Raw genomic sequence first — 54533 nt, 5'->3', positions numbered from 1 at the left:
CTAGCAGTGCCTTTTTGGGGTGGCAAGAGGGAAATCGAAAATTTTTTCATCCTCCCTAACAGAGCAACGCAAAACCGGCATTTCCGACGCAATGACCCTTCACAAACGCTCGCAAAGTCCCGATCTATGCAACCGCAGCACAGTTTAGGAGCAAGCACTTTGGCCAGCATGGGTCTCAACCTCGACGAACAGAAGGCAGTGGACCGTTTTCGCCAGTCCGTTGTCGAACCCTCGATGACGCAGTTGGTGATCCTCGATTTCTGGGCCGAATGGTGCGGGCCGTGCAAGGCGCTCACGCCCGTGCTCGAAAAGGTTGCCGCCGAATATGCCGACAAGGGCGTGTTGCTCGCGAAAGTGAACGTCGACGAGGAACAGTTCATTGCCTCGCAGTTCCAGGTCCGCTCGATCCCGACCGTCTATGCGATCTTCCGCGGCCAGCCGGTTGCCGACCTGACCGGCGCACGCACCGAATCGCAGCTCAAGTCCACGCTCGACCAGCTGCTGGAAAAGCTTCCGGTCGAACCCGGCGGCGGTGAGCCGGAGGCCGATCTGGCACCGCTTCTCGCCATGGGCGAGGAAGCGCTGGCAGGGGATGACGCCGAACGCGCCGCCAGCATCTTCATGCAGATCGTCGAAATGGCCCCCGACAATGCCGAGGCGCTCTCCGGCCTGATTCGCAGCTTCATCGCTTCAGGACGCCTTGAGGAAGCCGAGCAGGTGCTCGGTAGCCTGACCCCGGAACTGGCGCAGGATGCGCATGTGGAGCGCGCGCGCGCTGCCCTGCAGCTGGCCAAGGACAAGCCCGACGACAGCGAGCTGGCCGCCCTTCGCACCGCCGCGGCCGAGCGCCCCGACGACATGGACGCGCAGCTTGCCTTCGCCAATGCTGCCTTTGCCGCCGGTGAGCGCGATACCGCTGGCGAAACGCTCCTGGCGATGATCCAAGCCGACCGCGAATGGAACGATGGCGCCGCGCGCGCCAAGCTGCTCCAGATCTTCGAAGCCGTCGGTCTGGAAGATCCCTGGGTCTCGGCAACCCGGCGCAAGCTCTCGACGATCCTGTTCGGCTGACCCTCCGTGACGCGCATCACCATCTTTCCCCTGCCCGGGGTGGTTCTCTATCCGGGACTGCAGCTGCCGCTGCACATCTTCGAACCGCGCTACCGGGCGATGATAAGTGATGCGCTCGCGCGCGACCGGCTGATCGGCATGATCCAGCCTCAGCGGCCAGAGGAAGGCGCCCCGCTCTTCTCGATCGGCTGTCTGGGCCGCATCGGCGACGTTGAAGCGCTCGAGGACGGGCGCTTCAACATCATTCTCGAAGGCGAATCGCGTTTCCGCATCGTCAAGGAACTCGATGTCACCACCCCGTTCCGGCAGGTCGAGGCCGAACTGATCGAGGAGAGCGAGGACGAAGCCCTCGCCCCGGTCGAGCGCGCCAGCTTCGAACGGGAAGCGCGCCGCTTTGCCGACATGCAGGGCTATGCGGTAGACTGGGATCAGGTCGCCCGGCTGGACGACGTCTCGCTGATCAACGGCGTTTCACAGATCGCCCCGTTCGACCCCGCCGCCAAGCAGGCCCTGCTTGAAGCCAACGGGCTGGGCGCGCGATGCGAGCTGCTCGTGCAGCTCATGCAGTTCTTCGGCCGCCACGGCGAAGGCGACGAAGAAGGCGTGACCCTGCAGTAGAAGCGCGCACGGCGGCGGCTCAGGCCGCCGCCGGGAAGCGCAGCACGGCGGTGACGCCGTCGATTACGTACTGCGCCGCCAGCGCGGCCAGCAGGACGCCCAGCAGGCGGGTAATCACCGCCTCCACCTTGTCCCCCAGCACCCGCATCAAGGGCCCGGCGGCAGCAAGCGCGGCAAAGCTGAGCAAAAGGACGAGCAGCATCGCGCCCAGCACGGCAAAGGTCTGCTCGATGCCCTGGGCGCGCGCGGTCAGCAGCATGATCGTGGCGATAGAACCCGGCCCGGCGAGCATCGGCATGGCCATCGGGAAGACCGACACGTCCTCCACTTCCGGCGTCGCCATGATTTTCTCGGCCCGCTCTTCGCGGCGCTGCGTACGCTTTTCGAACACCATTTCGGTGGCGATCATGAACAGCATGATGCCGCCTGCGATGCGAAAGGCATTGAGCTCGATGTGCAGCGCGCCAAGCAGCTTTTCGCCGAACAGCGCGAATATGACGAGAATGATCGCGGCGATGACGCAGGCACGGGCAGCCATCGCAATGGCCTGCCGCCGCGTGGCGTCGGCCGAAAGTCCGGCATAGATCGGCGCGCACCCGGGCGGGTCGATGACAACGAACAGCGATACGAAAGCCGAAAGAAACAGCTCAAGCATGGAATTCTACCTGGCGTCCTCGGCACTGACTTTCAGGGAAAGCACGGGCTTCATCTCGCCATCCTTTCGCAATGACACGGTAAGGGTTCGGGCAAAGTCGGGTTCGACGTGGTAGGCCCAGGTCAGCGTGCCGTCGTCCGACGTGCCGCTGCCGTCCATGCCTGCAACTTTGATCGGCTCGCGGTCGCGGCGCTCATCCTCGGCCTTGCCGCGATAGGCGCCCGGCCACTCGCCGCGCGACGGGCAGTCGGCTACGGAGGCGGATAGCATGAAGGGCTTGTCGAGCGGCTTGGCCAGCGGCGCGCCCTGGTCGAGCACCCAGCGGTATTCGCCCTTCTTGTCCAGCCGCCAGATCGTCGTGAAATAACCCGCCGCGCCGCCGGGCGCCTGATAGGCGCCGCGAGTGACGCCCAGCGAACCATCACAGCTCATCCAGACCTCGTAAGGCTCCCACTGCACGGGCTGCGCGGGGTCGGATCGCCCGCCGAGCCACGACCTTGCAAGGACCGGCTGCGGCACGAACATGATCGCGGATTCGTCGGAGGTCTTGCGAAACGCCGTCCATTGCCCCTTGTCATGCGCGAGGCGATTGAAGGCGATTTCAGCGGCGACCAGCGCGCTCGGATTGGCAGTGCCGGGGCCGGGCCGGCGACGCGGCTCGGCCAGTGCCGGGGATGCAAGCACCCCGGCCAGCGCCAGCAGCGCAAGACCGAGCGCGGCAGGCTTCAAATCGCGTTCTCGTCAAGCGCGACGCCGGCGTTGCGATGCGCGGCCACCAGGGTATTGCGCAGGAGCACGGCAATCGTCATCGGCCCCACGCCGCCGGGTACCGGGGTGATCGCCCCGGCAACTGGCAAGGCCGAAGCGAAGTCGACGTCGCCAACGAGCTTCGTCTTGCCTTCCTCTGCCGCGGGAACGCGGTTGATACCTACGTCGATCACGGTGGCACCGGGCTTGATCCAGTCACCCTTGACCATTTCCGGACGACCCACGGCAGCCACGACGATGTCGGCGCGGCGCACGACCTCGGGAAGGTCTTTGGTGCGGCTGTGCGCAATCGTCACCGTGCAACTTTCCGCCGTGAGCAACTGCGCCATCGGCTTGCCGACGATGTTGGAGCGACCGATGACCACGGCATCGAGGCCCGAAAGCGAGCCGAGCCGGTCCTTCAGCAGCATCAAGCAGCCCAGCGGCGTGCAGGGCACGAAACCGGGCAGCCCGGTCGCCAGACGGCCGACATTGACGACATGGAAACCGTCGACGTCCTTGTCCGGATTGATCGTGGCGATGACCTTCTGCTCGTTCATGTGCGCAGGCAGCGGCAGCTGGACGAGAATCCCGTCCACCGCCGGGTCGGCATTGAGCTTTTCGACGAGCGCCAGCAGGTCTGCCTCGCTCGTGTCGGCATCAAGCTTGTGCTCGAAGCTGTTCATCCCGCAGGCAAGCGTCTGCTTGCCCTTGTTGCGCACATAGACCTGGCTTGCCGGGTCCTCACCCACGAGAACCACTGCCAGGCCAGCCTTGCGCCCGGCCTTCGCCTCGAACTGCGACGCGAAAGTGGCGACGCGGCCGCGCAGGCCTTCGGCGAATGCCTTGCCGTCGATAATCGCTGCTTCGCTCATCAGCCGTAGGCCCTTGCGAGATTGCCCAGGATGATCTGGAGGATGGTAAGCCCGATGATCAGGATCATGGGCGAGAAATCGATCGTCCCGGTGCTGGGCATCAGGCGCCTGATCGGCCGCAGCAGCGGTTCGAGCAGGGCATTGAGGGCCTGATAGACCGACGCCACGAACTGGTTGTGCATGTTGACCACGTTGAAGGCGATCAACAGGCCCAGCACGAACTGCACGATCACCACGAACACGATGATGTTCACGAGGTAATCGATGATCTGGTAGAGGGTGTAGAAGAGCAAGTCCTGCTCCCTTTCTTCTGGAACTGGCGCTGCGGCTGATAGCCGAGCAGGCGCGTGGGGAGCAAGGCCGCAGTCTGCAGCGGACCCATGCCCGCCGACGAAAGACTATTGCGGCAGGGTGGAGGTGCGCTCGATCCGCCAGTTGAGCTGTTCCTCGCTGGCTCCCGGCACATCGTTGACGCGGCGCAGGACAATCGTGCCGCGGCGCGAGGGACGTCCATCGGCGAAGTCGACCACCATCGGCGCCTCGTAATAGAGCGATCCGGCAGCGCCCGAGGTATCGCCCTTGCCCACCGCCACCTTCGGCCCGGCATTACCGCCGAATTCCTTCTCGAGCTTCTCGGGCGTCATCTGCGCGTCGAGGCTCCAGGCCCTGGCGGCATCGCCCCAGTCGCCGATGCGGATGGCATTGGTGTAGAAACGCAGCAAGCGTTCGGGATCGCGGCGCTCCTTGAGCGCGGCCATGTCCAGACCGGCGGCCAGGCCGGCGGATGCCGCCCCGGAGGCATCGGCGGAAGGCACTTCCTGAACCATGGCACCTTCGCTTGCCTCGCCGCTGATGCTGGCGGAAGGCTCGGCCATCGGCGGCTCCTTGTCGCAGGCGGAGAGCAGCAGCACGCTCGCCGTGAGCGCGGTGGCAAAAGCGGCTTTGAGATGCATGGTTTTAGAGATGCCTTTCAGACCCTTGGTCCCCTTCGCAAAAATCCTAGCCTGCGCGGATGAGCGTGCCGGCACCTTCCTGCGTGAAAATTTCCAATAACATGGCATGCGATACCCGTCCGTCAAGGACAACGGCGGCTTCACACCCAGCTTCCACGGCATGGACGCAGGTTTCCAGCTTCGGGATCATCCCTCCCGAGATGGTTCCGTCCTTCTGCAGGCGGTCGATGTCGGCCGGGCGCAAGTCGGTCAGCAGCTCTCCCTGCTTGTCGAGCACGCCGTGCACGTCGGTGAGCAGGAACAGGCGCGCTGCGCCCAGTGCCGCCGCGATGGAGCCGGCCATCGTATCGGCGTTGACGTTGTAGGTCTCGCCATTGGGGCCCGGCGCGATCGGCGCGATGACCGGGATCATGCCCGCCGCCGAAATCGATTCGATCACGCTGGTATCGATCCTGTCGGGTTCGCCGACGAAGCCGAGATCGACCACGCGCTCGATATTGCTGTCCGGATCCTTGCTGGTGCGCTGCACCTTGCGGGCGGTGACGAGGCCGCCGTCCTTGCCCGACAGGCCCATCGCGCGCCCGCCGGCCTTGGCGATCCAGCCCACGATCTCCTTGTTGATCGCCCCTGAAAGGACCATCTCGGCCACTTCGGCAGTCGCCTTGTCGGTGACGCGCAGCCCGTCGATGAACTGGCTTTCCACCCCGACCTTCTTGAGCATGGCACCGATCTGCGGGCCGCCGCCGTGGACGACCACGGGGTTGATGCCCACCGCCTTGAGCAGGACGACATCTTCGGCGAAATCGTGCGCCAGTTCGGGATCGCCCATGGCATGGCCGCCGTACTTCACGACGAAGGTGCGACCTGCGTAACGCTGCAGGTAAGGCAGCGCGTCGACGAGCGTTTCGGCCTTGGCAAGGAGCGAGGGATCGTGTGGATTCGGCATGGGGTGCGCTTTAACGCTCCTGCGCGCGATTTGAAGCATTTTCGGCGTTTCCGTCCAGAAAATGGCCGAGTTTCACGACGATCCAGATCACGATCGGGACCACGACGGCCGAGAGCACGACCTTGGCAAGCGCCTGCCCGACCAGGATCCCGAAGATCTCGCGCACGCCGTAGAACGAGATGGTGATGAAGATCATCGTGTCGACGATCTGCGAGAGCGCCGCCGCGATGAAGCCGCGCAAGCCGGCGAAGCGCCCGGTCGCGGCCCGCAGCTTCGAGAAGATCCAGATATTGAGCGTGAGCGAGACGGCATAGGCGCAGATCCCTGCCGCCATCATCCGCCCCGACTGGCCCAGGATTACCGGAAAGGCGGCCTTGGCCGGCTCATACATGCCCGGATCGGTGGGCAGTTGCAGCACGAAGAAAGTCAGCGCGATCGCCATGACAAGCGGCACCAGCCCGAAGCGCGCCAGCCGGTTCGCGGTATCCTTGCCGTAGAGTTCGGCAATACCGCTGGACGTCGCCACCAGGGTCAGGAATGGGAAGATACCCGCCTCCACCGCAAGCGGCCCGATAGACACCTGCTTGGCGCCCAAGACGCCGCCCAGTGTCACCATGCCGCCATAAATCAGCGAGAAGAGCATCAGGCCTGGCGGGCAATTGCGCGATTGCGGCAAGGGGGGCGTGATCATGGTCGGACGATCTAACCGTTCGGCTTCGCAATTGCACTAGCCGCCTTTTGCGCAGGGCATTAGGTTTGCCGGGTTTTTTGGCCTCCTGCGGAGAAATGCGCCGAATGCACGTTGCCTATAGCCTCATCGGCATTGCTCTCATCGCGGCTGTCGCATTCCTCCTCTCCACAGATCGCAAGGCCATCCGCCCCCGCGTGGTCGGCGCCGCCTTTGCGCTGCAGGCCGGCTTTGCCGCCCTCGTCCTTTACGTGCCCTTCGGCCGCTCGCTGCTGAACGGCGCGTCACGGGGCGTGAGCAACTTGCTCGGCTATGCCCATGCCGGGGTGGAATTCCTGTTCGGGCCCCTCGCCCGCCCGGAGATCGGCGGCACCAGCTTCGCCATCTCGGCATTGCCGGTCATCATCTTCTTCGCCTCGCTTATCTCGATCCTCTACTACCTGCGGATCATGCCGCTGGTGATCCGCTGGATCGGCGGCGCGCTGGAGAAAGTGACCGGGATCAGCAAGGTCGAAAGCCTGTGCGCGGCCTCCAACATCTTCGTCGGCCAAAGCGAAAGCCCGCTGGTGATTCGCCCCTACATTGCCGGGCTGACACCCTCGCAGCTGTTCTGCGTGATGACGGTCGGCCTGGCCGGGGTCGCCGGCACGATCCTGGCCGCCTATGCCAGCATGGGCATCCGCATCGATTACCTCGTGGCTGCCGCCTTCATGTCCGCACCGGGCGGCATCTTCATGGCCAAGATGATCATGCCCGATCCGCGCAGGGTGACGCTGGCCCAGGAAGATGCGGCGCTGGAAGCCGCTGCCCGCGGCGCACAGGTCGAGGTGCCGCATGACGAGGAACGCCCCGCCAATATCATCATGGCCGCATCGCAAGGCGCGCAGACGGGCGTGAAGCTGGCAGTCGCTGTCGGCGCGATGGTACTTGCCTTCGTTGCCCTGATCGCGCTGGCCAATGGCGTGGTCGGCTGGGCTGCAGGTCTGTTCGGCTACCAGGACGTCACTTTCCAGTCGCTGCTTGGCTACCTGCTCGCGCCGATCTTCTACCTGCTCGCCGCGCCCGACTGGCACGAGGCGATGCAGGCCGGCAGCCTGTTCGGCACGAAGATCGTGCTCAACGAGTTCGTCGCCTTCATCGACCTTGGCGGCGCGGCAGGTCTGTCCCCGCGGACTGTCGCCGTCGTGACCTTCGCGCTGTGCGGCTTTGCCAATTTCTCCTCGATCGCGATCCAGATGGCGGTGACCGGCGGGCTGGCGCCCAACCAGCGCCCGGTGATCGCCCGCCTCGGCCTGCGCGCGCTGGCCGCAGGGAGCCTGTCCAACCTGATGAGCGCGGCGCTGGCCGGACTGTTCCTCGGTCTGGGCTGAAAGAGGGCGGGAAACCGGGCCGCCCTGCGCCCCCACTTTCACTTTCGCGGCGTGCGTGACCGCCTCAAAATCAGTGTCTTGCGCCTCAAGAGTATTACAGGCAGCATCGGGGCCGGCCATCGTGGAGGATTACCATGGATGAAATGAAGCCCACCCCGACGCCTGCCAATTCAGGTTTCGAGTTCAATAATCCGACGATCATCAGCCTGCTTTATCTTGCCTCGTTCCTGACCGGGGTAACGGCGATCGTCGGCATCGTTCTTGCATTTGTCTGGCGCAACGAACCGAAAGCGGACTGGGAAGTTTCGCATTACCAGTACCTGATCAACACGTTCTGGATCGGGCTGGTCGGCTCTGTCGTGGGCTTCATGCTGATGATCGTGCTGATCGGCTTCCTGATCCTGCCCGCCGTCGCAGTGCTGGTGATCGTGCGCAGCGTGTTGAGCCTGCTCAACGCGCAGAAGCATGCACCGATGCCCAATCCATCAACCTGGCTGGCCTGAACGGGATCTCCCGAAGAAAAAGGAGCGTCGTGGCCAAGTCATGATGCGGTATCATGATGCTCCGCCAGGACGCTCCATTGCTCCGTCCTGCGGCAAGCGTTTCGCAGGAAGAGGCAGCGCCGCCCGGACGGGGATTCGCGCTGTCCGGGCGGCGCCTGGCCGGCTCTGGCGCCTGCTTTCGCTGACGCTTCCTCCGGCACGAGTGGCAGGAACAGGCTTGCCATGTCCTGCCGAACCCGGCTGCACCCTTGTTCCGACGTTTCAACGCCGGGTACAATCCCAAGGTTGCAAGAATACGGCACCGATGGCCCGGTAATTGCCGCGCGTGTCTTTCATGTCACAGGCAGCGTGGCGATTTTGCACTGCAGCAAGACGGCAGTCGAGGTAGCCGCGCCCACCCCGGGCCCCTCCCGCGCGCGGGAGGGGCGGTCTTGTCGTTTTCCCGCTTGTGCGGGAGAGGCCGCCATGACGCAGCGGCGTGTGGCCTGGCGGATTACTCCGCTGCCTGCGTGCCGCCGAACATGTCGGGCTCGCTGCCGTCGTCGAGTTCGTCGACGTCGTTGGCCTTGGCCTTGCGGCGCTGGTCGAAGTTCGTCCAGACGTCGTTCCAGTTGCCGCGGGTCGCGCCCTTGGAATATTCGGTGGCGCGGGTCTCGAAGAAGTTGGCATGCTCGACGCCGTTGAGCAGCGGCTGCAGCCAGGGCAGCGGGTGCTCGTCGATCAGGTAGATCGGCTTGAGGCCAAGCTGGCCGAGACGCCAGTCCGCGATGAAGCGGATGTACTTCTTGATGTCCTTGGCGGTCATGCCGGGGACCGGGCCCAGCTCGAAGGCCAGGTCGATGAAGTTGTCTTCCAGCCGCACGGTCGTCTGGCACTGGTCGGCGATGTCTTCCTTCACCGCCTTGGTCAGGCAGTCGCGTTCCTTGGTGAAGGCGTGGAACAGGCGGGTGATGCCCTCGCAGTGCAGCGATTCGTCGCGCACCGACCATGAAACGATCTGGCCCATGCCCTTCATCTTGTTGAAGCGCGGGAAGTTCATCAGCATCGCGAAGCTCGCGAAAAGCTGCACGCCCTCTGTGAAACCGCCGAACATGGCGAGCGTGCGGGCAATGTCCTCATCGGAATCGACGCCGAAACGCTGCAGATAGTCGTGCTTGTCCTTGAGCTCGGCATATTCGAGGAACATGCCGTACTCGCTCTCGGGCATGCCGATGGTGTCGAGCAAGTGCGAGTAGGCCGCGATGTGCACCGTCTCCATGTTGGAGAAGGCGGTGAGCATCATCTTGATCTCGGTCGGCTTGAACACCCGCGCGTACTTGTCGTGGTAACAGTCCTGCACCTCGACGTCGGCCTGGGTGAAGAAGCGGAAGATCTGCGTGAGCAAGTTGCGCTCATGCTCGGAAAGCTTCTGCGCCCAGTCGCGGCAATCTTCGCCCAGCGGCACTTCCTCGGGCAGCCAATGGACCTGCTGCTGGAGCTTCCAGTAGTCGTAGGCCCAGGGATATTCGAAGGGCTTGTAGGTCTTGCGGGCTTCGAGAAGGGGCATGGGCGACTCACTCCGGGCATCGGTTGATCAGTGGCCCGGTCGATTCGGCCGGCCGGATCGGCGGCTCGGCAGGACTTTCCGGGTCGAAAACGCTTTCGCCCGCAGTGACATGACCCGAGCGAAGGGCGCCACGATAACCAAAAATCGCTTTGCGGTGGGAGACGTGCCTGGAACATATGCACAGCCTCGTCCCCCGCATATCTAGCGGCCCGATGAATATGGGGACGCTAGACCTAGTATTCCAGAGCCCGGCCGACCCGCTCGAATGCGACGCGACTCGTGCTTGGTCCTTGGCTTCGCCCCGCGCGCGGCCCGGCGCCGCTCGCAGGAACCCGAGCGCCGCCCGAGGCATTATTCATGATATAGGGGGATGGCATTTGTGCCCTCCTCAACAGGAGAAATCCCATGACAGAGCAGAGATCGGAGGAAACCGCCTGGACGACGGTCGTGGGAACGATCCGCAAGGGCATGCGGGTACTCAATCCCGACGGTTCGTGCATCGGCATCGTGTCGGGCATGAAGGGAGAGGAGATCTTCCTCGATGGAACGCCGGACGATCAGGAGCACGACTTCATCGTCATCACCCAGGTCGACGGCGTCGACGAGACGAGCGTCCTCCTGTCCGGGCGCGGGGATGCCACCTTCGGGCTTGGCGGCACCCCCTGAACCTTACTTCCAGAACCAGCGCGGATTGAGCGAGCGGCTCTTCCGGTTCTGCCACATCTGCACGTAGAGCCACAGGCCCGAAATCGAGAAGAAGATCAGGGTCAGGCCGGAGAGCACCGAAATCAGCGTGCCGATCGGGCCGAAGCTTTCACCCGAGTGCAGGTGATGGAACAGCCCGGTCAGCGAACGGATGCCGCCTGCATCGCCGCGTGGCGGCATGCACCGCCAGCCTTCGGGGCATTCGAAGCCGGGCGGCGGCGCGGCCGCGGCCTGTGCGGCAGCATCGGGCGCGCCGCTCGGCCAGAGCACGGCAACCTGGCTCAGGACCCCTGTCACGGCGATCCAGAGCATGAAGACGCCAAAGAAAACGGAAAGCCATCGGTGCCACTTGCGCATTGTCGTATCTGGTCCTGAAACTGATGCCGGTAGAGGAACTGTCTTGTGCGATCCCATCCGCATTCGGCCCGTCGACCTCAAGCCGCAAATTGTCGCAAATGGTAAAAGCTGCACACTTCGAGGGCACATTCCGGCAAAGCTGCTATCCTTCGCCTTTTACGCAGACGAATACTTGCCGGGCCCGATCGTAACCGGCTGATGCGGGCGGAGAATTCGCTCCGGCAGCGCCGCGAACGGTGCGGATTTCTGCGGTATTGCGACATTCAAGCTACGAAAGCCGGCGGGGAAAACTCCGCTCGTGCCCCTCCAACCGGGCTATCGGCTACAGTCAAACCGCACTAAAGAACCTGTCAAAATCCCATGAAAATCGGGCGTCGCGTGCAAAAGTGGGTATCTGGAAGAAATTCGTACAGTTTTTGAAGTGGTTGATCTTGCCGGTCATCCTTGACAGGGCCACGCGCCCTGGCGCGGTGCCGATCAATGCCGACCTGCTACCCGTGCCCGGCGGCGAAACGCGCTTCCTTTTCCTTCACGGCAAGGGTGAATTCCGCCACGAAATCGTGCGCACCTCGCACTATCAGCCCGAGCTCAAGACGATTGCAGGCAATGGCGATGGCCCGCGCCGCAAGCACGAATGCATCGCGACCCTCGACCTTGACGAGGACCATGCGAACAGCCGGGGCGATGTCGTCGTCACCATCGACGATATCGTGATCGGCTCCTGCCCGCGCACCCTGACCACGCAGTTTCGCGAATGGCTCAAGCGCTGGCACCTTTCGCACGCAATGGTGAAGTGCAGCGCGGTGATCGTGATGGTGGCCGACCGCAGCGGGACCAACGGACCCAATTACCGGGTGAAGATCGACATCGAACTGCCGTTCCGAATGACCGTGGAGTAATCCCGGTCGGCGAGAAGCCCTGCCCGAACGGCGTGCCTCTCTTCATCCGGGCTCAAACGAAAACGGCCCCCGGAAAACCGGGAGCCGCTTCCGCTGGGAGTCCGTGTCGGGGCTGAGCAAATGCCGCCCCCCGGCAATTCCCTTATTGGCAGGCAAGACACTCGTCGTAGTCGGTGGTCTCGCCGATCTCGAACTTGGGTGCGACCTTGGTATTGTCCGCTTCCACACCGCCGGCGAAACCGGCGCGCTGCACCGACTTGGAGCGCAGGTAGTAAAGCGACTTGATGCCCCTCTCCCAGGCCTGGAAGTGCAGCATCATCAGGTCCCACTTGTCGACGTCGGCCGGGATGAACAGGTTCAGCGACTGGGCCTGGTCGATATAGGGCGTGCGGTCGGCCGCGAATTCGAGCAGCCAGCGCTGGTCGATCTCGAAGCTGGTCTTGTAGATCGCCTTTTCCTCGGGCGAGAGGAAGTCGAGCTGCTGGACCGAGCCGCCATGCTCGAGGATCGAGTTCCACACGTTGGTGGAGTCCTTCGACTTCGAGGCCAGCAGCTTCTGCAGGTAGGGGTTCTTCACCACGAAGGAGCCCGAAAGCGTCTTGTGGGTGTAGATGTTGGCCGGGATCGGCTCGATGCAGGCCGAGGTGCCGCCGCAGATGATCGAGATCGACGCGGTCGGCGCGATCGCCATCTTGCAGCTGAACCGTTCCATCACGCCCTGATCGGCCGCGTCCGGGCACGGGCCGCGTTCCTTGGCGAGCATCATCGAGGCCTCGTTGGCCTTCTGGTTGATGTACTGGAACATCTGCAGGTTGAGCGCCTTGGCCATCGCGCTTTCGAAGGCGATGCCCTTCTGCTGCAGGAACGAGTGGAAGCCCATCACGCCCATGCCGACCGAGCGTTCGCGCATGGCCGAATACTTGGCACGGGCCATCTCGTCCGGCGCGCGGTCGATGTAGTCCTGCAGCACGTTGTCGAGGAAGCGCAGCACGTCTTCCACGAAGCGCTTCTCGCCCTTCCACTGGTCCCAGGTTTCCAGGTTGAGCGAGGACAGGCAGCACACCGCCGTACGGTCGTTGCCGAGGTGGTCGCGGCCCGTGGGCAGGGTGATTTCCGAGCAAAGGTTCGAGGTCGAGACCTTGAGGCCGAGATCACGGTGATGTTTGGGCATCATGCGGTTCACGGTGTCGGAGAAGACGATGTAGGGCTCGCCGGTGGCCAGGCGGGTTTCGACCAGCTTCTGGAACAGCGAGCGGGCATTGACCGAACCGCGCACCGAACCGTCGCGCGGGCTCTTGAGCTCGAACTCACGGCCATCGCGCACGGCTTCCATGAACTCGTCGGTGAGCAGCACGCCGTGGTGCAGGTTGAGCGCCTTGCGGTTGAAATCGCCCGAGGGCTTGCGGATCTCGAGGAACTCCTCGATCTCGGGGTGCGAGACGTCGATGTAGCAGGCTGCCGAGCCGCGGCGCAGCGAACCTTGCGAGATCGCGAGGGTCAGCGAGTCCATCACGCGCACGAAGGGAATGATGCCGCTGGTCTTGCCGTTGAGGCCCACCGGTTCGCCGATGCCGCGCACCGAGCCCCAGTAGGTGCCGATGCCGCCGCCGCGCGAGGCGAGCCAGACGTTCTCGTTCCAGGTCGCGACGATGCCCTCGAGGCTGTCGTCCACCGAGTTCAGGTAGCACGAGATCGGCAGGCCGCGCCCGGTGCCGCCGTTCGACAGGACCGGGGTAGCGGGCATGAACCACAGCTTCGAGATGTAGTCGTAGAGCCGCTGCGCATGCTCCTGATCGTCGGCATAGGCATCCGCGACGCGCGCGAAGATGTCCTGGTACTTCTCGCCGGGCAGCAGGTAGCGGTCGTCCAGCGTCTCCTTGCCGAAATCGGTCAGGAGCGCATCGCGGCTGTCATCCGTGACGACCTTGAAGCGGCGGTCATGGATGGTCTTCGAATCGCTCTTGCGCGGTGCCTTCGCCGCGTCGACCAGATCTGCGGTTGCGATGTCGGATTTATCCATGGCGACTGCCGGGCCCTTGCCCGTCTCCTTGTTCTGTTTGCTCGCGTCCTGCGCCCCTACGGCACAGTCCGTATCCGAAGCCACCGCCCCGACATGTTCCACGTCAGCACTTTCCACGACCGCGTCGCTTTCGTTCCTGAAATCCACTTTTCGCCCCCGTGTCATCGCACTTGTCATCGAACTGCCCGAAAGCAGCGTCATCTTTTCCGCATCGGCCGGGCGGTACCGTCACGAGTCGGCGAGGATCTGGATTCCCACCTACCAGATATGGTACAAAAAGAGAACGGAATTACCCGTTCCGCCTTGGCCCTAGAGGCTTCCGGTCGGCCTTCACACCGGGACTCGCCCCCTGGTGGGCCCTGATCCGCCCACTTGCGATCCCTCTAGGTATTGAGCCCCGGCCGCCGCTGCGACACAACCCATAGTGCCTGTTCTGGATTTCACTGCAAGAGGGGGGCCCCTGATCCGACGGGCTTCGCATCGGACGGCTGGACAGCCCCGCCGCTCTCGCGACGCGTGGGAAGTCCTTCACCCGCGTCTCTGGCAAGTCCGAATGTCACGCCTGCGCCGAAAAATTTTTCCCCAGTAATCTGACGACGAACCGAATCAGGAATACGACGAAACGAGACCTCCGGTGCCCTGATCGCGAGCCCCAGTTGCCTGCCGGGGCTTTCGCAAGCAGGCCATGGCGGGATGCAACCGTCTTGTCTTTCAACGGTTATAAGGCAGCCTGATTCGAGAACGGACTGGCAGGAGGGAAACGAAATCATGCTCAACATCATCGGCGCAATCATCAGCGGCCTCATCATCGGCGTGCTGGCGCGTTTCTTCTACCCGGGCGCGGTCGACATGGGCTGGATCGCGACGATCCTGCTGGGCATCGGCGGTTCTCTCGTCGCCGGGCTGGTCTCCAGCCGTGGTCAGCGCGACTTCAGCCGCGCCGGCTGCCTCGCCTCGATCATCGGTGCCATCGTGCTGATCTTCCTCGGTCGGCTGCTCGGAATCGGCGCCTGATTTCCGAAGGCTGAAGCGCGCCCCGCTGCCCGCCCTGGCGGGGAAGGCGGTGGGGATTGCGCGATGGAGAACCCGAACCCGGCCCCGCGCGCCTAGGGCACCATTACGGTGTCCTGCGCCTCGGGAAGCGTCCGGGGATAATCGAGCGTGAAGTGCAGGCCGCGGCTTTCATGACGGCGCAGGGCCGACTGCACGATCAGTTCCGCCGACTGCAGCAGGTTGCGCAGTTCGACGAGATCGGTCGAGACGCGGAAGTGGCGGTAGTATTCCTCCACTTCGCCGTTGAGCATCTGGATGCGGTGCATCGCGCGTTCCAACCGCTTGGTGGTGCGCACGATGCCGACGTAGTTCCACATGAACCGGCGGATCTCGGTCCAGTTCTGCTTGATGACGACTTCCTCGTCCGAATCGGTGACGCGGCTTTCGTCCCAGTCGCGGATCGGCGGCGGAGCATCGAAGGCGTCCCAGTGATCGAGAATGTGCGCGGCCGCGGCCTCGCCGAAGACGAAGCATTCCAGCAGCGAATTGGACGCGAGGCGGTTCGCGCCGTGCAACCCGCTTTCGGTGCACTCGCCCGCGGCATAGAGCCCGGGCAGGTCGGTCCGCCCGTCGAGGTCCACCAGCACGCCGCCGCAAGTGTAGTGCTGCGCCGGCACCACCGGGATCGGCTCCTTCGTCATGTCGATGCCCAGCGAGATCAGCTTCTCGTAAATGTTCGGGAAGTGCTCCTTCACGAATTCGGGCGGACGGTGGCTGATATCGAGGTGGACGTAGTCCAGGCCGTAGCGCTTGATCTGGTCGTCGATCGCGCGCGCGACCACGTCGCGCGGCGCCAGTTCGGCCCGCTCGTCATAATCGGGCATGAAGCGGTGGCCGGTAACCGGGTGCTTGAGGTGCCCGCCCTCGCCGCGCACCGCCTCGGTGATCAGGAAGTTCTTGACCTCCAGATTGTAGAGGCAGGTCGGATGAAACTGCATCATCTCCATGTTGGAGACGCGCGCACCGGCGCGCCAGGCCATGGCGATCCCGTCCCCGGTGGCGCCGCGCGGGGCGGTGCTGAAGCGATAGACGCGCCCCGCCCCGCCGGTGGCGAGCACCGTGGCGCGCGCCGTATAGGCCTCGACGTGCCCGGTCTGTTCGTTGAGCGCATAGACGCCCCAGATGCGCCCCGAGCCGGAATAGCGCATCTCGTGCCGTCCGGTGATGAGGTCGATGCACGAACGGCCCGGCAGCAGGGTGATGTTGGGGCTGTCCTCGGCAGCCTTGAGCAGCGCCTGCTGCACGGCCCAGCCGGTGGCATCGTTGACGTGGACGATGCGGCGGTGGGAATGGCCGCCTTCGCGCGTCAGGTGCAGCGCATCGCCTTCCATGTTGAACGGCACGCCCAGCTCGACCAGCCGTCCGATTGCGCTGGGCGCGCGCTCGACGACGTATTCGACCGTCTCGAGCCGGTTCAGGCCCGCACCGGCGACCATCGTGTCACGGATATGCTCTTCAAAGGTGTCACCGGCATCCAGTACGGCTGCAATGCCGCCCTGCGCCCAAGCAGTGGAGCCACCGGTCAACTGGCCCTTGGCGAGGACCAGAACCTTGAGCTTCGAGGCCAGTGCCAGAGCTGCGGTAAGGCCCGCTGCCCCCGAACCAATGATGACGACATCGTATTGCACGCTACTGCGATCTGACGGTTCCATCCCGCCTCATTGGCGAGAGACGCGCCCAATCGCAATAACCTGCCGGTAGACAGAGAGTCTTTTTGGCTTTTCCGCTCCCTGCCCTCTTACAAGTGCAGGTCAGGCCGCCTGGCTGGTCAGGCTGACGAAGACGTCCTCGAGATCGGCTTCGCGGGTCGTCACGTCGACAATCGAGAAGCCCTGCGCCTGCACCGCCGAGAGGATCTCGCCGGCATTGGCGCGGTCCTTGTCGTAGGTGATCTCAAGCATGCGCTCACCGCTGGTTTCGCACTTCACGAAGCCGGGGTGACTGGGCATCTCGGTCAGGTCGCGATCGAGCGTGAGGACCAGGATCTTCTCGCGCGCCATGCCGACCAGTTCGCGGGTAGGCTTGTTGGCGATCAGTTCGCCGTGGTTGATGATGGCGATGCGATCGCACAACTCCTCGGCTTCCTCGAGGTAGTGCGTGGTAAGTACGATCGTCACACCTTCGCGGTTCATCTCGGTGACGAGTTCCCAGAGCTGGCGGCGCAGTTCCACGTCGACGCCCGCGGTCGGCTCATCGAGCACCAGCACCGGCGGCTGGTGGACAAGCGCCTTGGCGATCAGCAGGCGCCGCTTCATGCCGCCGGACAGCGTGCGCGAGTAGGCATCGCGCTTGTCGGCAAGGTGGACGGCGCGCAGCAGTTCCTCGCTGCGGCGCAAGTGCTTGGCGATGCCGTAGAGGCCCGCCTGGATCTCCAGCACCTCGTAAGGCGTGAAGAAGGGGTCGAAGACGATTTCCTGGGGCACGATGCCGATCGACCGCTTGGCGTTGCGCTGGTCGCGATCGATGTCGAAGCCCCAGATATCGATCGAGCCGGAAGTCTTGCGAACCAGCCCCGCCATGATGTTGATGAGCGTCGACTTGCCCGCGCCGTTCGGGCCGAGCAGGCCGAAGATCCCGCCTTCCGGAACGTCGAAAGAGACGCCTTTCAGGGCAAGCTTGCCTTCGTCGCCGCCAGCAGGAGCGTAACGCTTCTTGAGGTCGCGAATGGAGATGGCGGGGGCTGCAGTGCTGGTCATTCCTGCGCATTTGGGGGAAGTTGCCCTCCGGGTAAAGCCCCGGCTGGCAAGGCAGCGTGCAGGCGCGCGTCCCGCGGCGGCGCGGGATCTTCCCACATGAGGTTGCGAATCTGCGCCGTTCCGCGCTGGAAATGGCCAGCACTCGCTGCTAATGGCGCAGCTCATGAGCAACGCGCCCGAAACCGTCTACACCGATTCCCCTCGCGTCTCCTGCGACGGGGCTTCCGACATCCGCGCCAACGGCGCCTACAAGCCCGCCGCGCTGGGCCATCCCCGCGTGTGGATGGAAATCGACGAAAAGGGCTATGTTGATTGCGGTTACTGCGACCGCCGCTTCGTGCTGAAGGGCGGCCCCGCAGACCAGCAGGCGGCCTGATTGGCTTACGTCCCGGTCCTCGGCCGGGACGCCCCGCAAGATCTTCGGCACTGGCCCGATTGCGGCCATTGCCATTTCAATTCGCGCCGGTGGGCCTATATCCGGTCCTATGACCGTTACCGACCCGCGCTCGCTACTTTACCGCCAGCTCACGCCCGAGGACGCACAGGCGCTTGCCGCCGAAACGCTGCAGGCGTGCGACGACGGCGAACTCTACATGCAGTTCATGGCGACCGAGGCCTTCGGCTTCGACGACGGGCGCCTCAAGACCGCCGACTATTCGCGCGATGCAGGTTTCGGCCTGCGCGGCGTTTCCGGCGAGATGACCGGCTTTGCCCACGCCAACGAGATTTCCGCCGCCGCGATCCGCCGCGCGGGTGAGACGCTGCAGCTGCTCGACCCGGCAACCGGCAAACGCGCCGCACCGCCGCAGAAGAGCAACCGGCACCTCTATACCGATGCCTCGCCGCTCGACCTCGTCGGTTTCGGCGAGAAGGTGAAACTGCTCGAGACCATCGACGCCGCCGCCCGCGCCCGCGACCCGCGCGTCGCGCAAGTCAGCGCCAGTCTCTCGGGCTCCTGGTCGGTGGTCGAGATCGTGCGGGCCGACGGCTTCGTCGCCACCGACGTGCGCCCGTTGGTCCGCCTCAACGTCTCGATCGTCGCCGAAAGCAACGGACGGCGCGAGACCGGCTCGTTCGGCATGGGCGGGCGCTGGCTCTACGACGACCTGTTCAAGCCCGAGAACTGGAACCACGCCATCGACACTGCGCTTGAACGCGCGCTGATCAACCTCGAAAGCGTCGATGCTCCCGCAGGGGAGATGACCGTGCTGCTCGGCCCCGGCTGGCCCGGCGTGCTACTGCACGAAGCCATCGGCCATGGCCTCGAGGGCGACTTCAACCGCAAGGGCACTTCGGCCTTCACCGGACGCATCGGCGAACGCGTGGGCGCACCTGGCGTCACTATCGTCGACGACGGTTCGATCATGGGCCGCCGCGGCTCGCTCACCATCGACGATGAAGGCACGCCCACGCGCGAAACGGTCCTGATCGAGGACGGCGTGCTCAAGGGCTACATGCAGGACCGCCTCAATGCGCGCCTGATGGGCGTCGAGCCGACCGGCAATGGACGCCGCGAAAACTACGCCCATGCCCCGCTGCCGCGCATGACCAACACCTTCATGAAGTCCGGCGAGGACGATCCCGAGGAACTGCTCGCCCGCATCGGCAACGGCATCTACGCCAAGAACTTCGGCGGCGGCCAGGTCGACATCGTCTCGGGCAAGTTCGTTTTCTCCTGCACCGAAGCCTACAAGGTGGAGAACGGCAAGCTCGGGGCGCCGATCAAGGGCGCCACGCTGATCGGCGATGGCCCCTCCGTCCTCACCCGGGTCAAGGGCATCGGCAACGACATGGCGCTCGACGAGGGCGTGGGCATGTGCGGCAAGGGCGGGCAGAGCGTGCCGGCTGGCGTCGGCCAGCCCAGCCTTCTGATCGAGGGTCTCACCGTCGGCGGAACCGCCTGATATCGGCTGACGGCATTCCCTGCCGATCGAAGCCCCTGCGGTCAGCTTCGGTTAAGACGGTTCGTGCGAAAGTCGCGATGAAAGGGAAGTGGGATCAAAGGAGAAATGACATGCAGAAGGTACTTGCCGCTGTAGCTGTCGCCGCCACGCTCCTTGCCGCACCCGTCGCAGACGCGCGCACCAAGCTCACCGGCGAGGAACAGCTGGCCAAGATGCTCGATGGCCGAGAGGCCGGGAAGCCGGTCAATTGCATTCCATCGTACATGGCGCAGGACACGCGCGTGATCGACAAGACGGCGATCGTCTATCGCGTCGGCAGCACGCTTTACGTCAATCGCCCAAGCAATGCCGATTCGCTCGATGACGACGACATTCTCGTCACCAAGCTTCATTCCAGCCAGCTTTGCCGGCTCGACACCGTGCAACTGCACGATCGCGGCAGCCACTTCTGGAACGGCTTCGTGGGGCTTCAGGACTTCGTGCCCTACACCAAGATAGCGTCGGCCAAGTAAACGCCAGCGCTATTCTACCAAGAGGTCCCCTGCGGAAGGCGGCCGGGAGTTTCTCGCGGTCGCCTTCTGGTTTGCGATCCACCTGTTCCAGACAGATTAATGCCTTGCAGCGGTTGCAATCCACAAGCGACCTGCGGCATGTCCTGCGCCCTCGAGCCCACCCTGGCTTGGCAACTCATGCGCCCGGGCAACAAGCTCGGGCGCATTTTTCATGCGCGCGATGCGTTATGGAAGGAAACCCAGGATGGCCATACGATCCGGTAGCCGATGGCTCCTCGCCGCGCTCTATGCGGCAGCAGGCGTGCTGCACCTCGTCATGCCTGACCCGTTTGTTTCGATCGTGCCGCCGTGGGTTCCGTTTCCGGCAAGCGTCGTCGCGCTGACCGGACTTGCCGAATTGGCTGGCGCGGCAGGGTTGGCCCAGCCCTTTTTACCCGCAGTGCAACGTGCCGCCGCTTGGGGTCTTGCAGCCTATGCGCTGTGTGTCTGGCCAGCCAACGTGCAACATATGCTGATCGACATGGCGAGGCCCGACCATGGCCTTGGGCTCGCCTATCACCTGCCCCGGCTAGCCTTGCAACCGGTGCTGATCTGGTGGCCGCTATGGGCAGGCAAGGTTATCGCCTGGCCCTTCCGTTCACGCCCCTGAGCCGCACGTGCCCTCTCGGCGCAAAAGCCGATATTCGTCTGAAATCGGCTAGTCCCTCCTCCAGCCAAGGGCTTCGGGTATTTCACGGCTCCGCGCATTGCCGCTGCATCGGCCAATTCAGCTTCGTACTCGGCAATGAACTCCGAAGCGATACGGGTCGAATCGATCACCGCCGGAATCCCGCAGTAGGCCGCAACCGACCGTCGGCGGGCTCGTGTTCGACACCAAACTCCTGATCGCGCGACCATTGAAGATGGAAGCCATGCAGGAATTGGCACAGACACGCGCCTCCAGGAAGAACTGAACTTGCCGTCGTTCGCACGCATGGACGCTTACCCACGAGGTCTTACCCTGCATGGGGGCTTGCCCGACTCACTCGCGAGGCGTATTCAGGAATCGACCGCGAAAGGCATCCCTTGCCAGGATCGCGAACCAGACCACGACATGCACCGTAAGGGCAAAGTCCATGGACAGGTTCGGGAACAAAAGGGCCGGTCAGGGGGCCGCTCCGAAAGGAGCGGCCCTTTCTGATTCCTGGCCCGCATTTCACATGTGCAGTATCACTGGATCGCGCTTCCGCATGGCCGAAAACGGCGCAAGGCCTTTACGCGGAATTGGCGCCGCGCGGTGCATTCTGCGATCTCGGAAAGGTCGGGTGCTGCCTGCCTGCATGCCGGGATTGGAGTCCAAGGGGGGACGGCCCGAGGCGCAACGTCCGAAACGTGAGCAGCGATTTCCCACTATCCTGCGCTCGTCGGAGTGGCAACTTCGGCTCGTCAGATGGACCAGTCACCTTATCGCATTCCGGCAAACTTGGACCGCTTGCAGGTCGCGACCCTGCCCTTGCAGACCGGTTCAGGCCGCAACCTGAAGCCGGTTGCGACCCGCCCGCTTCGCGGCATAGAGCGCCATGTCGGCACTGTGGATCATGTCTTCCACTCCCAGTCCGGCGATATGGTAGACAAGGCCGCAGCTGATCTGCGTCCGGACTTCCTGCCCGAACCGCATGTCCACCGGATCGCTCGCGACCCGGTCTACGATACGATTGCAGATGGCATGAGCGATCTCGCTGTTGTCGGTGTGCAGGAGAATGACGAACTCGTCTCCGCCGAGGCGCCCGACCACGTCAGTGTCGCGCACTTCGTTGACGAGGCGCGCGGCGATTTCCTTTAGAACGGCATCGCCGACAAGGTGGCCAAGTTCGTCGTTGATCGACTTGAACCGGTCGACGTCGATCAGAGCAAGGCTGATGCCGGTGGCCGGCTTGTCCGCGATGGCGGCCTGGAAGCGCTCCATGAAACCCGCGCGATTGAGCACGCCGGTCAGCTCGTCCCTCTGGGCGGCATCGGCCAGTTCACGCTCGCGCAGCTTGCGCCGCGTGATATCGAAAATCGTGGCGATGGAGCCTGCAAACAGGCCCTCGCCGTCATAAGAAGCGGTGAAGGTCGCCTCGATCCAGCGCCCGTTGCCCAGCGGGATTTCGGCGACGGCTTTGCCCTGCGGGTTGTCGATCGCCCTGACGTGGGCGCTCATCAGCGCGTCGGCGCAATCTTCCTGCAAGTCGAGAATATCCTCGCCAACAAGCTCGGCCGCCGGACGGGAGAAGATCGAGGAAGCATCGCCCGCGACCTGGGTGCACCGCCCTGCCGGGGAGAAGTTGACCAGCAGGACCGACGAGCGCTCCGCCAGCAAGTGGATCGCGCGTTCGCGCTCGGCCAGCCTGTCGAGTAGTGAGCGGCGCTCATTGAGCGAAGCCGCGATAGGCATGTTGGTAAGCAGGAGGAAGGCGAGATAGATCTGAAAGAAGGCCGGTTGGACCCAGAAGCCGCGAACCGAGGCAAGCGAAACCGGCCCGATACCGTGCATCGTTGCAAGGGCGCCGATCGCGGCAATCAGCATGACCGCAAGATTGGTCCCCAACCAGCCGAGCCGGAAGGTGACGAGGATCAGTGGCAGAACGGGCACGAACAGCAACGGATAAGTGCTTTGCGCAAATACACCCGCGGTGACGGCGACCACCAGCCCCTGCAGGGCCGCCGTCTTGAGACGTTCGATCCCCGACTTCGATCGGAAGCACTGGAGGTAATGGCCGGCGATCAGGCAGTGGAAGAACGGTGTGAAGATCAGCAAGCCAAGAGCATCGGCGGCGAACCAGATGCCGACCGATTCGCCGATAGGCTGGTCGAACATCAGATAGGCGGTCATCGCCCCGAAGCCGGTGCTGGCAGCAGGCGCGATCAGGCCGGCCGCAAGAATGAAGCTGATCACCGATCTCTTGTCGTGCAGCAGCGAATTGTCCGCGCTGACGATGCGGCGAAACATCCATGCCGCGATCAGGATTTCCGGCAAGTTGGACAGCCCGAGCATAAGCGAACCGATCCCGGCCTCGCGTATGACCACGTTCGCAGCGCCATTACCCAGCAATGCGGCCAGCAGGTAAAGGAGCCATTCCGAGCGCGGGCGCTGCAGCATCATGGCGACCACGACTGCGTTCGCAGGCCAGACCGTGGCAATACTTCCTTCGTGGCTGGTGAGCCTAATCGTCGCAGCAGCCAGTGCGAAATAGAGGCACGCTGCCACAAGCGCCCTGCCCGTCGAACGCAGCGATAGTGCTGCACTGCCTGTTCCTGCGACCCTTCCCATGCCTGCAGTCGATACGCAGCACAGGGTTATCAACGGGTTAAACCGGCCATTTAAGTCTCTGATTTCATGATGTGTTTACTTTTCACACAACCAGATGCCCCCAAGGATTCCGCTTATTTTACAATCGATTGTTTCAGTTTAGCAAAGGCGCATATCCCCGCATGAAATCCGGCAGTTCGAGGCGACGCGCAGCGGGCGACATGCTTAACCGCGAGAAAAATTCGGCTTGGCGGGTGCTCCGGACTGAAATTCTTCCCCGCGATGCCGTAGTTAATGGCCGGAAGCACGAACGCCGGAGCATCGACATGGCCTATCTCGACCACGAACTCGGATCACCGCCGATCCACCGCCGCGAGCAACGCGAACAGGTCGAGATGTTGGCGAAGTTCCGTCGCGACTTCGTGAGTAGCACAGTGCTGCTCAAGGACCTGACGCGCTTCGGCGCGAAAGTCGAAGGAGTCGGCCGCCTCTGCGCCGATGAAGCCGTCAGCCTGGCGCTGCCGGGATGCCGACCGTCTATGGCCTTCGTCGCATGGGCCAACGATCACAGCGCCGGCCTGGAATTTGCCGACCCGCTCGACGGCCAGACCTTCTCCGATCTCGTGGCCCGCTTCGGCCTCGGTCGCAGCGCTGCCAAGGCCGCCTGATCACGAAAAATCCGGGGCGGCCGGGTCGCCTGCGAAGTTTCAGCTTACCGCCGGTTCAAGAACTGAAATCGTCCCTGCATCGGCATCGATTTCGGCCATGACGCCGACCGGCATGCTCACCTGCCCGGCAATATGGCCAATCTGGGCGCCCTGGAATGCAGGAACGCCCAGCCCTGCAAACTGGCGGTCGAGCACTTCGTAGATCGTGAAGTTCGAATAACCGCCCTCGGCATTGCTGCAGCCGGTGCACTGGCCGAAGACGACACCCGCCAGTTTTCCGAGAATGCCTGCAAGGGCCAGCTGCGTCAGCATCCGGTCGATGCGATACTCTGCCTCGTTGGTGTCCTCCAGGAACAGGATCGCGCCGCTGAAATCGGGCAGGTAGGGAGTCCCCACCAGAGCCGCGAGGACGGTAAGGTTGCCACCGATCAATCGGCCACGTGCCTTGCCGCCCCGGAAAGTCCGCACCCGCTCGCTGCGCCGGCCAAGGTAGGTGCCGGCATGCTCGGGCACCGCATATGTCGGCGTCGCCCCGTCGAAAGCCAGTGCGCGGAACGATTCCCAAGCAGCCGGGGGCCAGGACGCCGAGGCGTTCGGTCCGTGAATGCTGGGCACGCCGGTCCGGGCGGCAAAGGCGAGGTGGAGCGCGGTATTGTCGCTGAACCCGGCGAACAGCTTGGGCGTGCGGGCCATCGCGTCGAAATCGAGCCAGGGCAGTATGCGCGCGCAGCCCCAGCCGCCGCGTACGGCCATGATCGCGCGCACCTCGTCGTCGGCGAACATCGCCATGAGATCGCCTGCTCGGTCCTTGTCCGATCCGGCAAGATAGCCTTCGCGATCGAGCATATGCGGCGCAGCCCTGGGCTCCAGCCCCATGGCCCGCACGGCCTCCTCGATCTCCTCCAGCCCGAAGCGGTCGCCGATGAAACCGGCCGGGGCGACGAGGCCGAGCACGTCGCCCCGGCGCAGACGCGGCGGCTTCTGCCTGCTTGGCGCGCCGGTCGGTCTTGCCGGTATCGCAGGGACCGCAATCGTGGCGGCGGCAACGCCGAGGCCCATGAGCGCACCGCGCCGCGAAAGATCGGGGATCGTCATGGCGCAAGCCTAGCCGCAGGAGCCCGGGCAGGCGAGTCCCCGCATCTTCGCAAGAGTTTAATATGATGCGGCTATTCTCTCGACGGAAGCCGATCGAACCTCCATCTAGGATCTATGACCGAAGAAGAAAAGAAGATAGCCGACCGCCGCTTCTACAAGGCGGAGCAGGAAGCCTCGTTCGCCGATCAGCAGGAAGGCACCCTGCAAACCCAGAACCCGGCCTATCGCCTGGCGTTCCAGGACACCGAATTCCTCCTGCGCGACGAACTGCGCCCGGTGCGATTCCAGTTGGAACTGCTCAAGCCGGAAATGCTGCTCGAAGAAGCGAACATCGGCTCGACCCTCGTCATGTACGGATCGGCCCGTATTCCCGCGCCCGACGAGTGCGACGCCCTGCTGGCGAAGGCGAGGAGCGAACAGGAAAGGAAGATCGCCGAGCGGCTAGTCGCCAAGTCGAAATACTATGACGAGGCGCGCAAGCTGGCCCAGCTCGCCAGCAAGTGCGCGGTGGTCGAGAAAGGTATGCGCCAGTTCGTCGTCTGCTCGGGCGGCGGCCCGTCGATCATGGAAGCAGCCAACCGGGGCGCGGCAGACGTCGGCGCCGAATCGCTGGGCCTGAATATCGTCCTGCCGCACGAGCAGGCACCCAACCCTTACGTGACGCCGCGCCTCTCGTTCCAGTTCCACTATTTCGCGCTGCGCAAGATGCACTTCCTGCTGCGCGCCCGCGCCGTCGCAGTGTTCCCGGGCGGGTTCGGCACGCTCGACGAGTTCCTCGAACTGCTGACGCTGGTCCAGACCGGCAAGATGAAGCCGATCCCGATCCTGCTCTACGGCCGCGAATTCTGGGAGCGGATCATCAATTTCGAGGCGCTGGCCGAAGAAGGCACGATCAATGCCAGCGACCTCGACCTGTTCCACTGGTGTGAGACCGGCGAGGAAGGCTGGACCCGGATCCGCGAATTCTACGACCTCGACTGCGGCTAGGAGCCGGCGTCGATCAGCGGACCGCGTGGTGTCCCATCGGTCCATTGCCCGCGCCGAATTCCGGCGCATTGAGCAGGGCTGCGCGCACGAAATCGCGGGCATCCTCGATGGCTTCCTCAAGTGTGCAACCCTGCGCGAGAAACGTCGCGATGGCGCTGGACATCGTGCAGCCGGTGCCATGGTTGTGCCGCGTGTCGATGCGCGATCCTTGCCAGACGACAGGCTCGTGGCCCGGCACGATCAACCGGTCCTCGACTGTTTCGCCTTGGGCGTCGCCACCTTTGGCAAGGTATGCCGCCCCGCGCGATGCCATTGTCTCGGCCCCGCCCAGTGCTGCCAGTTCGCCGATGTTCGGCGTCGTCAGCGCGGCAAGGCGGATCAGCCGTTCGAACGCAGCCACCGTTTCCTGGTCAGTCAGCGTCGATCCGCTCGTCGATACCATGACCGGATCGAAGATTACCGGCACATCAAGCCCTTCCAGCCGATCCGCAACCAGTTCCGCAATCGAGGCCGAGCCGAGCATGCCGATCTTCACTGCGTCGACACCGATGTCGGTAATGCAGGCGTCGATCTGCGCGCCGACCAGCTCGGGAGACAGCGGCTCGATCGCCTGAACGCCGAGCGTGTTCTGCGCAGTGATCGCGGTGATTGCGGTCATGGCATAGCCGCCAAGCACGGTGATCGTCTTGATGTCGGCCTGGATGCCAGCGCCCCCCGAACTGTCGGAACCGGCAATGGCAAGGATACGAGCTGGCTTCATGGAATAGTCTCGGCCGCACGCCCACGGGCAGGCTCAGGGCGAACGGGTCAGGTGTCGCTACAAGGCCCCAAAGCGTGCCGAGCCTGTCGCTGCACCTGCGGGGGGAAGTCCTCCCTTAGGCCTTATACTGCCTCTGCGTCGAGGGGGGATGCGCCGCGTGGTGTTTTTTCGCGCGCGTCGGGCGATCGGTCAGTTCGCCCCCGCAGTTGGGGCACAAGTCGTCAAGGTCGTCCGCGCACTCGGCGCAGTAGGTGCATTCGAAGCTGCAGATGAAGGCGCCGGGCGCCTCTGCCGGCAGATCGGCGCCGCAGCGTTCGCAATCGGGGCGCATTTCGAGAGCCATCAGGCAGCCGCCTCTTCCACGGCAGAGCAGATCGAGGCGACCGCTGCCTCGACATCGCCGGCATCGTCGCCTTCGGCCATGACCCGGATCACCGGCTCGGTACCCGATGGGCGAATCACCAGTCGGCCCTTGCCCGCAAGCGAAGCCTCGGCATCGGCGATGGCGGCCTTGACCCGGTCCACTTCCAGCGGCTTGCCGCCCGCGAAGCGCACGTTACGCAAAAGCTGGGGCACCGGATCGAACAGGTGCAGCAATTCGCTGGCCCGCTTGCCCGACTTGACCAGCGCGGCGAGCACCTGCAGCGCGGCGACGGTGCCATCCCCGGTCGTCGCATGGTCGAGCAGGATCATGTGCCCGGACTGTTCGCCGCCGACATTGTAGCCTGCGCTGCGCATCTTCTCGAGCACGTGGCGGTCGCCGACCTTGGTCCGTACGAGATCGAGCCCGCGCCCCTGCAGGAAGCGTTCGAGCCCAAGGTTGGACATGACCGTGGCCACCACGCCACCGCCGGTCAGGCGGCCCTGCTTCGCCCACTGGCTGCCGATCAGCGCCATGATCTGGTCGCCGTCGACCGTCTGGCCCTTCTCGTCGACGACGATCAGGCGGTCGGCATCGCCATCGAGGGCAATGCCGATGTCCGCGCCGGAAGAGACCACGGTTTCCTGCAACAGCTCGGGATGGGTCGAGCCGCAGCGTGCGTTGATGTTCTTGCCATTGGGATTGACCCCGACCGCGACGATTTCCGCGCCCAGTTCCCAGAACGCCGATGGGGCGACCTGGTAGGCCGCGCCATTGGCGCAATCGATCGCGATTTTCAGCCCGTCGAGGCGAATGTCCTCGGGCAGCGAGCGCTTGACCGCGTGGATGTAGCGACCGCGCGCGTCGTCGATGCGGCGGGCCCGCCCGATATCCTCGGCATCGGCAAGCGCAAGGTCCTGCCCGAGCATTGCCTCGATCGCCAGTTCGTCCTCGTCGGAGAGCTTGTACCCGTCCGGGCCGAACAGCTTGATGCCATTGTCCTGGTAGGGATTGTGGCTGGCCGAGATCATCACCCCAACGTCGGCGCGCAGTTCACGCGTGAGCAGGGCCACCGCGGGTGTCGGCATCGGCCCGAGCAGGACCACGTCCATGCCCACACTGGTAAATCCGGCGACCATCGCGTTCTCGAGCATATAACCGGACAGGCGCGTGTCCTTGCCGATCACCACGCGGTGCCGGTGATCGCCGCGCAGGAAGCGGCTGCCTGCCGCCTGTCCCACTTTCATGGCGGTGGCGGCGGTCATCGCCCCCTGGTTGGTGCGCCCGCGAATGCCGTCGGTGCCGAAGAACTGCTTGCCCATGCTCAAAGATCGCTATCGAATGTGTTGTCGGACTTGCCCATGCGGGCAAATTGCCATGTCGCGCAACTTCGTTAATGTCTGTTGCACCACAAGGCCAGCCATTGGTGCAATCCTGAGCAACGAGACTTCCCGAACAGGCAGCGCATCACGGATGCCCGAGATCCGCGTTCCCGGCTTGTTGACGCTGGCCGGTCTCGTCGCGGGTCTGGTCTGCGGCGCGCTGCTGGCACACTCGCCGGAGATGGACAGCGCACTTGCGATTGCCGGACCGGTGGGCTCGCTGTGGCTGCAGGGCCTGAAGATGACGATCCTGCCGCTCGTCGCCGGACTGCTGTTCACCGGCATCGTGGAGACAGCCGCCGCGGCCCGCGCCGAGGCCATGGCGAAGCGCACGATGGCCTTCATCTTCGGCTCGCTGGCTTTCAGCGCCTTCGTCGGCGCGACAGTCATGCCGCTGCTGCTGTCGTTCAGCCCGCCGCCCGAAGGCGTCGCCGTGCCCGGAACCCAGGCTCCGCCCCAAGTGCCCGGCATCGGCGACTTCCTGCTGTCGATCATGCCGACCAATGTCGTCACCTCGGCCGCGAACGATGCGCTGCTTCCCGTCATCATCTTCGTCGCCCTGTTCGCCGTCGCTTCCTTGCGGCTCGACGAGGCGCCGCGCCGGCAGCTGGCCCTGCTGTTCGAAGGAATGGCCGGGGCGATGATGGTCCTGATCGGCTGGGTCCTGAAGGTCGCGCCGGTCGGCGTCTTCGCGCTCGGCTTCAGCCTTGCCGCGCGCAGCGGTGTCGCCGCGATCGGTGCGCTGGCGCACTACATCGTCCTGGTCAGCACTTGCGGCGCGGTGTTCCTGCTCCTTGCCTATCCGCTTGCCGCCGTGATCGCGCGCAAGCCGCTGGGCCGGTTCGCCGCAGCGGTCCTGCCCGCGCAAGTCGTCGCCATTTCCACCCAGTCCTCGCTCGCCAGCCTGCCCACGATGCTCGCGTCGTGCCGCCGCCTGGGCGTGGCGACGACGACAGCCGAGTTCGTCCTGCCGCTGGCCGTGACCATCTTTCGCGCGACGAGCCCGGCGATGAACGTCGGCGTCGTCATCTATGCCGCGCACCTGGCCGGGGTGGACCTGCATCCCGGCGCCATTGCCGCGGGCGTCTTCGTCGCCTTCCTCACCACTTTCGGGTCGGTCTCGCTGCCCGGCACGGTCAGCTTCATTGCTTCCACCGCGCCGATCGCCGCGGCCATGGGCGTGCCGCTCTGGCCACTTGCAGTGCTGGTCGCGGTGGAAATGCTGCCCGACATCATGCGCACGGTCGGGAACGTGACCATGGACGTTGCGGTTACGGCCAGCGTAGATATCTCTCGGCAGAGCGCACCTGCCACGACAGAGGACTAAATCTGGGGCTACTGGCTTAGGGACGATACCCGATCTTGCCCCCGCGAGAGTCTCGACCTAGAGGGCCCGAAAACTCCCATCACTGCAGGAAACCACCGCCATGACCGATTCCGTCCAGATCCGCCGCGCACTCTTATCGGTGTCCGACAAGACCGGCCTTGCGGAACTCGGCAAGGCGCTGGCCGACCGCGGCGTCGAACTCGTCTCGACCGGCGGCACCGCCAAGGCGCTGCGCGATGCCGGCCTGACCGTCAAGGACATCTCGGAAGTCACCGATTTCCCCGAAATGATGGACGGCCGCGTCAAGACGCTGCACCCCAAGGTCCACGGCGGCCTGCTGGCGGTGCGTGACAATCCCGAGCACGCCAAGGCCATGGCCGACCACGAAATCGGCGCCATCGACCTCGTCGTCGTCAACCTCTACCCCTTCGAGGCGACCGTCGCCAAGGGCGCGGACCGCGACACGATCATCGAAAACATCGACATCGGCGGCCCCTCGATGGTGCGTTCGGCGGCGAAGAACCACGCCTACGTCACCATCGTCACCGACCCCAGCGACTACGAAGGCCTGCTCGTCGAGCTGGAAGCGACCGACGGCTGCACCACGCTGCCCTTCCGCAAGCTGATGGCCGCACGCGCCTTCGCCCAGACCGCCGCCTACGATTCGATGATCTCGCAGTGGTTCGCCTTTGCCGACCAGGGCCAGACCTTCCCCGAGAAGCTCGCCGTCAACGGCCGCCTCGTCACGGAGCTGCGCTATGGCGAGAACCCGCACCAGAAGGCCGCGCTCTACACGCCGGTCGGCCCCTACACCAAGGGCCTCGCCCAGGGTGAGCAGGTGCAGGGCAAGGAACTGTCCTACAACAATTACAACGATGCCGACGCCGCCTTCGAACTCGCGGCCGAGTTCAAGGGCCAGGACCCGGCCGTCGTCATCGTCAAGCACGCCAACCCTTGCGGCGTCGCTCAGGGCAAGTCGCTGCTCGAGGCATGGGAAGGCGCCCTGGCCTGTGACGACGTCTCGGCCTTCGGCGGCATCGTCGCGGTCAACCAGACGCTGGACGGCGCCACGGCCGAGGCGATCTGCAAGATCTTCACCGAAGTCGTCGTCGCTCCCGATGCCGACGAGGACGCCCGCGCCTTCTTCGCCAAGAAGAAGAACCTGCGCCTGCTGCTGACCGGCGACCTGCCCGATCCGCGCCGCGGCGGCCTTTCCGTCAGGCCGATCACCGGCGGACTGCTGGTGCAGGGCCGCGACAATGGCGCGATCGGCTTCGACGACCTCAAGGTGGTGACCGACCGCGAACCGACCGACCAGGAACTGAAGGACTGCCTTTTCGCCTGGACCGTCGCGCGCCACGTGAAGTCGAACGCGATCGTCTATGCCAGGGACGGCGTCACCGCCGGCATCGGCGCAGGCCAGATGAACCGCCGCGATTCCTCGCGCATCGCCGCGATGAAGGCCGCCGAGGCCGCCGAGAAGTTCGGATGGGACAAGCCGCGCACGGTCGGCTCGGCTGTGGCTTCGGACGCATTCTTCCCGTTCGCCGACGGCCTGCTCGCCGCAGCCGAAGCAGGTGCTACCGCCGTGATCCAGCCGGGCGGCTCGATCCGCGACGATGAAGTCATCAAGGCCGCCAATGAGGCAGGTCTGGCGATGGTCTTCACCGGCATGCGCCACTTCAAGCACTGATAACGGGGCCGGGACGGCCATGTGGCTGCACTGGCTCGGACCCCTTCTCGGACTGGCATTCCTTGCCGGTCTGGCTTCCGCTGCCGTGCTCCTTCGCCTTGGCAAGGTGCACGGCAGACGGCGTATCCTCGCCACTGCGGCGTTGCCTTTCGGATGCCTCGCGGTCCCGCTGCTCGGCCTGTCGATACTGGCCGTCGCAGGCTGGGCATTCCGCCCCGGCTGACCGCGCCAACATCCAAAGGGACAGAAACCGGCGCGCAGCGGTGCTGCGGCTTTCCCTGCCTCGATTGTTTCCTCCATTCATCGCACGCGGCGCGCAATTGATCGCAGCATCATGCGAAATGTGGGTTTATTCACTGGACCGAAAGCACTTTAGCGGCATGTGGGCCGCATCGAAATCGAACTACGGATTGCTACGCAGGACATGGGACTCTTCAAGGCCGACTTCTACCGCTTCTTCGCTCTCGGGTTCGCCGGGGGCGCACTGCTGGTGTTCGGTTCCATGAATCTGCACCACAGCGCTTCGCTGGCCGACAACATCGTCCCGCCGGCCGAGGCCGCGACGACGCGCTGAGGCCCGGCGCCGGGCAGGCCGGAGCCTCGTGCCCGCCCGCCGCGATTGCTTCCGGCCGCTTCCGGCCCCATATTGCGGCCATGGCGACACGACACGTACATCACGAACATTCGGGCGAAGGCCTCGTCAAGGCTGCGCAGTCCGCGCTTCTCAAGGCCGGCGAGCAGTGGACCGAAATGCGCGCCGACGTCTTTGCCGCACTGGCAGAGCATGACCGGCCCGCCTCCGCCTACGACCTCGCCGAAAACGTCTCGGCGCTGCGCGGAAAGCGCGTCGCGCCCAACAGCGTCTATCGCATCCTCGACCTCTTCGTGCGCACCAACCTGGCGCGCCGGGTGGAAAGCGCCAATGCCTATGTCGCCAACAGCCACCCCGGCTGCCGCCACGACTGCATCTTCCTGATCTGCGACTCCTGCGGCCAGATCGTCCATATCGACGACGACCGTCTGACCGGCTCGCTGATCGCCGCGGCCCGCGATGCGGGCTTCGCCGATGTACGCCCGGTGGTGGAACTGCGCGGCACTTGCGCGGCCTGCAGCTGACCCGGCGCATTCGCACCGCCATGCGCCAAGCCCCTCGCAGCCTTGCGAAGTTGTCCGCCATGCGGCAGGGCTGGGTATTCGACTCCCGCCCGCAATCCGTGTAGACACGATCCATGACCGCCAACCCGGCAACGCCCCTCCTCGACACTGTCGATACGCCCGTTGACCTGCGCAAGCTCAAGCCCGCGCAGTTGCGCCAGCTCGCCGACGAGCTGCGCGAGGAAATGATCTCCGCCGTCGGCCAGACCGGGGGCCACCTCGGCTCCGGCCTCGGCGTCGTCGAGCTGACAGTGGCGCTCCACTACGTCTTCAACACACCTGAGGACCGGCTGGTCTGGGACGTGGGCCACCAGGCCTATCCGCACAAGATCCTCACCGGACGGCGCGACCGTATCCGCACCCTGCGCCAGGGCGGAGGCCTGTCCGGCTTCACCAAGCGCAGCGAGAGCGAATACGATCCGTTCGGCACCGCGCACAGCTCCACCTCGATCTCGGCGGCGCTGGGCTTTGCCATCGCTAACAAGCTTTCGAACCAGCCGGGCCGCGGGATTGCCGTGATAGGCGACGGAGCGATGAGCGCCGGCATGGCCTACGAGGCGATGAACAACGCGCGCGAGGCGGGCAACCGCCTGGTCGTGATCCTCAACGACAACGACATGTCGATCGCGCCGCCGGTGGGCGGGCTTTCCGCCTATCTCGCGCAGCTCGTTTCCTCGCGCCCGTTCCTCAACATCCGCGATTTCGCGCGCAAGGTTTCGCGCCGCCTGCCCGAAGCGCTGCACCGCGCCGCGAAGAAGACCGACGAATTTGCCCGCGGCATGGCGATGGGCGGCACCCTGTTCGAGGAACTGGGCTTCTACTATGTCGGCCCGGTCGACGGCCACAACCTCGAACAACTGATCCCGATTCTCGAGAATGTGCGCGATGCCGCCGAGGGCCCGATCCTGATTCACGTCGTTACCAAGAAGGGCAAGGGCTACGCCCCGGCCGAGGAAGCGGCGGACAAGTATCACGGCGTTCAGAAATTCAATGTCGTCACCGGCGAGCAGGCCAAGGCACCGGCCGGTCCGCCCAGCTATACCGGCGTCTTCGCCAAGGCCCTGATTGCCGAGGCCAAAGGCGATCCGCGCGTCTGCGCGATCACGGCGGCGATGCCTTCGGGCACCGGGCTCGACAAGTTCGCCAGCCAGTTCCCCGAGCGCAGCTTCGACGTCGGCATTGCCGAACAGCACGCAGTGACTTTCGCCGCCGGGCTTGCGGCCCAGGGCATGCGACCGTTCTGCGCGATCTACTCGACGTTCCTGCAGCGCGCCTTCGACCAGGTCGTGCACGACGTCGCGATCCAGAACCTGCCGGTGCGCTTCGCCATCGACCGTGCCGGCCTAGTCGGTGCGGACGGCGCAACCCATGCCGGATCGTTCGACGTGACCTATCTGGCCACCCTGCCCAACTTCGTGGTCATGGCCGCCGCCGACGAGGCGGAGCTGGTGCACATGGTCCACACCGCCGCGCAGCATGACAGCGGCCCGATCGCCTTCCGCTATCCGCGCGGCAACGGCACCGGCGTCGCCCTGCCGGAAAAGCCGGAAGTGCTGGAGATCGGCAAGGGCCGTATCGTCAGGGAAGGCACCAAGGTCGCCCTGCTTTCGCTCGGCACCCGTCTGGGCGAGGCATTGAAGGCAGCCGACACGCTGGAAGCCAAGGGCCTGTCGACCACCGTCGCCGACCTGCGTTTCGCCAAGCCGCTCGACAGCGAACTGATCCGCAAGCTGATGCTGAGCCACGAAGTCGTCGTTACGGTCGAGGAAGGCTCGATCGGCGGCCTGGGCGCCCACGTCCTCACCATGGCGAGCGACGAGGGCCTGACCGACAATGGCCTCAGGATTCGCACCATGCGCCTGCCGGACGTGTTCCAGGATCACGACAAGCCCGAGGCGCAGTACGACGAGGCCGGGCTCAACGCCCCGCAGATCGTCGACACCGTGCTCAAGGCGCTGCGCCACAACAGCGCGGGCGTGAACGAAGCGCGCGCCTGAGCCGCGCCGCCCCTTACCCCTGTACCGCTGCCCCCCTCACCCTGAGGGTGACGAACTGAGGGTGTCGAAGGGAGGGCACCGTGCGCCCGTGCTTCGACAGGCTCGGCATGAGCGGATGAGGCGACCCCCAGAACCATTCATCATTGCGAGCGGCCACAGGTCGCCCGCCATGCCGAACCGCTTTACCAGTCGTAGGCCTTGGGCAGGTACGTCCTGTCGAGGTCCTTGTAGCGTTCCTTCAGGCGGCTCTGGTGGTTGTCCAGCGGCTGCTTTACGCCGTCGATCCACACTTCCAGCGGGGCCGAGGACAGTTCCAGCGGATCGCCGTCCCAGACCACCACGTCGCCAACCGCGCCGGGCGCAAGCACGCCGGCGCGCATGTGGCCGTTGCGGCCGTCCATGCCGCTGATCTCAGCCGGGATCGAAGTGATCGCGGCCAGTGCCTCTCCCCAGCTCAGGCCTGACGCGCCGGGGATCTTGTTCAGAGCGACAAGATTGCCCGCCTCCTGGGGCGCGTACCGAGGCTGGTTGTCGTTCGCGAGCATGCCGATGGCAACCTTTACGCCCGCCCGCTTCATCCGGCCGACGTTGGACTGAGTGGCGGCGATGCGGTCGAACTGGGCCGGCAGGTCGTTCAGCGCCGTGGCAATCACCGGCACGCCTGCCGCCGCGATCTCGTTGGCGACGAGCCAGCCCTCGCTCGCGCCGACCAGCACGAGATCGAGCTTGGGAAACTCGCGCTTCAAGGACAGCACCGAACGGATGTCGGCAGCGCGTTCCACTTCAACGTAGAGCGGCTGGGTCCCGGCGATGACCGGCCCCAAGGCGGCGGCATCGGCGCGCGTCAACATCGCGTCGGACTGGCGGTCCGCGCCCTGTGCCATGGCCGCCACATCCCTCGCCTCGCGCAGGGCATTGCGCAAGGCGACATGGGCCGCGACGCGGCTGCCACCGGCGAGCTTCGCCCCGCCCTCGCCCAGAGCGACGACCTGGAAGGCCCGCGCCTTCGTCACTGCCTCGGGATCGGCACCAAGATCGATCAGTGCGCCTTGGCCGGCGAAGATCGAATTGCCGTTGAACGGCGTCACGCTGGCCCGCGTCACCCCGCCTTCGCGGCTGACCGCGATGTGCTCGTTCGCCGGATTGATCGCCGGGGCCACGTCGAGCGCGGCGTTGAAGGGCGCCTGATCGGATCCGCGGTCATCGCTCTCGCTCACTTCCTGAACATCGAACAGGCCAAGGTCGGTGTAAGTCGCGAAGATACCTGGCGTAACCCATTTGCCACTGCCGTCGATCGCCTCGACGCCCGCCGGCACGGTGACGCCCGCCCCTGCGGCAATGACCTTGCCGCCGCGAACGACGACAGTGCCGCCCTCGATGGGCGCACTGCCGTCGCCGATGGCAAGAGTGGCATTGGTGATGGCAAAATCCTGCGCAGACGCGAGCGAAGGCAGGCCCAGCGCGGCGACACCGGCAAGAGCAGCGGCGACCGTGGAGAGGCGCTTCATTTCACATCTCCTTCACCGGGCTGACCCAATTCGAAGTCGCTCACCGGGCGCCGCTTGGGATCGAGTGCATCGTACATCAGCGCGCCGTCGATCCAGACTTTCTCAGGCCGGGTGTAGACCGAGAGCGGATTGCCGTTCCACAGCACAACGTCGGCCATCTTGCCGGTTTCGAGGCTGCCGGTCCGGTCGGCAACGCCCATCGCCTTGGCCGGGTTGTAGGTGAACCAGCTCACCACCTCGGCATCGGGAATGTCGATACCGATGCGCCGGCCGTCCGCCTGCGCCTTGGCCGCTTCCTGGTTGAGGCGCTGGATGCCGTTTGCACTGTCGGAGTGGATGATCACGCATACGCCTTGCTTCTGCAGCAGGGCTGCATTCTCCGGGATGGCGTCGTAGGCTTCCATCTTGAAGCCGTACCAGTCGGCCCAGACGGCGGCGCAGATGTCGTTCTGCTTGAGCAGGTCGCCGATCTTGTAGGCCTCTACAGCGTGATGGAACGCGGCGACCTTGTAGCCCATCTCCTTGGCCATATCGATCACCAGCGCCATCTCGTCGGCACGGTAGCAGTGGTTCTGCACGAGGATATCGCCGTCGAGCACGCCGACCAGAGTCTCGTTGGCAAGGTCGCGGTCGCGCTCCTCGTCCTTGGCGTATTTCTTGGCATCGAGCCAGGTCTGCCGGTCGACCGCGAAATTGCCCATGCGGGTCGAGGGTTTCTGGCCCTTCGATCCATAGACGCGCTTCGGATTCTCGCCGCAGGCCATTTTCAGCGAATAGGGCGCGCCGGGGAACTTCATTCCCTGCACCGTCAGGCTCGGCACGTTCTTGAGCGTGACCGAACGCCCGCCCATGAGATTGGCCGAGCCGGGCAGGACCATCAGCGAGGTAACCCCGCCATTGGTGAGGGCGCGGGTGAAACCGGGGTCCTGCGGCCATACCGAGTGCTCGGCCCAGACTTCGGGCGTGGTCGGGCTGGTCGCCTCGTTGCCGTCGGCCAGGGCATCGACGGAGGGCGAAGGATAGTCGCCCAGGTGCGAATGCGCGTCGATCACGCCGGGAGTGACGAACTTGCCCGCGGCATCGATGCGCGTGTAGCCATCCGGCACCGCGAGATCGGACCCGCCCACGGCGACGAGCTTGCCGTTCTCGAACAGCAGCGTGCCGTTGTCGATGCGGCCGCCGCGCCCGTCATAGACCGTCGCGCCGACCAGTGCCGTGGGCCTGCCGGGGTAGGGTTTGTAGGTCGAAGGATAGGGCGTCTCGGCTGCCGCTTCCTTATCCTTGTCCTTCTTCCTGGCCAGCGCGTCGCCGCTGGGCAGCGCGAGGGCGAGGCCCAGCGCAAGCACACCGGTCCATGGCCGCAATGCGGGCGGTACTTTCATGACAAAACCCCTGTTCACCCAAAAAAGCGGCCCGGGCGTTTCCACCCGGGCCGTCGCATTCCTGTCGTTCAGGTCGGCCGGTTTTCCGGGTGCATCCCGGCTTCCTGTGCCTCGAGCCCGACTTCGCCTTGCCCGACCAGACCATCGCCATGATCGCGGTCTTCCAGCGTATCGAGATGCATCCAGCGCTTCACGATCGGAGAAAGGAGGAGGACGACGATGGCAATGCCGATCGTAACCCAGCCGATCTTGCTGTAGATCGCCAGCGTGAGGTCCTTCGACATCTCGCCGCTTTCGCCGCCGGTCGCCTCGCCGATCCGTCCGGCCACGAAGTTGCCTACCGCGGTCATGTAGAACCATGCGCCCATGATGAAGCTGCCCAGGTGCGCCGGTGCCAGCCGCGTCATGGCCGAGAGGCCGACGGGCGAGAGGCACAGCTCGCCGGTGGTGTGCAGCAGGTAGATGAGGAAGACGAAGACGACCGAGGTCATCACCGCCGGATCGCCGGTGCCCGCGCCCCAGACGAAGACGAGGAAGCCAAGGCCGACCTGGATCAGCGCAAGGCCGAACTTGGCCGGGGCCGAAGGCTCCAGCCCGCGCTTGGCGAGGATCTGCCAGAGACCGGCGAAGAGCGGCGCGAAGAGCACGATGTAGATCGGATTGATCGACTGGAACAGGCTGGTCGGGACGCCGCCACGATCGACATACTTGTCGGTGTAGAGGCTGAGCGATCCGCCCGCCTGCTCGAACAGGCCCCAGAACACGGGGTTCAGCGCGATCAGGAAAAGGATCGCGAAGATCCGCTCACGCGGTTCCTTGGGCAGCTTGAAGGCTTCGTAGAGCGTATATGCAAGCATCGCGACGCCGGTGATGATCAGCAGGTTCTGGATCACGTCGACGTACTGGATCAGAAACCAGATCACCGCGACTGCGGCAATGCCGGTACCGTAGAGCTTGAACTCGTTGTTCTTCTGCAGCGGCCTGGGCGGCTCGCCCTGCCCCAGCAGCGCCGGTTTGCCGACAACGAAGATGATCAGGCCCAGCACCATGCCAATGCCGGCAAGGCCGAAGCCCCAGGACCAGCCGATCGTCTCGCCCAGGTAGCCGACGAGGATCGTGCCGAGCGCGGCGCCAACGTTCACGCCCATGTAGAAGATCGTGTAGGCCGAATCCCGCCTCGCATCGGTCATCTTGTAGAGCTGGCCAACGATCACCGAGATATTGGCCTTGAGGAAGCCCGAGCCGACGATGATCAGCGACAGCGCCAGCCAGAACACGTTGATCGCCGGGTCCGCCTGTTTGACGGCCGGATCGGCAACGCCCTGCATGCCTTCCCAGGCCATGAACAGGTGGCCGAGCGCCAGGACGACGCCGCCGAACAGCACCGCCTTGCGCTGGCCAAGCCAGCGGTCGGCGAGGTAACCGCCCAGAACCGGGGTAATATAGACGAGGCTGGTATAGCCCCCGTAGATCAGCGAGGCGTCGCCGTCGTTGAACAGCCAGAACTTCGTCAGATAGAGGATCAGCAGCGCGCGCATGCCGTAGTAGGAGAAGCGCTCCCACATCTCGGCATAGAACAGCACGAACAGGCCACGGGGGTGGCCGACGAATTCCTCGCTCTTGCGCGTGGCGATGAGGCCGCCGATGGCGAGCGTAGCGAACAGGGCCAGAGCAGCGATTGCCGCAATCCAGTCACCCTCGTTCCAGTTTGTTATGTCCTTCATGCGACCTCTTGTGGCCTTTCCTTGACGGCAGAGAAGGTATGAAGCGGGGCAAGGTAGCGGACAAAACGAGGGTGTAAATGGGGGGCACCCGCGACAGGGCCCGCGCCGCCCTGTGCTTTAGGGTGCATTCTAAGGGATTACTGCTAAGCCATTGCGCATAAAGCCGTGGAATGGCATTTTCTCTTTTCGCAATCGGCAAAGTTCACGAAATTTTGTGATTCGCCCAAGCCATGAAGATTTTTTTGGGGGGACGTTGAAATGATCAGGTCGGAACTGCTGCAGGCCCTGGCCAAGGACAATCCGGAATTGCGAACCGAAGACGTCGAGCGCGCGCTCGATACCTTCTTCGACGAGATCGCGCAGCGCCTTGCCGATGGCGGCCGCGTCGAACTGCGCGGCTTCGGCGCATTTTCCACTCGCCACCGCGACAGCCGCAAGGGCCGCAACCCGCGCACCGGCGAAACCGTGGAAGTTCCCGAGAAGAAGGTGCCGTATTTCAAGCCCGGCAAGGAAATGCGCGCCAAGCTGAACGTCAGCTAAGGCGCGCACGGGCGCACTTCGACGGACCTGTCATCCCCCGCAGGCCGAGCCCGTCGAAGCTAACCCCTTGTTCCCTTGCCGAATCCCGCGCTCACGCATAATCGCGCGCGACGCGGATTTTCTGCTGGCTGCGTTCGGGAACCCACTTGATGGTGGGCGCAGGACGCCCCTTGTCCACCTGGATCAATGCCGCGCCCGGCGCATCGATATCGGCATTGTAGATGGTCACAGTCGCCGGCACGCTCGACTGGAAGTAGAGGACAGGCGCCTTGTTGGTCGCTCCTGCACGAACCACCGGACTGTCGAGCACGTAGTTCGGGCCGCTTCCTCCCACGAACGAGAAGTGCCCGATCCAGCCGGTGCCGCCGCGCTTCACCGGATTCTCGCTGCGGCAGTTCTTGAGCGTGCCGCTGTTCCAGAGCCGGTAGTTGAGCTTGTTCCCGCTGGCGAAGCAGCCTTCCATGTAGACCTCCTGCGACTTGGTATCGAAGCCGCCATCGCTCGACCCGGTCGCCACGCAGGAATAATAGCGGATCTTGCTGTTTCCGCGCTCGTCCGAGAATCCGTCGCCATTCCAGTACTTGTCCGAAGGGCGCTGGGTTTCGCAGAAATCGTGCGCCTCGACGCGGCGATAGACGATGTCGTGCGCTTCATCGTCGAGCGCGAAGCCGACGCAGTAGTTCGCGCATTCGCCATTGCCACGCGCGACGACGTCCTCGATCAGCCCGCGCGTCGAACCGTAGCGGATTCGCATGAAGTTGCGGGCCAGCCGGGCGGCATTCACCCGCCGGACGGTAAAGTCGCTGACCGGGGCAGGCACATCGGGATGGTTCCACGACCAGTTCTCGATGAAGCGGTACATGTTGGCGACCTGGCAATCCTCCACCGTGACGTTCTGCGTCGTCGTGTGGAACAGGCGAATCGCGCCATTGCCAAGGTCGAGAAAGTAGCAGTTGCGAATCAGCGTGTTGCTTTCCGCCTTTATCGCCGTGCCGCCATCAGTGCCCGAACCGCCGGGCGAACGCGTGCCCCGGAACGTGCGGCCGTCAATGATGGTGAGGCCCGAGGTCTGTGCCTGCAGCAGGGAAGGCCTCAGAACGATACCGGCGGCGGCGGTTCCGATCAGTCCACGGCGCGTGATCAGTCCAGTCATGCAATTCCATCCTTTCGTTACGACGAGAGGGCGGGGGGCCTACCGAGAGGTGAACATAGCACGTTGATATTTCTTTAAGTTTAGGCGTTATGTTGCAATTAACCTTACGTCACCGAAAGCTCGCGAGACCGCGCTTTGCGGCTGCGCCGACAAATCCCGGGCAACTGCTGCAGGCGGATTGCGCAGCGCAGCGCAGCCAGCTAGGACCCATGATCCTGCGACGTGCGGACGTGGCGGAATGGTAGACGCTGCGGACTTAAAATCCGCTTGGGTATCCCAGTGCGGGTTCGAGTCCCGCCGTCCGCACCACAAGATCGCCTACGTAACTGCGCTCATACCGGCATTTACCGGATTGAAACCATGCGAAGGCGATACAACCGGACTGCAATTGACTTCGGCAATGCAGATCGTAGCAACAGGTGTCGCCAGAGCGCGAGTACCATGGGGGGTACGCTCGCAATGAAATACCCGGGAATTCTGTCCGAGCCCGAGGCAGGTCAAATCGACGACTACAACGAAAAGCGCGTTCAGCCGCGCTTTGCGCTCATGCTGCGCAGCGCCAAGCTCGTCGGCCCCAGCGGGGAATTTCTCTGCATCGTCAGGGACGTTTCCGAAAGCGGCGCGAAACTGAAGATCTTCCATCCGGTCATCAGCGACGAGCCGCTGGCGCTCGAAATCGCGACAGGCGAACGCTTCGGTATCGAGAAAGTCTGGGAAAGGGACGGCGAAGCCGGCGTCCGCTTCCTCGATTCGGTCGACATCATGCGTTTCATCGCTGAAGCAGGCCCCTTCCCCAAGCGTCCGGTCCGGATCAGGGTCAACCACGATGTGACCCTCGCCTTCGCCGGGACGACTGCCCCGGCAACGTTATGCGACCTGTCGCGCCAAGGCGCGCGCATCGAAACCCCGCAGCATCTGGCGATCGGCCAGACGATCCGGATCAGCGGAGACCACCTTCCCGAGTTCGAAGCCACCGTGTGCTGGCGCAAACATCCCGCCTATGGCCTGGTCTTCCGCCAGCTCATGAGCATGGAAGAACTGGCCCAGCGCGTCTATCGCATGCAGCTTCAGGGACCTGCGGCGGCCTGAGCGGATCGGCCTGACAGGGAATCAGGCGGGGCGGAACTTCATCGCCGCGCCGTTCATGCAAAAGCGCTTGCCGGTGGGCTTGGGTCCGTCGTCGAAGACATGACCGAGGTGCCCACCGCACTTGGCGCAATGCACTTCGGTGCGCGGATAGCCGAGCTTGTAGTCGGTCGAGGTGCCGACGGCGCCGGCCAATGGCTTCCAGAAGCTGGGCCAGCCGGTACCGCTGTCGAATTTCGTGGCCGAAGAGAACAAGGGGTTGCCGTCCGCCGCGCAGACGAACGTGCCCTTGCGATGTTCATCGTTGAGCGGTGAGGAATAGGGCCGCTCGGTGCCCGCCTCGCGCAGGATGTGGAACTGTTCGCGCGTCAGGCGCTTGCGCCATTCCGCCTCGCTGTAACTGACCGGATAGGCCTTCGCTTCGGCATCGCCGCTGCCGCAAGCGGTCAGCACCGGCAGGGCCGCGCCCATTCCCAGCCAGGCAAGCAGTCGGCGGCGAGAAGTAGCGAGCGGCATCCGGTTTCTCCTGTTGCAGGCACGGCAGGGCAGCTGCGGGTCGGCGCAGACGGCCTCGAGATCGGGACATACCTCGCGAATTCAATACGCAGCCTTAATGAAGGGTCCTCAGACCGCTTCCGACGCGTTCGCCGAAGCGCGGCGCAGGAGCCCCCTGAAGCCGCCGCGCCGGTCCGAGCGCCCCGGCCCGGATTTCATCACCCGGCGCCTGAACAGTGCCGAGCCGAAACGCACCAGCAGGCCTACCCAGATCATCTGCCAGATCACCGCGAACAGGTGCGGGGACAGCGCCGGGTCCTGCGCGGCGCGCGCCAGCATCGCGAAAGGCGAGCTGAACGGAAAGAACACCGCTGCCACTTCCATGAAGGAGCCCGGCTGGGTCATCGCGAAGCTGGCGAAGAAGAAGACGAGAAGCTGCAGCATCGTGACCGGCATCGACAGGGTCTGGACCTCGCGCACGGTCGTTGCCATCGAGCCGATCGCCAGGAAGACCGAGCCGAGAAGCAGGTAGGCCATGGCGAAATAGACGATGCCCAAAGCCATGAGCATCGGCCAGCCTACCGCCGGATCCGGCAACTGCGGGACGGCCGTTCCGGCCGCCACATAAAGCGCCGCCCCGACTGCACCCCAGACGGAGATGCCGACGAAGGACACCCCGAGCATGGCGAAGAGCTTGCCGAAGAAGACCGATTCCATCGGAATCGCCGCGGCCAGCACCTCGATGATCTTGTTGCCCTTTTCCTCGACGAGGTTGGACAGGACCATGCCCGCCAGCATCATCGTGAGCAGGAACAGCAGCATCTGCGCGGACTGGGCAGTCCTGAGCTGGCCCTTGCGTTCATTGGCGTTGCTGGTCACAGTCCGGTCCAGCCGCACTTCGGGCAAGGCCCGTTCGCGCGGCGCAAGCGCTTCGGAGGCGATGAGCGCCACCTGTCCCCGCCAGCGTTCGATCTGGTCTTCCGGGCCGGTGAGGACCGGCGCCTGCGGCGTGCCCGAGAGCACCGCCGCGATATTGGCCCTGCCACCGTCGACGATGGTGCGCGGATCGAACCGTTCTCCCGGCTCCAGTCGTCGCAGGATCACGAAATCGGGCAGGAGATTGCCGATATTGGTCGCCAGTCGGTCCCTTGCCGCCCGCATCGCCTCTGCATCGTCGCCCTGCATGACAATGGCGACATGAGGATTGTCCGCCGTCTGCTGCACACGCTGGCCGACGCTGCCGGCCAGTCCACCGACGATGAGCGGGAACAGCGGGCCGAGCAGAAAGAAGAAGAAGGTCCGGCTCATCAGGATCGCCACGAAGTCACGCCGGGCAACGACCCATGCAGCGCGGGTGATCGACAGTCTGCCGCGGGGACGGGTCATCGGCGCAATTCCTCGGGCTTTTCCTGTTCCAGCGCCCGGGCCGCAGCCTCGCCGGCAATCGCGACGAAGGCGTCGTGAAGCCCCGCCCGCTCGATCGAGAGCGAGAGGATGCCGGCTTCGCCTTCGATCAGAGCGCGCAGCAGCGGCTCTATCCCGGTATCGGGCAGCGAGAAGAACCAGAAGCTGCCTTCATGGCGCGCATCGGCAGGCAGCGCGGCGCGCCACGGACCGTCCTGCGCACGGGTCTCCAGCCGGACCTGCGCGGGAATCCGGTCGCGCGCGACGTCAACCGGTCCGGCAAAAGGCACCTTGCCCCCGGCGATGATTGCCACTTCGTCGCACAGCCGCTCGGCATGGGCGATGACATGGGTGGAGAAGATGACCGTCGTCCCGTCCTGCGCAAGGCCGTGCATCATGCGTTCGAGCTTGCCCTGATTGAGCGCATCGAGCCCCGAGAACGGTTCATCGAAGATCACCAGGCGCGGCTTGTGGACGAGCGTCCCGAGGATCTGCACCTGCTGCGCCATGCCCTTGGAAAGCTGCCGGATCTGCCGGTCGGCGGCATAGCCCAGACCATGCTGTTCGAGCAGTTCGCGCCCGCGCCGGCGGCCTTCCTTCAGCGGCAAGCCGCGCAGGGCGCCGACGAAGGCGATCGCATCCACCGCCTTCATCGCGGGGTAGAGACCGCGTTCTTCGGGCAGGTAGCCGATGGCATGGGCAACGTCATGCGGTCGATCCGCACCCAGGATGCGGCGATAGCCCCGGTCGGGGTCGATGATGCCCAGCAGCATGCGCAGGGTCGTCGTCTTGCCTGCGCCGTTGGGGCCGAGAATGCCGTAGACCGCGCCGCGCGGCACGGTGAGATCGACGCCGTCGACCGCCGTTACCCCGTCGAAACGCTTGACCAGTCCCCGCGCCTCGATGGCGAGCGGCCCGAAGTCAGGCCCATCGGCACAGGCAGCCTGGTCATTGCCCGCCACTCGCCAATCTCCTAGTGCGACATTCATGGACGCTCTCCTGCGGTAACCGCCGACGAGGGAGAGCCATAAACGGGAACATCCGCAAGCTTGGTTAACTCCGCATTGGTCGATGTCGCGCCGGACACATTCATCGAGGACCTGCAGGCGCAGGCCCGTTCGCTCGGGTTCTGCGCTTTCGGCATCGCTTCGGCAAGCGAAGACCCGGTGCGCGCGCAGCGGCTTGAGACGTGGCTGGACGATGGCATGCACGGTTCGATGGCGTGGATGAAGGAACGCGCCCACCATCGGCGTTCGCCACAAGGGCTTTGGCCGGAAGCGCGCAGCGTGATTGCCTTGGGTATGAGCTATGCTCCCGCCGCCGACCCGCTGGCTCATGCGGATCGTCCTGAAATTGCGCGCATATCGGTCTATGCGCAAGGGGCCGATTACCACGATACGGTGAAGAAGGCGCTCAAGCACCTCGCGCGCTGGATCGTCCTCGAGGGTGAGAAGCGGGGGCTTGGCGGCGCGGACGGCTCGGTCGGCGTGAAAGTCTTCACCGATACCGCACCGGTCATGGAAAAGCCGCTGGGCGCCGCCGCCGGACTGGGCTGGCAGGGCAAGCACACCAACATGGTCAGCCGCGAGCACGGCTCCTGGCTGTTCCTTGGCGAGATCTACACGACGCTGGACCTTGCAGCGTCAACGCCCGGTCGGGATCGCTGCGGGTCATGCAGCGCCTGCCAGGACGCCTGCCCGACACAGGCCTTTCCCGCGCCCTACCGCCTCGATGCGCGGCGCTGCATCAGCTACCTCACGATCGAGCACAAGGGCGAAATCCCGCTCGAGTTCCGCGAGGCACTGGGCAATCGGATCTACGGCTGCGACGATTGCCTGGCCGTGTGCCCATGGAACAAGTTCGCGCAAGTCGCGCATGTCCACCGCACTTTCCTGCCGCGCGGGGAACTGGCCGCGCCGCCGCTGGCCGACCTGCTCACGCTCGACGATGCGGGCTTTCGCAAGCTCTTTTCAGGCTCCCCGATCAAGCGCATCGGCCGCAACCGCTTCATCCGCAATTGCCTCTATGCGGCCGGAAACAGCAAAAGGCCCGACCTGCTGGAACAGGTCGGGCCCTTGCTGGACGATCCGGACCCTGCCGTCGCCGACGCGGCGCAATGGGCCGCGAGCAAACTTCAGAGCGTTCCTTGAATAGCCGACCCCTGCCCCGCCATCGCGGGGACAGGCAGGCGGCTGTCCTTAGAGCAGTTCCTTCAGCGGCTTGGCCGCATCGGCCAGCGCTTCGAGATCGGGGGTGGCCCCGGCTTCGACCAGCTTGCGGCCCTGCACGTAGTCCTTGACCATGTTCACGCAGTCGAGGGCGAGGACGCGGCCATCCTTGAGATAGATGACCGAGAAGCTGCGCTCCTCCGGATTGCCGCGGATCACGGTCTTGTCGAAGCCGACATTGATGCCGGCCGTCTGCAGCTTGAGGTCGTACTGGTTCGACCAGAACCACGGGAACGCCTTGTAGGGCTTCTCGTCGCCGCAGATCGCCTTGGCCACGCAAGTGCCCATGTCGTTGGCGTTCTGCACCGATTCCACGCGCATCACGTTGCCGCCCGCATAATCGCAGGCGAAAGCCGCGCAGTCGCCGATCGCATAGACGTCGGGCAGCGAGGTGCGGCAATACTCGTCCACGTCGACGCCATTGGCGCCGGCAGCGCCGGCCGCGATCAGCGGACCGACGGCAGGCACGATGCCGATGCCGACGATGACGCCTTCGGCCGGAATCACTTCGCCGCCGGCAAGCTGCACGCCGGTCACCTTGCCGTTCTCGCCGACGAGGCTGTCGACCATGACTTCGGTGCGCAGGTCGACGCCGTGTTCGGCGTGTTCCTTCTGATAGAAGGTGGACAGGTCTTCACCCGCAACGCGTGCCAGCACGCGCGGAAGCGCTTCGAGCAGCGTGACCTTGAGGCCCATCTTGGACAGCACGGCCGCGGCTTCCAGGCCGATGTAGCCGCCGCCGATGACGACGATGTTCTTCGTGCCGGCATCGACTTCGGCCATCAGCGTGTCGCAGTCCTCGCGGGTGCGCACGGCGTGGATGCCGGTAAGGTCCGCGCCCTGGCACGAGAGGCGACGGGCATCCCCGCCGGTGGCCCAGACGAGCTTGCCGTAGCCATAGCTCTCGCCGTTGGAGAGCGTCAGTTCGTGCGCCTTGGGATCGACCTTGGTGACTTCGGTGCCCAGCTTGAACGCGATGTTCTTCTCGGCCCAGAACGTCGGCGGACGGATGTAGAGACGATCGAAGGTCTTCTCCCGCGCGAAATATTCCTTCGAGAGCGGCGGGCGCTCATAGGGATATTCCGGCTCACGGCCGATGACGGTGATGGTGCCTTCGAAGCCGTTCTGGCGAAGGGCGATCGCGCACTGTGCACCGCCATGCCCGGCTCCCACGATTACGACGTCTGCCTTGCTCATGGTGTTCCTGTTCCCTGACTCGCCGTCCGCTTGCGCAATTTCGCAGCCGGGGTCAATGCCTAGATCCTTGCCGATTTCCCCCCTTCGGCGAAAGATCCTTTCTCGCGTGGGGATGGCGGCCTGCCCGCCCCGGATCAGCCCGGCACCCGTTCCAGCGCTTCCATGGTCAAGGCCAGCGAGCGGTATTGCGCCTGCGGATCGAAGGTGGCGCCCGACACGATCAGTTCGTCCGCCCCGGTGCGCGCAATGAAGGCTTCGATGCCTTCGCGCACTTTCTGCGGCGCGCCAATCGCACTGACTGAGCGGACCTGTTCGAGCATGGCCAGCGCCGATCCCGGCAGGTTGGCGCGGTAATCTCGCACAGGCGGCTTGAGGCGCCCGGGATTGCCGGTGCGCAAGGCGACGAAGCTCTGCTCCGTCGACGAGGCGAGATAGGCGGCCTCCTCGTCGCTGTCGGCCGCGATCACGTTGATCGCCGCCATGAAATGCGGCTTGTCGAGCACTTCGGATGGCTGGAACCGCTCGCGATAGACCCGCGCGGCATCGTCTAGCTGCGCAGGCGCAAAGTGCGATGCAAAGGCATAGGGCAGGCCGAGCATGGCGGCGAGCTGGGCACCGAACAGGCTCGATCCCAGGATCCACATCTCGACATCGGCCCCGTCCGCCTGCGGCGCAGGGACGCCGCCCACCGCCTGTCCGGCAAAGCGCGCTCGCAGTTCGACCACGTCCTGCGGGAACTGCTCGGCTGCAGCCATGATGTTCTTGCGCAGGGCATTGCCGAGGCGCCCGTCCGCGCCCGGTGCGCGGCCGAGACCGAGGTCGACACGGCCCGGGAACAGCGCGGCGAGCGTACCGAACTGTTCGGCGATCACGAAAGGCGTGTGATTGGGCAGCATGATCCCGCCCGCACCGATCCGGATCTTCGAGGTCGCCTGCCCGATGTGGGCCAGCACCACCGAAGTCGCGCCTCCGGCGATCCCGTCCATCCCGTGATGCTCGGCCACCCAGAAACGCTTGTATCCCGCCGCTTCGGCGGCCCGGGCATAGTCGGCGCTGATCGCCAGCGACTGGCCAACGGTGCTGCCTTCGCGGACGGTGACGAGATCGAGGACGGAAAGGGGAATCATGGGGTCTTGGCTCCTTCGAGGCCGAGCTGGTCGAGATAGCCTTGTGCCTTGGCGGCCAGGTCGCTGCCGGGGGCCAGCGCAAGGACGGAGTTGAAGCTGCGCCGCGCGGCGCCGTCGTTGCCCGAAAGCGCGGCGATCACGCCGGCCTCGAGCCCGATTTCGGCATCGCGCGGGGCCAGCCCGGCGGCCTGCTCGATCTGGGTCTGCGCCTCGATCAGCTTGTTCTGCCGCCGCGAAAGCGTGGCCGAAAGCAGCCAGGCCTGCGCATTGTCGGGCTCGGCCGCGCGCGCCTGGGTCAGGGCGTCGGCCGCCTCGTCGGGCCGGTTGACGGCAACGAGGGCGCGGGCGCGGTCGAGCGCGATCGAAGCGGTGAGCGAATTGTCCTCGGCCAGCTTCGCCTCACCCGCCGCGGGGCCCAGCAGCATGAGCGCCTGCGCCGCGTCGCCCTGCGCCAGCGCGGCATTGCCGGCCATGGCGCCAAGCCGGGCGCGGGTCTGGTGATCGTCCGGCTCGGTGGCGTCGCGGGCATTGACGAAGGCCTGCTGCGCCTCGCCCCACCGGTCGAGATCGCTGAGCGCGACGCCGAGGCACAGGCCTGCGCGCACCTTCTCGCGCCCGACCGCCTGGTTGAGGGCATCGCGCGCGACCTGCACCGTGCGCTCGGGGCTCGCCTCGGCTGCGGCCATGCAGCCTGCCCCGCGCGGGGCACTCGGCTGGGGCATTGCCTGCACGGCACGCTTGCGCGCTTCGTCCTGCTTCTTCTCGATGATCTCGAGCGGAAGCTGCGAGGCAGGCGAGGCGCCGTAGCCGGTGGTGGGACCGACTTGCGCCAGCATGAAAGGGGCGAGGATCAGTGAAACGGGCAGGAACATCGGGACAGGTCTCCGGTCAGGCCGCCCCGCTGACGATTTCGTCGAGCGTGCGCAGGAGCAACGCGATGTCGCTCTCGCGCGAAAGGCGGTGATCGCCGTCCTTGATCAGCTGGACCTGCACATCGGCTGAACGCAGTGCCTTGGCCAGTTTCAGCGCAGTCTCCCAAGGCACGTCGGGGTCCTGCTGGCCCTGCAGCAGACGCACCGGGGCATCTATCGCGATCTCATGGCCGAGCAGGAGATTGGCCTGTCCGTTCTCCCAGAAGCCGGGATGGGTCGGCGTCGGCTCGGGCCCATATGGATTGTCCTCCAGGACGACTTCGCCCGCTGCGAGCCGCGCCTTCTCCGCCTCGGTCTTGCCCCAGTCGGTGAAGTCGGGCGCGGCGGCGATGCCGACCAGCCCGGCGCAGCGTCCCTCGGGCAGGGCCAGCGCAACCAGCAGCATGAGCCAGCCGCCCATCGAGGAACCGATCAGCACCACCTGCCCCGGGCACAGCGCCTCGATCAGCGCAACCACCTCGTCCTTCCAGCGCAGCAGGGTGCCGTCCGCAAAGTCGCCCGGGCTTTCGCCGCAACCGGAATAGTCGAGCAGCAGGCAGGCGCGGCCGTGACGATGCGCCCAGTCGAACACTGCAGCCGCCTTGCTGCCGGCCATGTCGGACATGTAACCGGGCAGGAAGACCATCATCGGCCCTTCACCCAGGGTAAGGCGATAGGCGATCCGCCGCCCGTCGGGCATCTCGTGGAAGCAGGTTTCGGTCATGCCCCGGAAGGTGGGGTCCATGGCGCTCGAGGGCAAGGCGTAACCTTGGAGCTTCAGGTGGGTGACTCCCCGGGGCTGACCTGCTAGATGCCGCGGCGATGACGCGGCTCACTCCCACAACGACCACAACGACTACCCGGCTGGCCCGGGCACGGTTGGTCGCGGCCTGAAGACGCGAGCCACCGTCGCCCGGGGGTCCGGGCGGCAGGCGTCACTTCCCGGATCCGAAACGAATTTACCTGACGCCGGACCTTCCGCCGCGCGCAGCCATGTGCCATGGCGCTGCGGCTCAGGAGCGAAAGACGAGATCGATGTCCGAGATGTTCAAGATCAGCCTTCCCGATGGTTCCGTGCGCGAGATGCCGCTCGGGTCGACCCCCGGCGACGTTGCCGCCGCCATCGGCCCCGGCCTCGCCAAGGCCGCGATTGCCGCAAGGATCGACGGTGAGCTGGTCGACCTGACCCGTCCCTTCACCGGCGATGCGACGCTGGCGCTGGTCACCGGCCGCGACGAGGAAGAGGCGCTCGAACTCGCCCGCCACGACTATGCGCACGTGCTGGCCGAGGCGGTGCAGGCGCTCTGGCCCGGCACCCAGATCACTTTCGGCCCCGCGACCGACGACGGCTTCTACTATGACGTGATGGCTCCGGCCTCGCGCGAGCCCTTCGGCATGGACGACCTTCCCGCCATCGAAGAAAAGATGCGCGAGATTATCAAGGCCGACAAGCCGCTGCGCCGCGAAGTCTGGAGCCGCCAGCAGCTGATCGACAAGTGGACCGCCGAGGGCGAGACCTTCAAGGCGCAATGGGCCGGCGAACTGCCCGAGGGCGAGGAACTGACCGTCTACTGGTCCGGCGACGACTGGCTCGACATGTGCCGCGGCCCGCACCTTCCCTCGACCGGCAAGCTCGACCCGCAGGCCTTCAAGCTGATGCGCGTAGCCGGGGCCTACTGGCGCGGCGACCAGAAGAACGCGCAGCTGACCCGCATCTACGGCACCGGCTGGCTCAACAAGAAGCAGCTTAATGCCCACCTTACCCGGCTCGAGGAAGCGGCCAAGCGCGACCACCGCAAGCTCGGCGGCGAGATGGACCTGTTCCACCTCCAGGCCGAAGCGCACGGCTCGGTGTTCTGGCACCCCAAGGGCTATGTGATCTGGCGCGAGCTTGAAGCCTACATGCGCCGCGCCATCGATGGTGCCGGCTACAAGGAGGTCAAGACCCCGCAGGTGATGGACGCCCGCCAGTGGGAGCAGTCCGGCCACTGGGGCAAGTACCGCGAGAACATGTTCGTCATCCCCGACGAGGTTCCCAACGTCGAGGACGAGGGCCCGCTCGTGTCCGACGATGCGGACTGGATGGCGTTGAAGCCGATGAACTGCCCGGCGCACGTCCTGATCTTCCGCCAGGGTATCAAGTCGTATCGCGACCTGCCGCTGCGCATCTACGAGAACGGCTGCTGCCACCGCAACGAGCCGCACGGAGCATTGCACGGACTGATGCGCGTGCGCCAGTTCACCCAGGACGACGCGCATATCTTCTGCCGCGAAGACCAGATCGTCGCCGAAGTGCAGTCTTTCTGCGAACTGGCGGACCGGATCTACAAGGACTTCGGCTTCACGTACTCGATCAAGCTCGCCCTGCGCCCCGAAAAGCGCTTCGGCAGCGACGAGATGTGGGACAAGGCCGAGGCCGAGCTGCGCGACGCGGTCGTGCGCGCAGGGCTTGCGAGCGAGGAATACGGCTGGGAGGAGCTGCCCGGCGAAGGCGCCTTCTACGCGCCCAAGCTGGAATGGCACCTCACCGACGCGATCGGCCGTACCTGGCAGGTCGGCACGATCCAGTCGGACCGCGTCCTGCCCGAACGCCTCGATGCAAGCTACATCGCCGAGGACGGCGAAAAGCACCGCCCGGTCATGCTGCACCGCGCGATCTTCGGCTCCTATGAGCGCTTCATCGGCATCCTCATCGAGCACTTCGCCGGCAAGCTGCCGGTCTGGCTCGCGCCGGTGCAGGCCGTCGTCGCGACGATCGTTTCGGATGCCGACGACTATGCGAAGGAAGTCACCGCGAAGCTCAAGGCTGCGGGCGTGCGCGTCGAAACCGACCTGCGCAACGAGAAGATCAACTACAAGGTGCGCGAACACTCGCTCAAGAAGGTCCCGCACCTGCTGGTCGTGGGCAAGCGCGAGGCGGACGAGCAGACCGTCGCCGTGCGTACGCTGGGTGCCGAGCACCAGAAGGTAATGAGCCTCGAGGACGCCATCGCCATGCTCAAGGGCGAAGCGACCGCACCGGACCTGCGCCCTTGATCCAGCGCGAACTCATCGGCACGGCGCAAGTCCCGGGCGGCGAACTGCTCGAACTGTACCGGCACGACCGCGATTTCATGATCGTGCTCGGCCACAACGAACTGATGAGCACGCGCAAGTGGGGCTCTGAGGAAGCTCTGGCGGTCCAGGCGATCGAGCGCATCGGTCACGTCCGCCAGCCGCACCTGCTGATCGGCGGATACGGAATGGGCTTCACCTTGCGCGCCGCGCTCAGGCTGCTGCCCGCCGATGGCCGGGTGACCGTGGTCGAACTCGTGCCCGAGATCATCGAGTGGGCGCGCGGACCGATGGCCGAACTCGCCGCCGGCTGCCTCGACGACCCGCGCGTGAACCTTGTGCAGGCCGACGTCGCGCCGATCATCGCCGGTTCGGAAGGCGAATACGACGCGATCCTGCTCGACGTCGACAACGGCCCTGACGGCCTCGTGCGCGCCGACAACGACGTGATCTACACCTCGTCGGGCCTGCGTGCGGCCAAGGCCGCGCTCGCGCCCGGCGGCGTCCTGGCGATCTGGTCGGCCGGCGCCGACCCCGCCTTTACCCGCCGCCTGCAGAAGGCCCGCTTCGACGTCGACGAAGTCAAGGTCGCCGCGCGCAGCAACGGCAAGGGCGCCAAGCACGTGATCTGGTTCGCCAAGGCCGCCTGAGCGGCCGGGCTGCCTACTTCTTCCCGACCGGGATCGACTTCGGCTTCTTCTCGGCCGTGGCCAGCCGCGGCACCGAAACCTTCAGCAGGCCCTTGTCGAGATGCGCGCTCGCCTTGTCGGCATCGGCCTCGAACGGCAGGGCCAGCCGGCGCAGGAAGGTGCCCTGCGTGCGCTCGACGAGATGATAGTGCTTCTTCTCGTCCTTTTCCTCGCGCTCGTCCTTATGCTCGGCCCGGATGGTCATGACGCCGTCCTCGATGTCGAGCGAGACGTCCTTCTCATCGAAGCCCGGCAGCTCCGCAGTCAGTTCCAGCCCGGCCTCGGTCTCCGCAACATCGACCTTGGGGACGAGAAAGCCAGACTTGCCATTGCCGAACGTCGAGGGAATGCCCTGCCCGAAGTCCTCGAGCAATCGGTCGATCTCCTGACGGAAGCCCGAAAACGGATCGTAACCACTCCGGCCCAGCGCACCGCGCCCGAATGGGATGAGGGAACGAAATTCAGCCATTGCCTCTCTCCTTTCTGGTGAGAAACAAGTCCCTCAACGGCTGCCAGATTGCATTGATTGCGGTCAAACGACGCGCAAAAGAAGTCCACCTGCCGTCAATGCCGGCAGGTAATCAGGTCGTCAGAAGGGAAGCGGCGCCTTGGCCAGGATCAGCGCGAGGGCGCAGCCGGCGACGATTGCCGTGCGCAGCACTTCCGGGGCGCGGTTCGGGCGCTGGATGGTCCGGGCAAGAGCAATGACTTGAGCCATGCCGCGTAGATTGCGCCGCGGACTCTTACCAATTCGTTAAAATCCACATCAATCGCTTCGTCGCAGCGCTGCGCCGCGCAGCCTGCGACGAAGGGACAATGTCAGGACTGCACAAGTCAGGGGCGCGAGGGCATCTGCTGGCTGGAGCAGTGGAACGAGCCGCCGCCTGCCAGCACGGCATCGGCAAGGATGCCCACGGTATCGCGGTCGGGGAAAAGCTGCGCGATCGCATCGATGCCGTCGTCGTCGTGCTCGGTTCCGTAGATCGGCACCACCACCAGCTTCGAGGTTATGGCAAAGTTCATGTAGCTGGCCGGTTCGATCCGCCCGTCGGTTTCGACCCGGCCCGGCGAGGGCACTTCGCGCACTGCTATGCCCATGGCCTCGGCGCGCGCCCTGGCATCGGCATAGATGTGCGCATTGGGATCGTCCGCGCCGGTCGCGCGCGGCAGGGCGAGCACCCCGGGCGCGACGAAGCGCGCGAGGTTGTCGACATGGCCGTC

The 54533-nt window shown here is 65.0% G+C and carries 55 protein-coding genes and 1 tRNA gene (1 of these 56 running past the window's edge); 25 read left to right on the top strand and 31 right to left on the bottom strand.

The window, feature by feature from the left end:
• Window positions 1-168: 168 nt before the first annotated feature.
• Both trxA and PP1Y_RS07395 read left to right on the top strand, forming a co-directional pair.
• Window positions 169-1071 carry a thioredoxin gene (trxA, locus tag PP1Y_RS07400; RefSeq protein ID WP_041558661.1) on the top strand — a complete coding sequence of 301 codons (903 nt, stop codon included), beginning with the start codon at window positions 169-171 and terminating at the stop codon, window positions 1069-1071.
• A gap of 6 nt (window positions 1072-1077) precedes the next feature.
• Window positions 1078-1689, top strand: a complete 612-nt coding sequence (locus tag PP1Y_RS07395) for an LON peptidase substrate-binding domain-containing protein (protein ID WP_013831671.1) — start codon at window positions 1078-1080, stop codon at window positions 1687-1689.
• A 19-nt stretch (window positions 1690-1708) separates the two neighbouring features.
• Here the strand turns inward: PP1Y_RS07395 and PP1Y_RS07390 are convergent, their stop codons facing one another.
• The 7 genes from PP1Y_RS07390 to PP1Y_RS07360 all read right to left on the bottom strand — a co-directional run bounded on the left by PP1Y_RS07390 (window position 1709) and on the right by PP1Y_RS07360 (window position 6556).
• The gene (locus tag PP1Y_RS07390) at window positions 1709-2344 is read right to left on the bottom strand and encodes a MarC family protein (RefSeq protein WP_007012359.1); all 636 of its coding nucleotides are present in this window, start codon (window positions 2342-2344) and stop codon (window positions 1709-1711) included.
• A gap of 6 nt (window positions 2345-2350) precedes the next feature.
• Window positions 2351-3073: a hypothetical protein gene (locus PP1Y_RS07385; RefSeq protein WP_041558660.1), complete on the bottom strand. Its 723-nt coding sequence runs from the start codon at window positions 3071-3073 to the stop codon at window positions 2351-2353.
• Window positions 3070-3966 carry a bifunctional methylenetetrahydrofolate dehydrogenase/methenyltetrahydrofolate cyclohydrolase FolD gene (folD, locus tag PP1Y_RS07380; protein ID WP_013831669.1) on the bottom strand — a complete coding sequence of 299 codons (897 nt, stop codon included), beginning with the start codon at window positions 3964-3966 and terminating at the stop codon, window positions 3070-3072. Before folD ends, PP1Y_RS07385 begins: the two co-directional genes overlap by 4 nt.
• A complete protein-coding gene (locus PP1Y_RS07375; protein WP_007012361.1) occupies window positions 3966-4259 on the bottom strand; it encodes a YggT family protein in 294 nt (97 codons plus the stop codon). Before PP1Y_RS07375 ends, folD begins: the two co-directional genes overlap by 1 nt.
• 105 nt (window positions 4260-4364) lie before the next feature.
• Window positions 4365-4919, bottom strand: coding sequence for a hypothetical protein (locus tag PP1Y_RS07370; protein WP_007012363.1), 555 nt, complete (start codon window positions 4917-4919; stop codon window positions 4365-4367).
• A gap of 46 nt (window positions 4920-4965) precedes the next feature.
• Window positions 4966-5865 (bottom strand): acetylglutamate kinase, encoded by a 900-nt coding sequence (gene argB / locus PP1Y_RS07365; RefSeq protein WP_013831667.1) that lies wholly within the window; start codon window positions 5863-5865, stop codon window positions 4966-4968.
• Window positions 5866-5875: 10 nt separating this feature from the next.
• Window positions 5876-6556 carry a queuosine precursor transporter gene (locus tag PP1Y_RS07360; protein WP_007012365.1) on the bottom strand — a complete coding sequence of 227 codons (681 nt, stop codon included), beginning with the start codon at window positions 6554-6556 and terminating at the stop codon, window positions 5876-5878.
• A 104-nt stretch (window positions 6557-6660) separates the two neighbouring features.
• Between PP1Y_RS07360 and PP1Y_RS07355 the strand changes: the two genes are divergently transcribed.
• Together PP1Y_RS07355 and PP1Y_RS07350 are read left to right on the top strand one after the other, a co-directional pair.
• The gene (locus tag PP1Y_RS07355; RefSeq protein ID WP_007012366.1) at window positions 6661-7923 is read left to right on the top strand and encodes a NupC/NupG family nucleoside CNT transporter; all 1263 of its coding nucleotides are present in this window, start codon (window positions 6661-6663) and stop codon (window positions 7921-7923) included.
• 134 nt (window positions 7924-8057) lie between these two features.
• Window positions 8058-8426, top strand: a complete 369-nt coding sequence (locus PP1Y_RS07350; RefSeq protein WP_013831666.1) for a membrane protein — start codon at window positions 8058-8060, stop codon at window positions 8424-8426.
• Between the two features lie 493 nt (window positions 8427-8919).
• On the opposite strand, the gene PP1Y_RS07345 is transcribed toward PP1Y_RS07350, so the two are convergent.
• Complete coding sequence (locus tag PP1Y_RS07345) at window positions 8920-9972, bottom strand: ribonucleotide-diphosphate reductase subunit beta (RefSeq protein ID WP_007012369.1); 1053 nt, start codon at window positions 9970-9972, stop codon at window positions 8920-8922.
• Window positions 9973-10377: 405 nt separating this feature from the next.
• Here PP1Y_RS07345 and PP1Y_RS07340 point away from each other — a divergent pair, with 405 nt between their 5' ends.
• Complete coding sequence (locus tag PP1Y_RS07340) at window positions 10378-10638, top strand: DUF2171 domain-containing protein (RefSeq protein ID WP_013831665.1); 261 nt, start codon at window positions 10378-10380, stop codon at window positions 10636-10638.
• A 3-nt stretch (window positions 10639-10641) separates the two neighbouring features.
• On the opposite strand, the gene PP1Y_RS07335 is transcribed toward PP1Y_RS07340, so the two are convergent.
• Window positions 10642-11034, bottom strand: a complete 393-nt coding sequence (locus tag PP1Y_RS07335) for a PepSY domain-containing protein (protein ID WP_007012371.1) — start codon at window positions 11032-11034, stop codon at window positions 10642-10644.
• 431 nt (window positions 11035-11465) lie between these two features.
• On the opposite strand from PP1Y_RS07335, the gene PP1Y_RS07330 reads away from it, so the two are divergent.
• A complete protein-coding gene (locus PP1Y_RS07330) occupies window positions 11466-11933 on the top strand; it encodes a hypothetical protein (protein ID WP_232512574.1) in 468 nt (155 codons plus the stop codon).
• A 142-nt stretch (window positions 11934-12075) separates the two neighbouring features.
• On the opposite strand, the gene PP1Y_RS07325 is transcribed toward PP1Y_RS07330, so the two are convergent.
• A complete protein-coding gene (locus PP1Y_RS07325) occupies window positions 12076-14118 on the bottom strand; it encodes a ribonucleoside-diphosphate reductase subunit alpha (RefSeq protein ID WP_013831663.1) in 2043 nt (680 codons plus the stop codon).
• A 603-nt stretch (window positions 14119-14721) separates the two neighbouring features.
• Here PP1Y_RS07325 and PP1Y_RS07320 point away from each other — a divergent pair.
• Entirely contained in the window at window positions 14722-14967 is a 246-nt protein-coding gene (locus PP1Y_RS07320; protein WP_041558659.1) for a GlsB/YeaQ/YmgE family stress response membrane protein, read from the top strand.
• A gap of 92 nt (window positions 14968-15059) precedes the next feature.
• On the opposite strand, the gene nadB is transcribed toward PP1Y_RS07320, so the two are convergent.
• Together nadB and PP1Y_RS07310 are read right to left on the bottom strand one after the other, a co-directional pair.
• The gene (gene nadB / locus PP1Y_RS07315; protein ID WP_013831662.1) at window positions 15060-16658 is read right to left on the bottom strand and encodes an L-aspartate oxidase; all 1599 of its coding nucleotides are present in this window, start codon (window positions 16656-16658) and stop codon (window positions 15060-15062) included.
• 99 nt (window positions 16659-16757) lie between these two features.
• Complete coding sequence (locus tag PP1Y_RS07310) at window positions 16758-17702, bottom strand: ABC transporter ATP-binding protein (RefSeq protein ID WP_041558658.1); 945 nt, start codon at window positions 17700-17702, stop codon at window positions 16758-16760.
• A gap of 163 nt (window positions 17703-17865) precedes the next feature.
• Here PP1Y_RS07310 and PP1Y_RS07305 point away from each other — a divergent pair, with 163 nt between their 5' ends.
• The 4 genes from PP1Y_RS07305 to PP1Y_RS07290 all read left to right on the top strand — a co-directional run bounded on the left by PP1Y_RS07305 (window position 17866) and on the right by PP1Y_RS07290 (window position 20767).
• A complete protein-coding gene (locus PP1Y_RS07305) occupies window positions 17866-18078 on the top strand; it encodes a zinc-finger domain-containing protein (RefSeq protein ID WP_041559185.1) in 213 nt (70 codons plus the stop codon).
• A gap of 109 nt (window positions 18079-18187) precedes the next feature.
• Window positions 18188-19606, top strand: coding sequence for a metalloprotease TldD (tldD, locus tag PP1Y_RS07300; RefSeq protein WP_013831659.1), 1419 nt, complete (start codon window positions 18188-18190; stop codon window positions 19604-19606).
• Window positions 19607-19716: 110 nt separating this feature from the next.
• Complete coding sequence (locus tag PP1Y_RS07295; RefSeq protein ID WP_013831658.1) at window positions 19717-20118, top strand: hypothetical protein; 402 nt, start codon at window positions 19717-19719, stop codon at window positions 20116-20118.
• 244 nt (window positions 20119-20362) lie between these two features.
• Window positions 20363-20767, top strand: a complete 405-nt coding sequence (locus PP1Y_RS07290) for a DoxX family protein (RefSeq protein WP_013831657.1) — start codon at window positions 20363-20365, stop codon at window positions 20765-20767.
• An 855-nt stretch (window positions 20768-21622) separates the two neighbouring features.
• On the opposite strand, the gene PP1Y_RS07285 is transcribed toward PP1Y_RS07290, so the two are convergent.
• The gene (locus PP1Y_RS07285; protein WP_232512571.1) at window positions 21623-23347 is read right to left on the bottom strand and encodes a diguanylate cyclase; all 1725 of its coding nucleotides are present in this window, start codon (window positions 23345-23347) and stop codon (window positions 21623-21625) included.
• Between the two features lie 368 nt (window positions 23348-23715).
• Between PP1Y_RS07285 and PP1Y_RS07280 the strand changes: the two genes are divergently transcribed.
• A complete protein-coding gene (locus PP1Y_RS07280; protein WP_013831655.1) occupies window positions 23716-24057 on the top strand; it encodes a hypothetical protein in 342 nt (113 codons plus the stop codon).
• Between the two features lie 39 nt (window positions 24058-24096).
• On the opposite strand, the gene PP1Y_RS07275 is transcribed toward PP1Y_RS07280, so the two are convergent.
• Window positions 24097-25152: an LD-carboxypeptidase gene (locus PP1Y_RS07275; RefSeq protein WP_173364723.1), complete on the bottom strand. Its 1056-nt coding sequence runs from the start codon at window positions 25150-25152 to the stop codon at window positions 24097-24099.
• Window positions 25153-25266: 114 nt separating this feature from the next.
• Between PP1Y_RS07275 and PP1Y_RS07270 the strand changes: the two genes are divergently transcribed.
• Window positions 25267-26139 (top strand): LOG family protein, encoded by an 873-nt coding sequence (locus tag PP1Y_RS07270; protein ID WP_013831653.1) that lies wholly within the window; start codon window positions 25267-25269, stop codon window positions 26137-26139.
• 13 nt (window positions 26140-26152) lie between these two features.
• On the opposite strand, the gene thiD is transcribed toward PP1Y_RS07270, so the two are convergent.
• The 3 genes from thiD to glmM form a co-directional block, all read right to left on the bottom strand.
• Window positions 26153-26899 carry a bifunctional hydroxymethylpyrimidine kinase/phosphomethylpyrimidine kinase gene (gene thiD / locus PP1Y_RS07265; RefSeq protein WP_013831652.1) on the bottom strand — a complete coding sequence of 249 codons (747 nt, stop codon included), beginning with the start codon at window positions 26897-26899 and terminating at the stop codon, window positions 26153-26155.
• Window positions 26900-27014: 115 nt separating this feature from the next.
• Window positions 27015-27242 (bottom strand): DUF1272 domain-containing protein, encoded by a 228-nt coding sequence (locus tag PP1Y_RS07260; RefSeq protein ID WP_041558657.1) that lies wholly within the window; start codon window positions 27240-27242, stop codon window positions 27015-27017.
• A complete protein-coding gene (gene glmM, locus PP1Y_RS07255; protein WP_013831651.1) occupies window positions 27242-28582 on the bottom strand; it encodes a phosphoglucosamine mutase in 1341 nt (446 codons plus the stop codon). Before glmM ends, PP1Y_RS07260 begins: the two co-directional genes overlap by 1 nt.
• A gap of 151 nt (window positions 28583-28733) precedes the next feature.
• Here glmM and PP1Y_RS07250 point away from each other — a divergent pair, with 151 nt between their 5' ends.
• The 6 genes from PP1Y_RS07250 (at window position 28734) to dxs (ending at window position 34814) form a co-directional block, all read left to right on the top strand.
• Window positions 28734-29969, top strand: coding sequence for a dicarboxylate/amino acid:cation symporter (locus tag PP1Y_RS07250; RefSeq protein WP_051009993.1), 1236 nt, complete (start codon window positions 28734-28736; stop codon window positions 29967-29969).
• A gap of 100 nt (window positions 29970-30069) precedes the next feature.
• Window positions 30070-31662, top strand: a complete 1593-nt coding sequence (purH, locus tag PP1Y_RS07245; RefSeq protein ID WP_013831649.1) for a bifunctional phosphoribosylaminoimidazolecarboxamide formyltransferase/IMP cyclohydrolase — start codon at window positions 30070-30072, stop codon at window positions 31660-31662.
• A gap of 19 nt (window positions 31663-31681) precedes the next feature.
• A complete protein-coding gene (locus PP1Y_RS07240; RefSeq protein ID WP_007012808.1) occupies window positions 31682-31885 on the top strand; it encodes a hypothetical protein in 204 nt (67 codons plus the stop codon).
• Window positions 31886-32044: 159 nt separating this feature from the next.
• On the top strand, window positions 32045-32236 hold the full coding sequence (locus PP1Y_RS07235) for a hypothetical protein (RefSeq protein ID WP_013831648.1): 192 nt from the start codon (window positions 32045-32047) through the stop codon (window positions 32234-32236).
• 80 nt (window positions 32237-32316) lie between these two features.
• Window positions 32317-32778, top strand: a complete 462-nt coding sequence (locus PP1Y_RS07230; protein WP_013831647.1) for a Fur family transcriptional regulator — start codon at window positions 32317-32319, stop codon at window positions 32776-32778.
• A 113-nt stretch (window positions 32779-32891) separates the two neighbouring features.
• On the top strand, window positions 32892-34814 hold the full coding sequence (dxs, locus tag PP1Y_RS07225) for a 1-deoxy-D-xylulose-5-phosphate synthase (RefSeq protein ID WP_013831646.1): 1923 nt from the start codon (window positions 32892-32894) through the stop codon (window positions 34812-34814).
• 182 nt (window positions 34815-34996) lie between these two features.
• On the opposite strand, the gene PP1Y_RS07220 is transcribed toward dxs, so the two are convergent.
• The 3 genes from PP1Y_RS07220 to PP1Y_RS07210 form a co-directional block, all read right to left on the bottom strand.
• Window positions 34997-36322 carry an amidohydrolase family protein gene (locus tag PP1Y_RS07220; RefSeq protein WP_013831645.1) on the bottom strand — a complete coding sequence of 442 codons (1326 nt, stop codon included), beginning with the start codon at window positions 36320-36322 and terminating at the stop codon, window positions 34997-34999.
• Window positions 36319-37704, bottom strand: a complete 1386-nt coding sequence (locus PP1Y_RS07215; RefSeq protein WP_013831644.1) for an amidohydrolase — start codon at window positions 37702-37704, stop codon at window positions 36319-36321. Before PP1Y_RS07215 ends, PP1Y_RS07220 begins: the two co-directional genes overlap by 4 nt.
• 68 nt (window positions 37705-37772) lie before the next feature.
• Entirely contained in the window at window positions 37773-39428 is a 1656-nt protein-coding gene (locus PP1Y_RS07210) for a peptide MFS transporter (protein WP_007012802.1), read from the bottom strand.
• A 258-nt stretch (window positions 39429-39686) separates the two neighbouring features.
• Between PP1Y_RS07210 and PP1Y_RS07205 the strand changes: the two genes are divergently transcribed.
• A complete protein-coding gene (locus PP1Y_RS07205; protein ID WP_013831643.1) occupies window positions 39687-39968 on the top strand; it encodes an integration host factor subunit beta in 282 nt (93 codons plus the stop codon).
• Window positions 39969-40059: 91 nt separating this feature from the next.
• Here the strand turns inward: PP1Y_RS07205 and PP1Y_RS07200 are convergent, their stop codons facing one another.
• Window positions 40060-41121, bottom strand: coding sequence for a hypothetical protein (locus tag PP1Y_RS07200; protein ID WP_013831642.1), 1062 nt, complete (start codon window positions 41119-41121; stop codon window positions 40060-40062).
• Window positions 41122-41345: 224 nt separating this feature from the next.
• Here PP1Y_RS07200 and PP1Y_RS07195 point away from each other — a divergent pair.
• Window positions 41346-41430: transfer RNA gene (locus tag PP1Y_RS07195), tRNA-Leu, on the top strand.
• Window positions 41431-41580: 150 nt separating this feature from the next.
• Window positions 41581-42210: a PilZ domain-containing protein gene (locus tag PP1Y_RS07190; protein WP_013831641.1), complete on the top strand. Its 630-nt coding sequence runs from the start codon at window positions 41581-41583 to the stop codon at window positions 42208-42210.
• Window positions 42211-42231: 21 nt separating this feature from the next.
• Here the strand turns inward: PP1Y_RS07190 and msrB are convergent, their stop codons facing one another.
• The 3 genes from msrB to PP1Y_RS07175 form a co-directional block, all read right to left on the bottom strand.
• Entirely contained in the window at window positions 42232-42723 is a 492-nt protein-coding gene (msrB, locus tag PP1Y_RS07185; RefSeq protein WP_013831640.1) for a peptide-methionine (R)-S-oxide reductase MsrB, read from the bottom strand.
• 108 nt (window positions 42724-42831) lie between these two features.
• On the bottom strand, window positions 42832-44088 hold the full coding sequence (locus tag PP1Y_RS07180; RefSeq protein WP_013831639.1) for an ABC transporter permease: 1257 nt from the start codon (window positions 44086-44088) through the stop codon (window positions 42832-42834).
• Window positions 44085-45095 carry an ABC transporter ATP-binding protein gene (locus tag PP1Y_RS07175; RefSeq protein ID WP_013831638.1) on the bottom strand — a complete coding sequence of 337 codons (1011 nt, stop codon included), beginning with the start codon at window positions 45093-45095 and terminating at the stop codon, window positions 44085-44087. Before PP1Y_RS07175 ends, PP1Y_RS07180 begins: the two co-directional genes overlap by 4 nt.
• A 75-nt stretch (window positions 45096-45170) precedes the next feature.
• Here PP1Y_RS07175 and queG point away from each other — a divergent pair, with 75 nt between their 5' ends.
• The gene (gene queG, locus PP1Y_RS07170) at window positions 45171-46256 is read left to right on the top strand and encodes a tRNA epoxyqueuosine(34) reductase QueG (protein ID WP_013831637.1); all 1086 of its coding nucleotides are present in this window, start codon (window positions 45171-45173) and stop codon (window positions 46254-46256) included.
• Between the two features lie 48 nt (window positions 46257-46304).
• On the opposite strand, the gene ddmA is transcribed toward queG, so the two are convergent.
• The 4 genes from ddmA to PP1Y_RS07150 form a co-directional block, all read right to left on the bottom strand.
• Window positions 46305-47531: a dicamba O-demethylase ferredoxin reductase subunit DdmA gene (gene ddmA / locus PP1Y_RS07165; RefSeq protein ID WP_013831636.1), complete on the bottom strand. Its 1227-nt coding sequence runs from the start codon at window positions 47529-47531 to the stop codon at window positions 46305-46307.
• A 134-nt stretch (window positions 47532-47665) separates the two neighbouring features.
• Window positions 47666-48658, bottom strand: a complete 993-nt coding sequence (locus tag PP1Y_RS07160) for an LLM class flavin-dependent oxidoreductase (RefSeq protein WP_013831635.1) — start codon at window positions 48656-48658, stop codon at window positions 47666-47668.
• Window positions 48655-49530 (bottom strand): tetratricopeptide repeat protein, encoded by an 876-nt coding sequence (locus PP1Y_RS07155; RefSeq protein ID WP_013831634.1) that lies wholly within the window; start codon window positions 49528-49530, stop codon window positions 48655-48657. The genes PP1Y_RS07160 and PP1Y_RS07155 overlap by 4 nt, the downstream gene beginning before the upstream one ends.
• A 16-nt stretch (window positions 49531-49546) precedes the next feature.
• Complete coding sequence (locus PP1Y_RS07150; protein ID WP_013831633.1) at window positions 49547-50293, bottom strand: carboxylesterase; 747 nt, start codon at window positions 50291-50293, stop codon at window positions 49547-49549.
• A gap of 311 nt (window positions 50294-50604) precedes the next feature.
• On the opposite strand from PP1Y_RS07150, the gene thrS reads away from it, so the two are divergent.
• Together thrS and PP1Y_RS07140 are read left to right on the top strand one after the other, a co-directional pair.
• The gene (gene thrS, locus PP1Y_RS07145; RefSeq protein WP_013831632.1) at window positions 50605-52605 is read left to right on the top strand and encodes a threonine--tRNA ligase; all 2001 of its coding nucleotides are present in this window, start codon (window positions 50605-50607) and stop codon (window positions 52603-52605) included.
• The gene (locus PP1Y_RS07140) at window positions 52602-53273 is read left to right on the top strand and encodes a spermidine synthase (protein ID WP_007012788.1); all 672 of its coding nucleotides are present in this window, start codon (window positions 52602-52604) and stop codon (window positions 53271-53273) included. Before thrS ends, PP1Y_RS07140 begins: the two co-directional genes overlap by 4 nt.
• 13 nt (window positions 53274-53286) lie before the next feature.
• On the opposite strand, the gene PP1Y_RS07135 is transcribed toward PP1Y_RS07140, so the two are convergent.
• The 3 genes from PP1Y_RS07135 to PP1Y_RS07130 form a co-directional block, all read right to left on the bottom strand.
• Window positions 53287-53781, bottom strand: a complete 495-nt coding sequence (locus PP1Y_RS07135; RefSeq protein WP_013831631.1) for an Hsp20/alpha crystallin family protein — start codon at window positions 53779-53781, stop codon at window positions 53287-53289.
• Window positions 53782-53901: 120 nt separating this feature from the next.
• Window positions 53902-54030: a hypothetical protein gene (locus tag PP1Y_RS26475; RefSeq protein WP_255327356.1), complete on the bottom strand. Its 129-nt coding sequence runs from the start codon at window positions 54028-54030 to the stop codon at window positions 53902-53904.
• Window positions 54031-54146: 116 nt separating this feature from the next.
• On the bottom strand, window positions 54147-54533 hold the end of the coding sequence (locus PP1Y_RS07130; RefSeq protein ID WP_041558656.1) for an agmatine deiminase family protein. The gene runs 597 nt beyond the window's last position; 387 of the gene's 984 nt are visible here — the last part of the coding sequence; its start codon lies off the right edge, out of view; its stop codon occupies window positions 54147-54149.

The sequence above is a fragment of the Novosphingobium sp. PP1Y genome, from assembly GCF_000253255.1.
GTDB lineage: Bacteria > Pseudomonadota > Alphaproteobacteria > Sphingomonadales > Sphingomonadaceae > Novosphingobium.
The sequence above is the reverse complement of the archived record's forward strand: the minus strand, read 5'-3'. Positions and strand labels throughout refer to the sequence as shown.

What these genes read in the sequence shown, in the direction of transcription:
- trxA (WP_041558661.1), top strand. Translation starts at nt 169, where the DNA reads ATGGGTCTCAACCTCGACGAACAGAAGGCAGTGGACCGTTTTCGCCAG.
- PP1Y_RS07390 (WP_007012359.1), bottom strand. Translation starts at nt 2,344, where the DNA reads ATGCTTGAGCTGTTTCTTTCGGCTTTCGTATCGCTGTTCGTTGTCATC.
- folD (WP_013831669.1), bottom strand. Translation starts at nt 3,966, where the DNA reads ATGAGCGAAGCAGCGATTATCGACGGCAAGGCATTCGCCGAAGGCCTG.
- PP1Y_RS07370 (WP_007012363.1), bottom strand. Translation starts at nt 4,919, where the DNA reads ATGCATCTCAAAGCCGCTTTTGCCACCGCGCTCACGGCGAGCGTGCTG.
- argB (WP_013831667.1), bottom strand. Translation starts at nt 5,865, where the DNA reads ATGCCGAATCCACACGATCCCTCGCTCCTTGCCAAGGCCGAAACGCTC.
- PP1Y_RS07360 (WP_007012365.1), bottom strand. Translation starts at nt 6,556, where the DNA reads ATGATCACGCCCCCCTTGCCGCAATCGCGCAATTGCCCGCCAGGCCTG.
- PP1Y_RS07355 (WP_007012366.1), top strand. Translation starts at nt 6,661, where the DNA reads ATGCACGTTGCCTATAGCCTCATCGGCATTGCTCTCATCGCGGCTGTC.
- PP1Y_RS07350 (WP_013831666.1), top strand. Translation starts at nt 8,058, where the DNA reads ATGGATGAAATGAAGCCCACCCCGACGCCTGCCAATTCAGGTTTCGAG.
- PP1Y_RS07345 (WP_007012369.1), bottom strand. Translation starts at nt 9,972, where the DNA reads ATGCCCCTTCTCGAAGCCCGCAAGACCTACAAGCCCTTCGAATATCCC.
- PP1Y_RS07340 (WP_013831665.1), top strand. Translation starts at nt 10,378, where the DNA reads ATGACAGAGCAGAGATCGGAGGAAACCGCCTGGACGACGGTCGTGGGA.
- PP1Y_RS07335 (WP_007012371.1), bottom strand. Translation starts at nt 11,034, where the DNA reads ATGCGCAAGTGGCACCGATGGCTTTCCGTTTTCTTTGGCGTCTTCATG.
- PP1Y_RS07325 (WP_013831663.1), bottom strand. Translation starts at nt 14,118, where the DNA reads ATGACACGGGGGCGAAAAGTGGATTTCAGGAACGAAAGCGACGCGGTC.
- PP1Y_RS07320 (WP_041558659.1), top strand. Translation starts at nt 14,722, where the DNA reads ATGCTCAACATCATCGGCGCAATCATCAGCGGCCTCATCATCGGCGTG.
- nadB (WP_013831662.1), bottom strand. Translation starts at nt 16,658, where the DNA reads ATGGAACCGTCAGATCGCAGTAGCGTGCAATACGATGTCGTCATCATT.
- PP1Y_RS07310 (WP_041558658.1), bottom strand. Translation starts at nt 17,702, where the DNA reads ATGACCAGCACTGCAGCCCCCGCCATCTCCATTCGCGACCTCAAGAAG.
- PP1Y_RS07305 (WP_041559185.1), top strand. Translation starts at nt 17,866, where the DNA reads ATGAGCAACGCGCCCGAAACCGTCTACACCGATTCCCCTCGCGTCTCC.
- tldD (WP_013831659.1), top strand. Translation starts at nt 18,188, where the DNA reads ATGACCGTTACCGACCCGCGCTCGCTACTTTACCGCCAGCTCACGCCC.
- PP1Y_RS07295 (WP_013831658.1), top strand. Translation starts at nt 19,717, where the DNA reads ATGCAGAAGGTACTTGCCGCTGTAGCTGTCGCCGCCACGCTCCTTGCC.
- PP1Y_RS07290 (WP_013831657.1), top strand. Translation starts at nt 20,363, where the DNA reads ATGGCCATACGATCCGGTAGCCGATGGCTCCTCGCCGCGCTCTATGCG.
- PP1Y_RS07280 (WP_013831655.1), top strand. Translation starts at nt 23,716, where the DNA reads ATGGCCTATCTCGACCACGAACTCGGATCACCGCCGATCCACCGCCGC.
- PP1Y_RS07275 (WP_173364723.1), bottom strand. Translation starts at nt 25,152, where the DNA reads ATGACGATCCCCGATCTTTCGCGGCGCGGTGCGCTCATGGGCCTCGGC.
- PP1Y_RS07270 (WP_013831653.1), top strand. Translation starts at nt 25,267, where the DNA reads ATGACCGAAGAAGAAAAGAAGATAGCCGACCGCCGCTTCTACAAGGCG.
- thiD (WP_013831652.1), bottom strand. Translation starts at nt 26,899, where the DNA reads ATGAAGCCAGCTCGTATCCTTGCCATTGCCGGTTCCGACAGTTCGGGG.
- PP1Y_RS07260 (WP_041558657.1), bottom strand. Translation starts at nt 27,242, where the DNA reads ATGGCTCTCGAAATGCGCCCCGATTGCGAACGCTGCGGCGCCGATCTG.
- glmM (WP_013831651.1), bottom strand. Translation starts at nt 28,582, where the DNA reads ATGGGCAAGCAGTTCTTCGGCACCGACGGCATTCGCGGGCGCACCAAC.
- PP1Y_RS07250 (WP_051009993.1), top strand. Translation starts at nt 28,734, where the DNA reads ATGCCCGAGATCCGCGTTCCCGGCTTGTTGACGCTGGCCGGTCTCGTC.
- purH (WP_013831649.1), top strand. Translation starts at nt 30,070, where the DNA reads ATGACCGATTCCGTCCAGATCCGCCGCGCACTCTTATCGGTGTCCGAC.
- PP1Y_RS07240 (WP_007012808.1), top strand. Translation starts at nt 31,682, where the DNA reads ATGTGGCTGCACTGGCTCGGACCCCTTCTCGGACTGGCATTCCTTGCC.
- PP1Y_RS07230 (WP_013831647.1), top strand. Translation starts at nt 32,317, where the DNA reads ATGGCGACACGACACGTACATCACGAACATTCGGGCGAAGGCCTCGTC.
- dxs (WP_013831646.1), top strand. Translation starts at nt 32,892, where the DNA reads ATGACCGCCAACCCGGCAACGCCCCTCCTCGACACTGTCGATACGCCC.
- PP1Y_RS07220 (WP_013831645.1), bottom strand. Translation starts at nt 36,322, where the DNA reads ATGAAGCGCCTCTCCACGGTCGCCGCTGCTCTTGCCGGTGTCGCCGCG.
- PP1Y_RS07215 (WP_013831644.1), bottom strand. Translation starts at nt 37,704, where the DNA reads ATGAAAGTACCGCCCGCATTGCGGCCATGGACCGGTGTGCTTGCGCTG.
- PP1Y_RS07210 (WP_007012802.1), bottom strand. Translation starts at nt 39,428, where the DNA reads ATGAAGGACATAACAAACTGGAACGAGGGTGACTGGATTGCGGCAATC.
- PP1Y_RS07205 (WP_013831643.1), top strand. Translation starts at nt 39,687, where the DNA reads ATGATCAGGTCGGAACTGCTGCAGGCCCTGGCCAAGGACAATCCGGAA.
- PP1Y_RS07200 (WP_013831642.1), bottom strand. Translation starts at nt 41,121, where the DNA reads ATGACTGGACTGATCACGCGCCGTGGACTGATCGGAACCGCCGCCGCC.
- PP1Y_RS07190 (WP_013831641.1), top strand. Translation starts at nt 41,581, where the DNA reads ATGAAATACCCGGGAATTCTGTCCGAGCCCGAGGCAGGTCAAATCGAC.
- msrB (WP_013831640.1), bottom strand. Translation starts at nt 42,723, where the DNA reads ATGCCGCTCGCTACTTCTCGCCGCCGACTGCTTGCCTGGCTGGGAATG.
- PP1Y_RS07180 (WP_013831639.1), bottom strand. Translation starts at nt 44,088, where the DNA reads ATGACCCGTCCCCGCGGCAGACTGTCGATCACCCGCGCTGCATGGGTC.
- PP1Y_RS07175 (WP_013831638.1), bottom strand. Translation starts at nt 45,095, where the DNA reads ATGAATGTCGCACTAGGAGATTGGCGAGTGGCGGGCAATGACCAGGCT.
- ddmA (WP_013831636.1), bottom strand. Translation starts at nt 47,531, where the DNA reads ATGAGCAAGGCAGACGTCGTAATCGTGGGAGCCGGGCATGGCGGTGCA.
- PP1Y_RS07160 (WP_013831635.1), bottom strand. Translation starts at nt 48,658, where the DNA reads ATGATTCCCCTTTCCGTCCTCGATCTCGTCACCGTCCGCGAAGGCAGC.
- PP1Y_RS07155 (WP_013831634.1), bottom strand. Translation starts at nt 49,530, where the DNA reads ATGTTCCTGCCCGTTTCACTGATCCTCGCCCCTTTCATGCTGGCGCAA.
- PP1Y_RS07150 (WP_013831633.1), bottom strand. Translation starts at nt 50,293, where the DNA reads ATGACCGAAACCTGCTTCCACGAGATGCCCGACGGGCGGCGGATCGCC.
- thrS (WP_013831632.1), top strand. Translation starts at nt 50,605, where the DNA reads ATGTCCGAGATGTTCAAGATCAGCCTTCCCGATGGTTCCGTGCGCGAG.
- PP1Y_RS07135 (WP_013831631.1), bottom strand. Translation starts at nt 53,781, where the DNA reads ATGGCTGAATTTCGTTCCCTCATCCCATTCGGGCGCGGTGCGCTGGGC.
- PP1Y_RS26475 (WP_255327356.1), bottom strand. Translation starts at nt 54,030, where the DNA reads ATGGCTCAAGTCATTGCTCTTGCCCGGACCATCCAGCGCCCGAACCGC.